Below are 55,337 nucleotides of genomic sequence, written 5' to 3'. Positions count from 1 at the left end.
TGCCATTCGCTACACTCGCAGCGGCCGCGTGGTGCTGGGTTGCCGGCGCCAGCGTGGTGGCCTGCGGATCGAAGTGTGGGACAGCGGAATCGGTATCGCCGAAGAGCACCTGGACGAAATGTTCCAGGAGTTCAGGCGCGGCGATATGCAGCGCCCGGACCAGGACCGTGGGTTGGGCCTGGGCCTGGCAATCGTGGAAAAGATAGCCGGCATCCTCGGCCACCGGATCCGGGTGCGTTCATGGCTTGGCAAAGGCTCGGTATTTGCGGTCGAAGTGCCGCTGAGCGCCACCGCGCCCAAGGCCCAGCCGAGCCTGGCGATCAGCGAGCCGATGCTCGAGCGCCTGCGCGGGGCGCGGGTGTGGGTGCTGGATAACGATGCGGCGATTTGCGCCGGCATGCGCACTCTGCTGGAGGGGTGGGGTTGCCGGGTGGTCACCGCGCTGTCGGAGGAGGATCTGGCGCGCCAGGTGGACAACTACCATGCCGAGGCTGACCTGCTGATCGCCGACTACCACCTGGACAATGACTGCAATGGCGTTGACGCCGTGGCGCGGATCAATGCCCGTCGCACTCAGCCCTTGCCGGCGATGATGATCACCGCCAACTACAGCAACGAGCTCAAGCAACAGATTCGCCAGCTGGGCCACACCCTGATGCACAAGCCGGTGCGGCCGATGAAGCTGAAGGCGGCGATGAGCCATTTGCTGGGCAGCAGTGTGGCCTAGCCGCCGGCCTCTTCGCGGGCTTGCCCGCTCCCACAGGATCCCCGCAGGTTTCAGTGTTGCGCAATACCTGTGGGAGCGGGCAAGCCCGCGAAGAGGCCGGAACAGGTCAACGCCGCAGGTAATCACCAAAATCGATATCACCGGCACTGAGGATGGCCTGCACCCGGTTGTGCACGTTGAGTTTGCGCAGGATCGCCGAAACGTGGGCCTTGACCGTGGTTTCGGCGATATCCAGGGTGTAGGCGATCTGCTTGTTCGACTCGCCCTTGGTCATGCGCTCGAGTACCAGCAGCTGCTTGCGGGTCAGGGCCTGGAGCATTTCCGGCGGGAAGCTCGGGGCATCGTTCAGGCGCCGGCTGGTGCTGCTTTTCTGGGCACGGATGATGTCGGGCGGCAGGTAGACATTGCCGTTGAGGATCTGCTCGATCGCTTCGATCATCTGCGAGCGTGGCGAGGACTTGGTGATGAAGCCCACCGCGCCATAAGTAATGGCCTGCAGCACGATCTGCTTTTCCTGCTCGGCCGAGACGATCACCACTGGCGTGGTCGGTGCCTCGTTGCGCAGGGTGATCAGGCCATTGAGGCCATGCATGCCAGGCATGTTCAGGTCGAGCAGGATCAGGTCGAGGTCGTCATGCTCATGGGTCAGCGCCAGGGCGCTGTCCAGGTCGGCAGTTTCCATGACTTCGCTGCCCTGGAAGCCATCGCTGATAACGTTGTGGATGGCTTCGCGAAACAGGGGGTGATCGTCGGCAATCAGAATTTTGTACATGGCCTTTTCACCTCGTTTTTATTGGATGTAGCGGGCACGCGTTCGCAGGCGATGAATTCAGGGGAAGGGTTCTGGCTGCGCCGGCTGCAGCGGCAGGTTGGCCTGCTGCCAGGCGTCCAGGCCATCGCGATACCAATACAGATTCTTATAGCCCAGGGCTTTGGCGCGTTTTACCGCGTTCCAGCTTAACCAGCAATCGGAGCGGCAGTAAAAGACCAGCGGTTGCCCCATGCGCCCGGCGGTGGCTTGTTGCAGGTTGCGCACGAAGTAATCGTGCCACGCCGGGCTCAGCTCGCCGTCGCCGGTGTTGGCCAGCCAGCGGCTGCCGGGGATGTTGGCGTGGGGTTCATCTTCGATGAAGCGGCCTTGCAGCCACTGGCGGCGGTAGACGTCGATCAGCACCGGCTTGGGGGTGTGCCCCAGCAGGCCTTGCAGCTCGGCGGTATCGATGACCTGGCCGCCCGCGACCTGTTGTGGGGTCGGGCTGCGGTAGAGGGTGGTGCGATAGCCCTCGGCGGAGAACAGCGGCGTGGTGTCGGCCTGGGCGATGCCCAGCGACAGGCTCAGGGAAAGCGCTGCCAGCAATGGGCATGGCAGCCGGGGCAGGGCACGTGGCATGGGGTTTGTCCTTTTTGTTATAGGCCCATTACATGCCAGTGGCGGTGCATTGTGAATGCGACGATCAGACAGCAAAGGCAGTACTAAAGTAGTAGACGGCTGGACGGCGCCTCTGGCCTGATTCTGCTCATCTGACTGCGTGCGCGATCCCTGTGGGAGCGGGTTCACCCGCGAACACCGGCGTAGCCGGTGCCATGCACCGCGTCGCCTCCTTCGCGGGTGAACCCGCTCCCACACGGACCTTGTTCACATCAGTCAGCGCGGCTTGCGCAGCGCGGCATGCTGGGGGTTGAAGGTGAGGATCGCCAGCAGGGTGAACAGCACGGTCAGCCCCAGGCATACCGCCAGCGCCAGAAGGTTGAAGCGCTCATACAAGGCAAAGCGCACCAGCTCCACGGCATGGGTGAACGGGTTAATGGCGCACAACCAGTACAGCCACTGGCTGGCCTCGCGCATCTTCCACAACGGGTATAGCGCCGAGGACAGGAAGAACAGCGGGAAGATCACGAAGTTCATCACCCCGGCAAAGTTCTCCAGCTGGCGAATCGCATTCGACAGCAACAGCCCCAGGGCGCTGAGCATCAGCGCCACCAGCAACAACGCCGGCAGCGCCAGCAACAGGCCCGCAGCCGGCGGCTGCACGCCATACAGCCAGGCGATGGCAAGGAAGGCGTATACCTGCAGCAAGGAAATCAACGAGGTCGCCAGCAGCTTGCTGCCGAGCAGGAATGGCCGCGGCAATGGGCTGGTCAACAGCACCCGCATGCTGCCCATCTCCCGGTCATAGACCATCGACAGCGAGCCCTGCATGCCGTTGAACAGCAGGATCATGCAGGCAAGGCCGGGAATGATGTACACCTCGTAGGGGATGTAGGTGTCGTAGGGCTCGATGATCGCAATGCCCAGGGCCGCACGAAAGCCGGCGGCGAACACCAGAAGCCACAGCAGCGGGCGCACCAGGGCGCTGAGAAAACGGGTGCGTTGCAGGACGAAACGCAGGCATTCGCGCAGGAGAATGCCGTTGAAGCACTGCCAGTAAGCGTTCATCGGGCATTGGCTCCTGTGGGGGCGCGGGTCAGGCGGGCAAAGGCATGGTCGAGGTTACCGCCGTGCTCCAGGCTCAGGGCGTCGGCCGTGCCGCTGGCCACCAGGCGCCCTTGATGCAGGATCAGCAGGTCATCGCTGGGCTGCACTTCGTCCAGCAGATGGGTGGTCCACAGCACACTCAGGTGCTGCTCGCGGCACAGCAGCCGCAGGTGCTGGTTGAGCGCCAGGCGGCTGGCCGGGTCAAGGCCGACGCTGGCTTCGTCGAGCAACAGCAAACGCGGTTCATGCAGCAGCGCGCGGGCAATCTCCACTCGGCGCCGATGGCCGGTGTTCAGCGCGCGGACGGGTTCACGGCGCCGTTCTTCGAGGCCCTGGCGGGCCAACTCGGCATCTACCCGAATACTGCCCTGGCGCCGCGACAGGCCATGCAGCGAGGCGTGGTAGCGCAGGTTCTGCTCCACGCTCAGGTCCAGGTCCAGGGTGCTTTGCTGGAACACCACGCCCAGCTGGCGCAAGGCCGGGTGTGTGGCGTTGCGCAGCGAGCAACCGCACACGCGGATGTCGCCGTGCTGCAGGTCGTACAGCCGGGTAAGCAGGGCGATCAAGGTCGACTTGCCGGCACCGTTGGGGCCCAGCAAGGCGGCGAAGCGCCCGGGCGCCAGGCTGAAACCGACCTGCCTGAGCGCCTCGCGCTGGCCATAGGAAAAGCTCACGTCACTGACTTCGAGGGTATTCATGGCGTCACCACCACGCCCCAGGGGTAGCGGCCGACCTTCACCGACTTGAGCACCTTGAGGTCTTTTGCATCGATCACCGAAACGTCGCCGCTGACCCCATTGGTGGCCAGCAACTGGCTCTGGTCCGGGGTGAACGCCAGTTGCCAGACGCGCCGGCCCACCAGCAGGTAGTCGAGTACTTCATAAGTCTTGGCATCGACCACCGCCACATGGTTGGCCGGGCCCAGGGCGACGAACGCGTACTTGCCATCGGCGCTGAGCTTGATGCCTACCGGCTGGACCTTGTCCGGGTGCACGCCCTTGATCTGGAAGTTCAGGGTTTTCAGTACCTGGCGGCTGGCCACGTCGAGGATGGTTACCGTGCCGCCGATTTCCGCCGAAGCCCACAACCGCGAACCGTCCTGGCTGAACTCGACGAAGCGCGGCCGCTGGTCCACCGGGGTGCTCTCTGCCAAGGTCTGGGTGCTGGTGTCGATCCAGTGCAGCATGTTGGTGGTTTCGCTGGTGTTCACCGCCCACTTGCCATCCGGGCTTACCGCCATGCCTTCAGGCTCGATGCCGACGTCGATCTGCCCGAGCACCTTGTCGGTCTGGGTATCGATCACCGTCACCAGCGCGTCGTCCTCGTTGGACACGTACAGCCAGCGGTCGTTGGGGTGCAGGGCGAACTGCTCGGGGTCCTTGCCGGAGGGCAGCTCCTTGATGATCTTGCGGGTGGCCACGTCCATCACCTGCACCCGGTCCGAATCGCTGGCGCAGATGTACAGCAGCGTGTTGTCGTGGGACAGCAGCAGGCCGCGCGGGCGCTGGCCCACCGGCAGGGTCTCGGTGACTTGCAGGGTCTGCATGTCGATCAGGCTGAGGCTGTTGTCCTTCTCGTTCGACACCCAGGCGGTGGCTGCCATGGCGTGCCCGCAAGCAAGCGCCAGGGCGCCCGACAGCAGGCTGGGGTAGAGCAGCGCGCGGTGAAAAGGGGAGCGACGCATGGCGAAATCCTTTTTTGTTGTGGTTATCGGGTCAGGGGTAGCCGCAGGTCACTTCGGGCTTGTCGTAGCCCAGGCTGTCCATTTCGTTGAACGGGTGCAGGAAGCCCTCTTGCGGCGAGGTGCTGACCAGGGCCCGCGGCTGCACCAGTGGGATTGGCTGGCGCAGCTCGCCGTTCCATGGGCGGTAGCTGAGCTTGCGGCCTTTGAAACCGTCCAGCGGCAACTGCTCGCTGAGCAGCAGTTGTTGCAGGGCGCGGGGCTCGGCCTGGCGAAGTTTGCTCACCGCGCTGGCAACGCTGCGCACGGCCATCCAGGCGGCGAAGTCGCGGTCGTTCATCCAGCGCCCGGCCTGGGCTTCGAAGCGCTTTTGCAGCTGCGCCGCGCCGAAGGTTTCCACGGTCTTGTGCCAGCCGGTGGGGGTCAGGCCCTGGGTACCGGCCACCGGGCGCGGGTACCAGGTCTGGTAGGGCAGGTACTCGCCGAAGTCGCCGCGCTCGTCGGCCACCAGCACCACGTCGTACTCGGCGGTTTGGGTGAACAGCGGCATGTCGGCCTGGGCGCTGCGGCGCTGGTCGTTGTCGAATGTCCAGGCTTTTTCCGCGACCAGCTGCACGCCGAAGCGCTTCATGGCGCGGCGCAGGGCCGCCGCATAGGCCCGGTCGTCGTCGGTCTGGCCGACGATCAACAGCGCCCGCTGCCATTTGCGCAGCACCAGGAACTGCGCCAGGGCATCGGCCAGCATGGCGCGGCTGGGCAGGCTGTGCAGCACATTACCCAGGCACTGGCTGCTGCGCAGGCTGTCGTCCGGGCTGCCGGCGTTGAACAGCAGGCTGTCTGGCAGGGCGGCAGACAGCGCGCGCAGGCTGCCGGCGGGGGCATTTACCACGAACAGCCGCAGGCCCTGATCATGCTGGGCCTTGGCGGCTTGCAGCAGGGCTTCGGGGCTGTCGAGGCTGGCGTTGGCCAGGTGGAACTCCTGCTTGAGAAAGCGCCCGCTGCTGTTGCTGTCGACAATCGCCAGTTCGGCGCCCTGCAGCCCGGCATCGGTGGGCTCGGGAATGATGTTGGACAGCAGCGGGCCGGGATCGGGGCGATAGCCGAGGTAGCCGATGCGCACCTGCAACGGTTCCGCGCCCTGGGCCTGCGCGGCGGATGACGGGCTCGCAGAAAGCGTCGCGGCCAGGGCCAGCAGGCAGGTCAGGGCAAGGTGGGCAGGCTGGCGCATAAGGCAACTCCACGGCAGATGGCGCCAGCATAGGAAGCCCGCCGAGAGGGGGAAATATGCAGAAAGTAGCGCTCGCCCGGTACCAAGGTAGTAATTCACCACCTGTGCCCGGGTTTTACGATGAGCCGCAGCCCCCCAGAGGAGAACTGCCCATGTGCCTTGTCAACCTGTCGGCCCTGTGGCGCATCAACCTGTGGGTCACGTGCTGCTTTGCGATGGTGACGCTGGCCTGTGCCGGCGTGCTATTGCACCAGGCAGTAGCCGATGTGGAGCGAGAGTTGCAATCTGCAGAAGCCGTGGTGGCCTACCTTGGCGACACCGCCGAACGTGCCCCACAGAGCCTGCAACCCCGGCTCACGCAAAGCCTGCGCCATGTGCGGGTGCACTGGCTGGCGGCGGGCGAAGCCGCGCAGCTGCCGCAAGAGACCGGCCTGGATGCCTGGCTGGGCCGCCAACTGCTTGGCCAGCGCCACGGCAGCAGTCGGCTGCTGGAGCTGGGTGACGGGCGCCGGGTAATGATTGCCGTGGATGCGCGCGATGAGATCGACGAGGTCCGTGACTCCCTGCAGCAGCTGTTGGTCTTGTGCGGCCTGGCGTTGTTGCTGAGCTTGTTGACCATCCGCTGGGCGGTGCGGCGGGGCATGGGCTTGCTGGACGATTTGCTGCAGGCCTTGCGCCAGGTCTCGGGGGGGCAATTGACCGCGCGCCTGCGCGAGGCCGGCCTGCCGGAGGCGCGCCAGCTGGCCGAGCACTTCAACCGCATGACCGCGTCTCTGCAGCAGGCCCGGGCCGACAATACTCAACTCACCCAAGCCCTGCTGGCGGTGCAGGAGCGAGAGCGCACCCAGCTGGCGCAGACCCTGCACGACGACCTTGGGCAATACCTGGCGGGAATTCGCGCCCAGCTCTGCCTGCTGCGCATGTTCGCCGACCAGCCAAACGTGGTGGCGCAGACGACACGCACCCTGGAGCTCGATTGCGAACGCCTGCAGCAAGGTTTCCGCGCCCTGGTACATGACCTGTACCCGCTGGCGTTGCAGCACATGCCGCTGGCCGAAGCTTTCGGCCTGCTGGTGAGCCAATGGCAGGCCAGTCAGGGTATCGATTGTCGCCTGCGGGTCGGCGAGCAGCTGCCGGCGCTGCCCGGGGCAAGCCGGACGCATTTGTATCGCTTGCTGCAAGAGGCATTGACCAACGTCGCCCGGCACGCTGGCGCCAGCCAGGTGCGGGTACGCCTGCAACGCAGCGCCAAGGGCTTGCGCCTGCTGGTTCGTGACAACGGCTGCGGTGCCAGCCAGCCCCAGCGCCCTGGGGTAGGCCTGCACTCGATGGCCGAGCGTGCCCGTAGCCTGGGCGGTGAACTGCGCATCCTCAGCCGCCCGGGTGCCGGCTGGGCGCTGGACTTGAATATTCCCATGGAGGTGTGATGAATATCGTGTTGGTCGATGACCACGCCGTGGTCCGCCAGGGCTATGCCAGCCTGTTGCGGGCAGTGCTGCCGGCAGTACAGGTGCGTGAGGCTGCCAGTGGCGAAGAGGCGCTGGCCCGGGTTCAGGAGCAGGTGCCCAACCTGGTGATCATGGACTTCGGCCTGCCAGGCATCAGCGGCCTGGAAACCACCCGGCGCCTGCGCCAGCGCCTGCCGCAATTGCGGGTGCTGTTCTTCAGCATGCATGACGAACTGCCGTTGGTGCGCCAGGCGCTGGATGCCGGGGCCTCGGGCTACCTGACCAAGAACTCGGCGCCCGAGGTGCTGATCGAGGCGGTGCAGCGCGTGTTGGCGGGGCATGCCTATATCGAACAGCCCTTGGCCACCCAGCTGGCCTGCACCTCACAGCAGAATGCCAGCGACCCGCGCCTGCAACGCATGACCCAGCGTGAGCTGGAGATTTTCGTGATGCTGGCCAAGGGCACACCGGTGCGGGGGATTGCCGAGCAACTGTGCATCAGCGCCAAGACCGTGTCCAACCACCTGACCTTGCTCAAGAGCAAGTTGCAGGTCACTTCACATGCCGAGCTGGTGCATCTGGGGATTGATCTGGGGGTGGTGCGGGTGGCGGGGTGAAGTTTCTTTCTTCGAAGACCATCATGTGACTGATGGATTTAGCAGGGACTATGTGGGAGCGGGTTCACCCGCGAATGAGGCGACTCGGTATATGGCACCGGCTTTGCCGGTGTTCGCGGGTGAACCCGCTCCCACAGGGGAACAATGTGCCCAAGCACGCGTTGCTCAATTGTCCCAGGTCTCGGGGCACCCCTTGCACCCCTCCATGTTGGCCTCCTGAAAATTCCCATAATGCTGGCGCGCCCCGCGCAAGTCGGCGCGGGCCAGGTTGCTCTGGCCAAACTTGGCCTCCTGCAGATTGGCATCGCCGAGGTCGGCATCTTGCAGGTCAGCCTTGCTCAGCCAGGCCATTTCCAGGTCCGCCGCCCGCAGGTTGGCCTGGTGCATCTTCGCCCCTGACAACCTGGCGAACTGCAGGTAGGCCGCGCTGAGGTCGGCCTTGGCAAATTGCGCACCCTGGGCAAACAGGCCCCAGCCCTGAATGGCCACGAGCCGGCCATGGCTCAGGTCGGCCAGGCGCAGGTTGCTCTGCTGCAGGCTGGCGCGGGTCAGGTTGGCGCCTTGCAGGCTGGCCTTTTCCAGGTTGGCCAGGTCCAGCCGGGCATGGCGCAGGTCGGCACCGCGCAGGTCGGCGCCGGCTAGGTTCATCTTGCGCAGGTCCTGGTTGGCCAGGTTGGCGCCACGCAGGTCGGCCCCCGGGCACTGGCTGGCTTCGGCAATCACGCAGCCGTTGATGGCCAGGGGGGGATCGTTGCCAGCGTCGTCGGCATTCTTGGCAACGGCAGGGGACAGCACGATCAGCAAGGCAAATGGCAGGTAGTTCATGGCGAAGGCTCTCGATGTGAAGTCGGGTGTGCGTCCTGGGGCTGCAACGCAGCCCCAGTGATGCATCAACTCAGGCAGTCACCGCTGTGCAGTCTTGTTGTCCCAGCTGGGGATCTTGAACACCCAGAACGAACCGCCCTGGGCTACCGGTTTGGTCAGCTCGGCCATGTCGCCGCCCCACAGCGGTACCGCGCCGCCGTAGCCCACGGTCACGCCGATGTACTGCTCGCCGTCCTGTTCCCAGGTGATTGGCGGCGAGACGATGCCGCTGCCGGTCTGGAACTTCCACAGTTCCTTGCCCGTTTTGGCGTCGAAGGCCTTGAAGAAGCCATCGCCGGTGCCGGTGAACACCAGGTTGCCCTTGGTCGCCAGCACGCCGGCCCACAGCGGCAGGTGTTCCTTGTGCTCCCACACCAGCTTGCCGGTGCTCGGGTCCATGGCGCGCAGGGTGCCGACATGGTCGTCGTACATGCGTTTGATACGGAAGCCCATGCCCAGGTAGGCCGAGCCCTTCTTGTAGTTCACTTCCTCGGTCCAGTACTCCTCCTTCCACTGGTTGCCGGGGATGTAGAACAGGCCGGTGTCCTGGCTGTAGGCCATGGGGTTCCAGTTCTTGCCACCCAGGAACGGTGGCGAGACCTCAACCGGCTTGCCCTTGGTTTCACCTGGCAGCGGCTTGGGCGGGCGTTGGCCGGGGTTTTCCACCGGGCGCCCGGTCTTGAGGTCGATGTGGCTGGCCCAGGTGATGTTGTCGACGAAGGGGAACGCGTTCTGCAGTTTGCCGTTGCTGCGGTCCACCACATAGAAGAAACCGTTGCGGTCGGCGTGGCCGGTGGCCTTGACCAGCTTGCCTTCCTTGTCCTTGTAGTCGAACAGCACCAGCTCGTTGTTGCCGGAGAAATCCCAGGCATCGTTGGGTGTGTGCTGGTAGAACCACTTCACTTCACCGGTGCTCGGGTCGACGCCGACCTGCCCTGAGGTATACAGGCTGTCGTAGTCATGCGGGTTGCCGTCCTTCGAGGTGCGCGCCCAGGTGTTCCAGGGGCCGGGGTTGCCTGCGCCGACAATGATGGTGTTGGTCTCGGGGTCGAAGCTGGCGCTTTGCCAAGGCGCGCCGCCGCCGTGGCTCCAGGCTTCGACCTTGCCGGTTTCGGTGCTGGGGTCGTCCGGCCAGGACGGTGCCTTGACGTCACCGGTCGGCGTGCTGTCCTTGCCGTTCAGGCGGCCCATGTGGCCCTCGACGAAGGGCCGCATCCACACCTCTTCGCCGGTGTCCGGGTCGCGGGCGAACAGTTGGCCGACCACACCGAACTCATCGCCGGAGCTGCCGTGGATCAGCAATACCTTGCCGCTGGTCTTGTCCTTGATCAGCACCGGGGCACCGGTCATGGTGTAGCCGGCGGCGTGGTCGCCGAACTTCTTGTTCCACACCACTTTGCCGGTGCGCTTGTCGAGCGCAATGACCCGCGCGTCGAGGGTGCCGAAGTAGATCTTGTCGCCGTAGATCGCCGCGCCGCGGTTGACCACATCGCAGCAGGGGCGAATGTTGTCCGGCAGGCGGTGGTTGTAGGTCCACAGGCGCTTGCCGGTTTTCGCATCGAGGGCGAACACCCGCGAATAGGAGCCGGTGACGTAGACCACGCCGTCACTGACGATGGCCTGGGATTCCTGGCCGCGCTGCTTCTCGTCGCCGAAGGAATAGGACCAGGCCGGGGTCAGCTTGAACACGTTCTGGTCATTGACCTGGGCCAGCGGGCTCCAGCGCTGGGCGTTGGTGCCCATGCCGTACTGCAGCACGTCCTGGGTGGTCAGGTGGTCGTTGGCGATGTCTTCCCAGGTGACGTTGTTGCCGGCAGGTGCAGCTGGGGCGGTGGCGGCTATGGCCGCGTTGCTCAGGGCCAGGCTACCGGCCAGCAGCAAGGCCCGCACGCTCAGGGCCAGAGGGGAAAGGGCGGGTAGCGTTCTTGTTGTCATGGTTGCAGTTCCCAGTGGAGGTTTTGGCCTGCACAGGGTGGGACGGGGCGGGTGTTGCGGGATACGGAAAAAGTCCCGCCCTTGCCGGGAATAGTTCCCGTAGGGCACCTCATTTGGCCCTTCGCCACAAGCCCTACTACCAAGGGAGTAAGGTGCGGCCACCAAAGCAGCATTCGGCCGCCTGCGGGCTGTTTTTAAGATGGCGACACGGCCTCTGTGGTTGAGGCCTTGCGTGCAACCGTGAGGGCATAAGAATGACAACAAAACGCAACGTCTTGCTGGCTGCCGGGCTGCTTGCCAGTGCGGTGCTGACCGGCACGGCCTGGGCACATGGCAATGTGGTGCCCCAGGCCGTGGAAACCAAGGGCCTGACCCCGATCAAGGACGCTGGCGTAAGCCTGGACGGCGACGGCTGGGCGGCGGTCAACCCGTACCGCAGCTCTCCCGAGCGCGACAAGGCCGTGGAAATCGGCGCCTCGGCCTACAACCAGAACTGCGCCGCCTGCCATGGCCTGGAGGCCAAGTCCGGGGGTATCGCACCGGATTTGCGCATGCTCGATGCTGGCGAGGCCGGGGATGAATGGTTCGTCGAGCGCGTACGCCATGGTGCGGTGCGCGATGGCCGGGTGTACATGCCGAAGATGGCTGATTACCTGAGCCAGGAGGCCCTGTGGGCAGTGCGCACCTACCTGGACAGCGTGCACGTCGAGGAGTGACGGCCATGCGTCTGTTGGTGGCGCTGTTGAGTGGCTTGCTGCTGTGTTGCGCGGCGGCGCAGGCGCAGGTGCGCAGCTACGACGCGATCATTGCCGCCGGCGAACTGAAGGTGGCGGTGTACAAGGACTTTGCGCCCTACAGTTTCGAAGACCACGGCCAGCCGCGCGGTGTCGACGTGGAATTGGCGCAGGCCCTGGCCACGGCTTTGGGGGTACGCCTGCAGCTGATCTGGGCGCCACCAGGGGAAAAGCTCGACGACGATCTGCGCGACTACATCTGGCGCGGCAGCCCGCTGCGCCACCAGCAACTGGCCGACCTGATGATGCGGGTGCCGTACGACCATGCCTACGCGCAGCGGCGCAACGAGGTGGGCGAGCTGGAGAACGCCCAGGTGGTCATGTTCGGCCCCTATCAGGAGGAACGTTGGCAGGTCGCCTACGACCGCCGTCGCCTGGCCTCGGTGGCCAGTGTCGCGGTGTTCCAGCAGCACCCGATCGGGGTCGAGGTGGACAGCGTGCCGTCGTTCTACCTGACTTCCGTGTTCAACGGCATGCTCAGCGCCAGGACCCATCATTACCCCAATGTGCAGCAGGCGTTCGGTGCCATGCAGGCCGGCCAGGTTGACGCGGTGATGGCGATGCGCGGCGAGGTCGACTGGCAACTGCACCAGGCTGCCGACCCGCAACTGGCCCTGGCGGAAAACGCCTACCCGAACCTTGGCAAGCAGGCCTGGGAGATCGGCATGGCGGTGCATGAAAGCAACCGGCAGCTGGCCTATGCGGTGGAGGAGGCGCTTGAGGCGTTGATTCGCGATGGGCGGATGAAGGCGATTTATGCCCACTACGGCCTGCGCTATCAAGTCCCGGAAATGTATCAGTAGCATTGGCGCGGTCCCTGTGGGAGCGGGTTCATCGATGCGTCGAACCGCCGCGAACACCGGCGAAGCCGGTGCCATATACCGCGTTGCATTCTTCGCGGGTGAACCCGCTCCCACAAGGACCGTGCAATGTCAGCCAGATTTGCGTTGATCAAAGGGGGTGGGCGATGAACTGGCGAGCAACTTTGCTGCTGGCCTGCTGGATGCCCTGGGCCGCACAGGCCCTGGCCAGCGAGCCAAGTAACCACAAGGACCCGGTGCCGTCAGTGATGTGGGACTTCTATCACAAGCAGCTGCTGGGCCAGGCCGCATTCGTGTTCGACGACCGGGTCAAGCTGCTGGCGCCACCCTTTGCCGAGGACGCCCGTCAGGTGCCGCTGGAGATCGACGCCCGGGCGTTCGGCGGCGAGGTGGTGCGGATTGTTGCCTGGGCCGAACTCAACCCGCTGCCGCGCATTGTCGACTTCCAGCCCGGCGAGCGCGTGCTGCCCTGGTTGTCGATCCGCATCCGCATCGAACAGGCCACACCGCTGCGCGCTGCGGTGCTGACGCGCGACGGCCTGTGGCACGTGGGCTCGGCGTTGATCGATGCCGCTGGCGGCGGATGTACCGCGCCTAGTGTGGTACGCACCCAGCCTGGCTGGGAGGAGCACCTCGGTGAAGTCCTGGGCGGGCGCTACCCGCGCGGCGACAGCAGCCGCTTGCGCCTGCAGGTGGCCCACCCGATGGACAACGGCCTGGTCAGCGGCATTCCCGAATTCTTCCTCAACCATGCCGAGCTGCAAGGCGCGGACGGCCAGCGCCTGGCCAGCCTGGAGCTGTACCCGGCGGTCAGCGAAAACCCCAACCTGGGCTTCGACATCCAGGGCCCCGGGCCGACCCGGTTGGTGTTGCAGGACAACAGCGGCAACCAGTTCGAGGCGGCAGTGCCCTGAACGCGTTACCCGACTCCATCCCTGACCAGAGGCGCCCGTCATGCGTTGCATTCTGCTGTTGCTGCTGTGCCTGGGCCTGCCGGCCTGGGCAGACCTGAACTATCGGCTCAAGCCCCGGCAGATCGCCGAGGGCACCTGGCTGCTGGAGGGTAGCACCGACAATTTCGCCAAGGATAACGGCGGCAATATCGTCAACACCGCGTTCATCGTCACCGACAGCGGGGTGGTGGTGATCGACAGCGGGCCATCGAAACGTTACGGCGAGGCTTTGCGCCAGGCCATTGCCGCCACCACCGACAAGCCGGTGCTCGAAGTGCTGCTGACCCATCACCACCCCGACCATGTGCTGGGCAACCAGGCGTTTGCCGATGTGCCCATCGGTGCCCTGGCCGGTACCGGCGAGCTGTTGCAGCAGCAGGGCGAGGCCATGGCCGAGAACATGTACCGCCTGGTCGGCGACTGGATGCGCGGTACCGAGGTGGTACTGCCGACACGGGTGCTGGAGCCGGGTATCCACGAGGTGGGCGGGCACCGCCTGCGGCTGCTGGCGCTGGGCGGGCATACCGGTGCCGACCTGGCGATTCTGGATGAAACCACCGGCGTGCTGTTCGCCGGCGACCTGGTGTTTTACCAGCGCGCGCTGACCACGCCCAACAGCCCGGGGCTGGAGGTGTGGCTGAAGGACCTGGACACCTTGCAAGCGCTGCCCTGGAAGCAACTTGTACCCGGTCACGGCCCGCTGGCCAGCGATGCCCGGCCGTTTGCGCAGATGCGTGATTACCTGGGCTGGCTGGATGGGCTGATGCGTGACGGTGCGGCGCGTGGCGATGACATGGCCGAGATGATCCGCAGCCCGATACCCGAGCGGTTTTCCCGTATCAGCCTGACCCGTTACGAGCTGATTCGCAGTGTCAGCCACCTGTATCCGCGTTATGAACGCCAGCAGCTGCGGCGCGTGGATAGCAAGGGCTGACACGGCCCCTGTAGGAGCGGCCTTGTGTCGCGAAGGGGCTGCAAGGCAGCCCCGGCGATTTCAGCTATGGCACAAATCCTGGGGCCGCTTCGCGCCCCTATCGCGACACAAGGCCGCTCCTACAGGGGGCCGCGCAAGTTCACCGATACCAAGGAACTAGAAAACTCCGCACTGCGTGCAATTGTTGGCAAGCAGGTCGGGACCAAGAATTCCCGACACACCGGGAAGTTTTCCCGGATACAACAAAAAAACCAAAGGTAGCCGTCATGACCCGATCCACACGTCGTCCCGTGTTCGCCTTGAGCCTGGTGCTCAGCGCCATGCTGCTTGCCGGTGCAGCCCACGCCGCTGTCAGCAACGAAGAAATTCTCCAGGACCCGAAGAACCCGCAGCAGATCGTGACCAATGGCCTGGGCGTGCAGGGCCAGCGCTACAGCCCGCTGAACCTGCTCAATACCGACAACGTCAAGGACCTGCGGCCGGTCTGGGCGTTTTCCTTCGGTGGTGAGAAGCAGCGCGGCCAGCAGGCCCAGCCGCTGGTCAAGGACGGGGTGATGTACCTGACCGGCTCCTACTCGCGGGTGTTCGCCGTGGACGCCCGTACCGGCAAGAAACTGTGGCAATACGATGCGCGCCTGCCCGATGACATCCGCCCGTGCTGCGACGTGATCAACCGCGGCGTGGCGCTGTACGGCAACCTGGTGTTCTTCGGCACCCTCGATGCCAAGCTGGTGGCGCTGAACAAGGACACCGGCAAGGTGGTATGGAGCAAGAAGGTGGCCGACCACAAGGAAGGCTACTCCATCAGTGCCGCGCCAATGATCGTCAACGGCAAGCTGATCACCGGCGTTGCCGGCGGCGAGTTTGGCGTGGTGGGCAAGATTCAGGCCTACAACCCGGAAAACGGCGAACTGCTGTGGATGCGCCCGACCGTGGAAGGGCACATGGGCTACGTGTACAAGGACGGCAAGGCGATCGAGAATGGCATTTCCGGCGGCGAGGCGGGCAAGACCTGGCCCGGCGACCTGTGGAAGACCGGCGGTGCGGCGCCATGGCTGGGCGGCTACTACGACCCGGAAACCAACCTGATCCTGTTCGGCACCGGCAACCCGGCACCGTGGAACTCGCACCTGCGCCCGGGCGACAACCTGTATTCCTCGTCGCGCCTGGCCCTGAACCCCGACGATGGCACCATCAAGTGGCACTTCCAGAGCACGCCACATGACGGCTGGGACTTCGACGGTGTCAACGAGCTGATTTCGTTCAACTACAAGGATGGCGGCAAAGAGGTCAAGGCCGCCGCCACCGCTGACCGCAACGGCTTCTTCTACGTGCTGGACCGCACCAACGGCAAGTTCATCCGCGGCTTCCCCTTCGTCGACAAGATCACCTGGGCCACCGGCCTGGACAAGGACGGCCGGCCGATCTACAACGAGGCTAGCCGGCCGGGTGCACCGGGTAGCGAGGCCAAGGGCAGCTCGGTGTTCGTGGCCCCGGCGTTCCTCGGTGCCAAGAACTGGATGCCGATGGCCTACAACAAGGACACCGGGCTGTTCTACGTGCCGTCCAACGAGTGGGGCATGGACATCTGGAACGAAGGCATCGCCTACAAGAAAGGCGCGGCGTTCCTCGGCGCCGGCTTCACCATCAAGCCGCTCAACGAAGACTACATTGGCGTGCTGCGCGCCATCGACCCGGTCAGCGGCAAGGAAGTGTGGCGCCACAAGAACTTCGCACCGCTGTGGGGCGGGGTGCTGACCACCAAGGGCAACCTGGTGTTCACCGGCACGCCGGAAGGCTTCCTGCAGGCGTTCAACGCCAAGACCGGTGACAAGGTCTGGGAGTTCCAGACCGGCTCCGGCGTGCTCGGCTCGCCAGTGACATGGGAAATGGACGGCGAACAGTACGTTTCGGTGGTTTCCGGCTGGGGCGGCGCGGTGCCGCTGTGGGGCGGCGAAGTGGCCAAGCGGGTCAAGGACTTCAACCAGGGCGGCATGCTCTGGACCTTCAAGCTGCCCAAGCAACTGCAAACGGCAAGTGCCAGCCGCTAAGCCGATCACCTGCCGCTTGTTGCCAGCGACCTTGGGGCAAGCGGCCCTACTACCAAATGACGAGAGCCCCGCTGCCAACGATGCATTCGCCCGGCAGGCGGGGCTTTTTACCATCGGCTCATCGCCTGTCGCCGGACAGGCATCGACCCACAGAGGCTCAGCATGATCTACGCACAACCCGGAACCCCAGGCGCCATCGTGTCCTTCAAGCCACGCTACGGCAATTTCATCAATGGTGAATTCGTGCCGCCGCTGGGCGGCCAGTACTTCACCAACAGCTCGCCGGTCAACGGCCAGCCGATTGCCGAGTTCCCGCGCTCTGGCGCCGAGGACATCGAGCAGGCCCTTGACGCCGCCCATGCCGCTGCCGAGGCCTGGGGCAAGACCTCGGTGCAGGACCGTGCCCTGGCGCTGCTGAAGATCGCCGACCGTATCGAGCAGAATCTTGAAGTACTGGCGGTTACCGAAAGCTGGGACAACGGCAAGGCCGTGCGCGAAACCCTCAACGCCGACGTACCGTTGGCGGCGGACCACTTCCGCTACTTCGCCGGCTGCATCCGCGCCCAGGAAGGCGGCGCCGCCGAGATCAACGAAGGCACCGTGGCCTACCATATCCACGAGCCGCTGGGCGTGGTCGGGCAGATCATCCCATGGAACTTCCCGCTGCTGATGGCCGCCTGGAAACTCGCCCCGGCACTGGCCGCCGGCAACTGCGTGGTGCTCAAGCCAGCGGAGCAGACGCCACTGTCGATCACCATTTTCGCCGAGCTGATCGCCGACCTGCTGCCGGCAGGCGTGCTGAACATCGTCCAGGGCTTTGGCCGCGAAGCTGGCGAAGCCCTGGCCACCAGCAAGCGCATCGCCAAGATCGCCTTCACCGGCTCCACCCCGGTGGGCTCGCACATCATGAAGTGCGCGGCCGAGAACATCATCCCGTCCACCGTCGAGCTGGGCGGCAAATCGCCGAACATCTTCTTCGAAGACATCATGCAGGCCGAGCCCGCGTTCATCGAAAAGGCAGCCGAAGGCCTGGTGCTGGCGTTCTTCAACCAGGGCGAAGTGTGCACCTGCCCGTCGCGGGCGCTGATCCAGGAGTCGATCTACGAGCCGTTCATGGCCGAGGTGATGAAGAAGATCGCCAGGATCACCCGTGGCAACCCGCTGGACACCGAGACCATGGTCGGCGCCCAGGCCTCTGAGCAGCAATACGACAAGATCCTTTCCTACCTGCAGATTGCCCGGGAGGAGGGCGCGCAGCTGCTCGCCGGTGGCGCAGCCGAACGGCTCGACGGCGACCTGGCCAGCGGTTACTACATCCAGCCGACCCTGCTCAAGGGCAACAACAGGATGCGCGTGTTCCAGGAAGAGATCTTCGGCCCGGTGGTGGGCGTGACCACCTTCAAGGACGAAGCCGAAGCGCTGGCGATTGCCAACGACAGCGAGTTTGGCCTGGGCGCGGGGCTGTGGACCCGTGACATCAACCGTGCCTATCGCATGGGCCGTGGGATCAAGGCCGGGCGCGTGTGGACCAACTGCTATCACCTGTACCCGGCGCATGCCGCGTTCGGTGGCTACAAGAAGTCCGGGGTGGGCCGCGAGACCCACAAGATGATGCTCGATCACTACCAGCAGACCAAGAACCTGTTGGTGAGCTACGACATCAACCCGTTGGGCTTCTTCTAAACCGCGTCGCGGCCTTCGCGGGCTCGCCCGCTCCCACACGTATTGCACTGGTCTTGAAACTTGTGCAGTCCCTGTGGGAGCGGGCGAGCCCGCGAAGAGGCCGGCACTGCAACAGCCAAATCCACAGTGATCCGCTGCCCCCTACCAACGCACCCCGCAAACCTGTCCCAAAGTAGCATTCGGCCCCGTCGCCCCTCGTGCATTAATGCCTCTACCGGAATCGCCCGGCACCAAGAAGAGGAATGCCCCATGTGGACTAAACCCGCCTTTACCGACCTGCGCATCGGCTTCGAAGTGACGATGTACTTCGCCAATCGTTGATGCCTGTCCGGCCATCACCACGATGGCCGGGTCTTCACTGAGCAAGCCTGTTGTGAACCTGATCGATCGCGAACAAGCCCTGGCCTTGCGCAAGGGCTTTCGCCTGCGCTGGGAGCCGCACCAGGCGTGCCATGTGCTGCTGTACCCCGAGGGCATCATCGAGCTCAACGCCAGCGCCGGCTGGGTGCTCGAATTGCTGGACGGCCAGCGCAGCGTGGCGGCTGTCATCGACCGTCTGGCCCAGCGTTTTCCCGGTGTGCCGGGGCTCGACGAGGACATCCTGGCGTTCCTGGAGGTGGCCCGTGCCAAGTACTGGATCGAATGAGCCGTGGTCACGCTTTGGTCTGGTTGCTTTCGCTACGGGATGCTTTACGCTGGCGGTTACCTTCCAGAACAATAAGAACAGGCTTCCCGATGAGCCAGAGTTTCAGCCCGCTTCGCAAGTTCGTTTCGCCCGAGATCATCTTTGGTGCCGGCTGCCGGCACAATGTTGCCAATTACGCCAAGACCTTCGGTGCGCGCAAGGTGCTGGTGGTCAGCGACCCCGGTGTGATTGCCGCCGGTTGGGTGGCCGACGTGGAGGCCAGCCTGCAGGCCCAGGGCATCGACTACTGCCTGTACAGCGCCGTATCGCCCAACCCGAGGGTCGAAGAGGTGATGCTCGGTGCCGAGATCTACCGGCAAAACCATTGTGATGTGATCGTCGCGGTCGGCGGCGGCAGCCCGATGGATTGCGGCAAGGCCATCGGTATCGTGGTGGCCCACGGGCGCAGCATCCTCGAATTCGAAGGCGTGGACATGATCCGCGTGCCCAGCCCGCCGCTGATTCTGATCCCGACCACGGCCGGCACCTCGGCGGACGTGTCGCAGTTCGTGATCATCTCCAACCAGCAGGAGCGCATGAAGTTCTCCATCGTCAGCAAGGCGGTGGTGCCGGATGTGTCGCTGATCGACCCGCAAACCACCCTGAGCATGGACCCGTTCCTGTCGGCCTGCACCGGTATCGATGCGCTGGTGCATGCCATCGAAGCCTTCGTTTCCACCGGCCACGGCCCGCTCACCGATCCCCATGCGCTGGAGGCCATGCGCCTGATCAACGGCAACCTGGTGGAAATGATCGCCAACCCGACCGATATCGCCCTGCGCGAGAAAATCATGCTGGGCAGCATGCAGGCAGGGCTGGCGTTTTCCAATGCGATTCTGGGTGCGGTCCATGCCATGTCGCACAGCCTGGGCGGGTTCCTCGACCTGCCGCATGGCTTGTGCAATGCGGTGCTGGTGGAGCACGTGGTGGCGTTCAACTACAGCTCGGCGCCGGAGCGTTTCAAGGTGATTGCCGAAGTGCTGGGTATCGACTGCCGCGGCCTCAACCATCGGCAGATCTGCGCGCGCCTGGTCGAGCACCTGATCGCGCTGAAGCATGCCATTGGCTTCCACGAAACCTTGGGCCTGCATGGGGTGCGCACGGCCGATATCCCGTTCCTGTCGCAACATGCGATGGATGACCCGTGCATCCTCACCAACCCGCGTGCGTCGAGCCAGCGTGATGTCGAGGTGGTTTATGGCGAGGCCCTCTGACGAGCAGCAACGGGCGCTGGCCGGGCTGCTGGGGCTGGGCGACCACTCGGCGCGCAAGAGCCATTACCCAGAGCTGGCGGCGCGCCTGGACGAGCTGGAGGCCGAACGCAACCGCTATAAATGGCTGTTCGAAAACGCCGTGCACGGGATTTTCCAGGCCAGCCTGCAAGATGGCATGCGTGCCGCCAACCCGGCGTTGGCACGCATGCTCGGTTACGATAACCCGCAAGCGTTGCTGTTTCCGCTGACGGACCTTGCCGCCAACCTGTTTGTCGGCGGGGCCGAAGAGCTGCACGCCATAACCGCGACCCTCGCCCGTGAACGCAGCCTGCACGGCTATGAAACCCGCTTGCGGCGCAAGGACGGCAGCCACCTCGATGTGCTGATGAACCTGTTGCTCAAGCCCGGGCAGGAAGGGCTGGTGGAAGGGTTTGTCGCCGACATCACCGAACGCAAGCTGGCCCAGCAGCGCCTGCAGCAACTGAATGACGAACTCGAGCAACGAGTGGCCGCCCGCACCGATGAACTGCTTGAGGCCAACCGCAACCTGCAACAGCAGATCGCCGAGCGCAAACAGATCGCCCGCGCCCTGCGCGATGCCCGCGATGCCGCGGAAACCGCCAACCGCAGCAAGGACAAGTACCTCGCTGCCGCCAGCCATGACCTGCTGCAACCGCTGAATGCCGCGCGGCTGCTGATTTCGACCCTGCGCGAAAGGCCACTGGCAGAAGCGGAAAAGGTGCTGGTGGAGCGTACCCATCAGGCCCTGGAGGGCGCCGAAGATCTGCTGACCGACCTGCTGGACATTTCCCGGCTCGACCAGGCGGCGGTCAAGCCGGATGTGGCGCTGTACCGCCTCGACGAACTGTTCGGGCCACTGGTCTCGGAGTTCCGCACGGTGGCCGATGCGGCAGGCCTGAAGCTGCGCGCGCGCATTGGCGACTACGCCATCAGTACCGACCTGCGGCTGATGACGCGTATCCTGCGCAACTTTCTCAGCAACGCCTGCCGCTATACCGACGAGGGCAGGATCCTGCTAGGGGCCAGGCGCCGCGGCGATCACTTGCGCCTGGAGGTGTGGGATACCGGGCGGGGCATCGCGGCGGATCGGCTGCAGGCCATTTTCCTCGAGTTCAACCAACTGGACGTAGGCCGCGCCGCCGACCGCAAGGGCGTGGGCCTGGGGCTGGCGATCGTCGAGCGGATCGCCAAGATTCTCGGCTACCGCATCGAGGTGCGTTCGTGGCCGGGGCGTGGCTCGATGTTCAGCATCGACGTGCCGATCGGCGAAGCCATGCCGCTGCCTATCCACCAGGCCGCGCCGCAGCCGGGCGCCGGCAACCCATTGCCGGGCCGCCGCCTGCTGGTACTGGACAACGAAGTGAGCATCCTCGAGAGCATGGGCGCGCTGCTCGGGCAGTGGGGCTGCGAAGTGGTTACCGCGACCGACCAGGCCGGGGCCTTGCTGGCCTTGCAGGGGCGGGCACCGGAATTGATCCTGGCGGATTTTCACCTGGACCACGGTGTTGTCGGCTGCGAGGTGGTCAGGCACTTGCGCGAGCACTTTGGCACCGCCATTCCGGCGGTGATCATCACCGCCGACCGCAGCGATCAGTGCCGACGCTCCCTGAACAAACTTGGCGCGCCGTTGCTGAACAAGCCCGTCAAACCGGGGAAGTTGCGTGCGGTATTGAGCCAGTTGCTGGGCTGAAGCCTCAATCCATTCGCAAGCGATCCTCGTACCCTGTGGGAGCGGCTTTAGCCGCGAAGAATCCAACGCGGTGCATGGCACCGGCTGCGCCGGTGTTCGCGGCTAAAGCCGCTCCCACAGGGTCCTTGCTGACTCAATGAGTTATGTGCAGTTTCATGAGAGCATCCTTGTGCTGCTCCTACAGGGGGGCATAGTGCCAGGTGGCTGTTCCCGAAATGGGACTCAGTGTTGCGGATGTCAGCCTGTCGCGGCTCTGCCTGGCTGGCTACCTTACCGGGGCGCACAAGCACTGGGAGCGCGACCTTGCTCTCAAGTACCAGGTACCAGCCGGCCCGGCGAAGGACCTGTCGCTGACCCTGCGCTGGGCAACGCATCGCGAGGGTGATGGCTATACCGCGCCCGGTAATACCCGCGGCAACTCCAGCGCCGATGAGTACCGGTTGATCGTCGATTACCCGATCAGCCTGTTCTGATTGCGTGATGAGCGTCGACCACGACGCACAGGCCCGTTCCAGGGCACCTCGGTCGCGTAATGCTTCACTGCGCCTCGCACGACTCCTGCGAAGGCACACCGTAGGACACGTAATACGCCAACCCCACGAAGATCGCCCCACCCACCGCATTCCCCAGGAACACGGCCACCAGGTTCTCCGCCAACTGCCCCCAGCTCAGGTAGCCGGCAAAAATCGCAGCCGGGATCAGGAACATGTTGGCAACCACGTGTTGGAAACCGATGGCGACGAACGCCATGATCGGGAACCAGATGCCGAGAATCTTGCCGCTCATTTCTCGGCTGGCATACGACAGCCACACTGCCAGGCACACCAGCCAGTTGCAGCCGATGCCGGAGACGAAGGCGTGAAGGAAGTCGGCGTTGGTCTTGCTGGTCGCAGCCGCAAGCACCTTGTTCAGGTAGGCCCCCTCGGTCAGGCCCAGCAGGTGCCCGAAGCACCCGGCAACGAACAGTGCACCCAACATGTTGGCTACCGTCACCAGCAGCCAGTTGCGCGCCACGGCGCCTGGGCCGATACGTCGGGCGAACATCGCCAAGGGCAAGCTCATCATGTTGCCGGTGAGCAGTTCTCCACCGGCCAGAATCACCAGGATCAGGCCGATGGGGAATACCGCGGCGCCCAGCAGTGTGCCGAACGAGGCCCACTGTGCCGGGATCATGGTGCTGACGTGGATAGCCAGGAGAAACCCCAGCGAAATGAATGCACCTGCGAGAAACCCCAGGACCAGTGTCGCCTGGGTGGATAGATGGGCTTTTTTGACGCCGCTCTCGATGACAAGCTCGGTGATACGGGTGGGGCTATTGACGGACATTTCGGAAACTCGAACACAGTGACGGCGACTACAGCGGGTAGGCTCGCCGTGGTGGGGCTTTAACAGTACGGGGATAGACTGCGCAGTCGGCCCAGCGGTGTAACGCACACCTTTGGGCCAACTTCGAAGAGGGCGGCAAGCTACATGAGGCAATTTGACGCGGTCAAATCGATGGGATGGATGAACTGATAGATCGTGTCGATGACGTTCGCCAATCAGCGTGCGTAAATCTGTTTCCCGGCAAACCAGGTCTGCACCACTTGGGTATCGCGCAGTGTTTCGGCATCGACGTCGAGCACGTCGCGGTCAACCACGATCATGTCGGCTTGCTTGCCAACCTTGAGCGAACCGATCTGCTGCTCCAGGCGCATGGTGCGGGCGGCGTTGAGGGTATAGGCCTGGAACATCACCTGGCGGTCGATGGCTTCAGATGCGTTGAGCACGCCTTTGGGGCCCTTGCGGCTGATGGCCTGGTAAATCGCTTGCCAAGGGTCCGGGGTGGTGATCGGCCAGTCGCTGGCGCCTGCAATGGTAGCGCCATGCTTGAGCAGCGAACGTGCCGGGAAGGTGTGCATGAAGGCCATGGCATTCACGTACGGCTTGACCAGTTCCATGTTCGATTGGTCGGCGCTGGCCCAGTACAGCTGCATTGCTGCAATCACATCGAGCTGTTTGAAACGGGCGTATTCCCTGGGGTTGACCATCTGCAAGTGAGTAATGGAGTGGGGGATGCCGCTGTGGCGATCACGCCGGGCCTGCTCGATGCCGTTGAGCGCCTCGCGCACGGCGCGGTCGCCGATGGCATGCACATGCACCAACCAGCCACGGGCATCGGCGGCGCTGACCAGTTCGCCAAAGTGTTGCGGGTCCAGCAGCAGTTCACCGTGCTTGCCGGAGTTGCTGTAGGGCTCGAGCATCGCCGCCGTCTGCGCTGGCGCTTCGGCAACGCCGTCGGCAAACACCTTGATGCCTGGCAGGGTAAGGTTGCGAACGCCGAGAAATTGCTGACGAACCTTGTCCAGTTCGTCCAGGTCGGCAGCGCGGGCCCTGGAATCGGCCATCAGCAGGGCGGCGACATGGGCGGTCAGCTCGCCACGCGCGGAGAGGTCCTTGTACACCGGCAGCACGCCCAGCGAATGGTTGTTCACATCGGCCCCCGGCAGCTCGTTGGCCAGCGGGTCCATCCAGCCGGTGATGCCCAGCTGCTTGTAGTGGTCAAGGGCCATGCGCCCTGCGCTCAGCAGGGTAGCGTGGGGCAGCGGGGGCAGCAGGTCGGTCACCGGGTAGTAGCTGGCATCGGCGAGGAAACCGTTTGGTGTGCCGTCCGGGTGTTGGCCAATGGTGTTGCGTGCCTCGGCAGGCAGGGCAGCGATGGTATCGGCATCGATTGCGGCACGCTTGAGCATGGCCTGGTTAGCCCAGCCGGTGTGCATGTCGTTGGCAGCGAACAGGATCGGTTGCGCGGCCCATTCGCCGTGGTTGAAGCGCTGTTCCAGCGCAGGGATGTCATTCCAGTAGGTGCCCGGTACACCACCGACGACAAGGAACTCGCCGCGCACGGCTTTGCCGTCGCTGCGCCATTGCTTCAGGCGCCGCTCCAGTTCGTCCAGGGCGACCTGCTCGCCTGCCAGGTCGGCCAGCACCAGTTGCAGGCCACCCTTGATGGCATGCGAGTGGGCGTCGAGCATGCCAGGCATCAGTACCTTGCCGCCCAGGTCGATGACCCGGGTGCCTTCAGCCTTCAGGCGTAGCACGGCCTGATCGGAACCTACCGCGACGATTTTCTCGCCTTCGACGGCCACGGCCTGCTGCAAGGGCTGGCCGGGCTCGGCGGTGTAGACCTTGGCGTTGTGCAGGATCAGGTCCACTGCCGCGAAACCCGGTGTGCACGTGCAGGCCAGGCCGGCGCTGATTGCCATTTTCAGGAGCTGCTTCATGCTGTGCCTCGTTCTTGTCGTGATGGCGCCGCAGCCTAGCCAAGGGGGCAAGGGCGGAAAAAGGCGAGGGCAGGCACAACTTTTTTTGCCATCGGGAAACAATCCCCAGCCATCGATTGCCAAGGCGCAAACAGCGGCCTTCGCCGTGCCTATTCAAATTGCCCGCATTTGCGGGTTTGATAGCGAGGGGCAGATACTCGCCACCTTCGCATTGCCCCCACCGTTTGTGCCGAACAGGAAGAAACCATGGACAAGATGATGGCCCTGACCATCTTCGTCGCTGCTGCCGAACACGGCAGCTTCAGCCGTGCGGCCGAGCAACTGGGCAAAACACCGTCTGCCATCACCAAGGCTGTTGCGCACCTGGAGAGCGAACTGGGCGTGCGCCTGTTCGAACGCACAACCCGGCGCATGGCCCTTACCGAGGCCGGTACCTTGTACCTGGAAGGCGCCCGCCAGGCGTTGATGCACCTGCAACGGGTGACGGAGGAAGTGGAGCAGTTGCAGCACGCGCTGCGCGGTACCCTGCGCATCACCGCGCCACCGTCGTTCGGCCCTGCGTTTCTCAACCAGGTGTGCTGCCGTTTCATGCGCGAGCACCCGCAGGTGCGCCTGGAGGTCAACCTCAACGATGCCAACGAGGACCTGATCGATGGCGGCTACGACCTGTCTCTGCGCGACGGCCCCACCGATCAGCCAGAGCTGATCGCCCAGCCGCTGATCGAAAACCGCGTGATCCTATGCGCCAGCCCTGCCTACCTGGCCCGACACGGCGAGGCGATTACCCTGGAGAACTACGCCCGGCACGACTGGCTGCTGCTGCGCCACCCGCTGCTCAACCGCAGCTTCTGGTGGATCGAACACGGCGGCCAGACGCTGCGTGTGCGCCAGCCCACCCCCCGACTGGTGAGCGACAACTTCGACTTCCTGCTGGCCTGCCTGCTCGATGGGCAGGGCTTGCAGTTCGTACCCACCTGGTGTGCCGCCCCCTACCTGGCCAATGGACAACTGGTGGAGGTAATGCCCGATTACTGGCGGGCGCTGAGCGCGTTCGGCCCCTGGGTGCACGTGCTGTACCTGCCGCACCGGCGCAATACCCGCAAGGTACAGGCGTTCATTGCCTTGCTGCATGAGCACTTGCATGGGCAGGAAGTGCAAACACTGGTGCGGGGCTGAGTTTTTCCATCGGGGCACAAAAGTTGTGCGGGTTGTGGCGATGATCGACTGGGGGGGCCTCGCTAGGCTAGCGGTACTTGCCTGACCACCCCGGCCTGTACCAGGAGTTCCCCGCCTTGAAGATCCACACCCATGTCAGCGACATCCGCAACCCCCTCGAGCGAGGCCACCAGACAGGTACGCGCTTCGCCGAGCAGATCCGTACCACCACTGCACTGTATCTGGACTTTTTTCCGCGGGTAGGCGTGCCCTTGAGTGAGGCGCAGCGCATCGGCGAAAACAGCTTGGCCGCCCTGGAGGCCTGGAGCCCGGGCCTGGCCGCTGAAGTGGTCGGCATGGCCAGCGGTGCCGAACTGCCGTTGTGGCAACTGGCGAGTCTGAACGCCCGCACCGAAGTGCTGGCGGCCCGAACCCGCCACAGCGAATGCTCGACCACCGTGCATGCACCCCGTGGCGCACGTGCGCCGCAGACCCTGCAGACCTGGGATTGGCATGACAGCCTGTGCCCCCATGGCCTGATGCTGGCGCTGCACACCGAGCGCGGCATGAACGTCAAGCTGTTCTGCGAGTTCGGCATGCTTGCAAAGCTTGGTGTGAACAGCGCGGGCCTCGGCCTGCACTTCAATATCCTCCACCACGCCAGTGACAACGACAGTGGTGGTGTGCCGGTGCACGCCATCGCCCGGCGTCTGCTGGAGGAAGCCAGCAGTGTCGAGGAGGCCATCGAGTTTGCCCGGTCGGCGCGGGTCAGTGCCTCTACCGTGCTGACAGTGTTCTCCCGCCAGGACAGCAGCCCGCGGGCGGCCAGCATCGAACTGAGCCCCGCGCGCACAGCGTTGGTCCTGCCACGAGAAGACGGCTGGCTGCTGCACACCAACCACTTCCTTGACCCACAACTGAGCCTGGGCGAGCAGGTCGCCGACCGCGCCGATACCCAATGCCGCCTGGGCCACCTTGAGCAGGTGGTCGGCCAGATGGCCAGCGCTGACCTGCGTGCCCGGGCCCAGGCCATGTGTGGCGCCGAGGGCGACAGGGCGCCGATCTGCTTCCACCCGGACTTGGCCATGCCTGATACCGAGCGCTGGGAAACCTTGCTCAGCGTCGGCATCGACACCGAACGCTGTGCCCTGCAGTACGTGGCCGGCACGCCTGTGCAACTGGCCAAGGCCGGCTTCGACACCTTCTGAGCCAACCCGGTGCCGCCAGCCCAAGGCGGCACCGCTGAACGAGAACAACAACAATGCATGCGCAACATTCCCGCCCTGCGTCATCCCGCTCCGCCCTGCGAACCTTCTGCGTCTCCGGCCTGGGGACGGCGCTGGAATTCTATGACTTCATCATCTACGGCACCGCCGCCGCACTGGTGTTTCCCCAGGTGTTCTTCCCGCAGATGGACCACCTGACCGCAACGCTGGTGGCCTTCAGCGCTTTCGGTGCGGGCTTTCTTGCCCGACCGTTGGGTGGCCTGGTATTCGGCCACTTCGGTGACCGCATCGGCCGGCAGAAGGTGCTGGTCGCCACCTTGCTGCTGATGGGCCTGAGTACCTTCCTCATCGGCTGCCTGCCCGGCCATGCCAGCGTCGGCGTGGCTGCGCCGGTGCTGCTGGTGCTGCTGCGCCTGGTCCAGGGCTTTGCGGCAGGCGGGGAGTGGGGTGGCGCCGCGCTGTTCGGCATCGAGTCTGCGCCACCAGGGCGGCGCGGGCTGTGGGGTAGTTTCACAAGCATGGGGATCGGTGTGGGTGGCATCCTCGGGGCTGGAGTGTTCGCCATCGTCAGTGCGGCCTTCGACGACAACCTGGTCGATTTCGCCTGGCGCATCCCGTTCTGGCTGGGCGGCACCTTGGTGCTGATCGGCCTGTACGCGCGCCTGAAGGCACCGGCAGCGGTCACCGCGCCCTTGACCAAGCCCGTACCTGCGCCGTTGGCCGCGGCCTTGCGCCAACGTCCGCGGCAGCTGCTGCTGTGCACCGGGATCGCCTTCGGTTACTGCACCATCGCCTATATCGGCAGCACCTTTTTCCTGACTTACGCCACGCAGGTGGGCTTTGGCAGTACCGACGCGTTGATGTTCGACCTGGCGCTGTCGGTCGCCATCGTGCTGTCGGCGCCGTTTTTCGGTTACCTGTCGGACCGTTTGGGGCGGCGTACGGTAATGGCCTTCGGCGCATTGGCCATGGCCCTGGGGCTGTTCGTGTTCTTTTCCCTGGTGGGCATGAAGAGCTTCGCCGTCGCCCTGTGCGCCTACAGCCTGACCGGCCTGCTGATGGGGGCGACCCAAGGGCCTATCCCGGCCTTCCTCGGCGAGCAGTTCCCGCGCAGCATGCGTTACTCGGGCATCTCGGCCAGCTACCAGATCGGCGCCGCGCTGGGCGGCGGCACTGCATCGAGCATTGCCACGGCCATCCTTATCCTCACCGACCATGACCCGCTGGGCGTGGCGCTGTATGGCGCGGGGGCCCTGGCACTGGTGGCGGTATGTTCGCTCATGCTGCGCGAGACAGCGCGGTTGAGCATGGCGCAGATCGATGAGGAAGCGCCGGGGCACGTGGCGTCTGTGGCTGTGGGCAATCCTTGAGGGTATTTGCACAGCCTGCCATCACCCAGGGCAAATTGAGGGTGCTGGCAGGCTGAAGGCGACAGACGGGGGCTGACAGTGCGTGGCGATCGGACTGGGGCTGGCCCTGGCCTGGCTGATGGCACTTCAGCCACCGCCACTGGCAAAAACGAGTACTGCAAAACGGCGAAATAGAGCATTCAAAGTCACTTGCGAAGTTTGGATCCAGTTGCCTGGTAAAACTTTCCATTCGGTCAAATTACAATAACTTAGCAAACTAACTAACTTCTTTTAGTGTGCCGCCTGTCGGTCGTTTTACTCGAGAAATGAACGATTTGGGTGACGCTGACTCCTATTTGCCAGCAGGTGCCTTCAATGTGATTGCACCTCGCGCCTTTCCCCAGAACATATGGACGTTCAACCTCATCGGCATCGCAGGGATGCTCATGGGGCTTTTTTTTTCCTGAATACTGGAGCAATGCCATGCCAAACCGAGGCTCTTCGGGTGAGCCACCGTGTGTATTGAATAACTATCTGCTTTTTCATTTAACGATTCGAATTTGACTTTGCCGCTGCGATTAAATCGTTCGCACGCCTATTGCAGGGTCATCTAGTGCTAACGCATTACGTGGAGAAAACGTCGTGGAGATTAATACAATTATTAGCCTGTTCGGGCAGAAAGAATCCATGGAGCTGGTGCGGTTGTCGGTGATTTACGTTCATTTACTGGCCTGTTGCATTGCCATTGGCCTGGTATTCGCCAGCGACGCCGAGATGGTCAGGAACTTGTTGAAAGGTCATAAAGAGGCCGGGCATGACAGCAAGCATATGACGAGCTTGCAGAAATCCGTGGGCAATGCCCTGATATTCCTGTGGCTCACGGGTGCCGCAGTGATTGGAATTGACTACCTTGATAAAGGTATGAACTATTTTGCCAATCCGAAACTTCAAGCGAAGGTCATTATTGTCATGTTGCTGACCTTCAACGGCATGTTGTTGCATCGCTATGTATTGCCTGCCCTGCTGAAAGCGGGCAACTTGCTCGACCTGAACTTTGGCGTGAGGATGTTCGCGCTGTTCTCCGGCGCACTGTCGGGTGTGTCCTGGCTGTATGCGGCGATGCTGGGCGTCGGTCGACCACTGGCCTGGAAATACTCCTTGACCGAGTTGCTGCTGGCCTATCCGGTACTGATCCTGCTCGGCTTTGCCATGATGGCTGCCCTGACCCAGTGGGCACGCAGCCGCAGCCAGGCCGAACCGGTTCCAGCGCCTGTCTGGCGGCTGGCAGGCATTCCTGTCTGATTGCCTGAGTAACGCTTCGATTACGCCGCGAACCGGGCAACCTGGTTCGCGGCGAGCTCGTTTCATGCGCAGCATCTGGGCGGCGCGACAGGCCGTGGCGTTGAATTTGAACGTCGCTCAATGGTGGGGCTCTTAATGCAAAGGACACCGTGAGGGCTCCATCATGAGCATTGAACGCAGCATCCCCGAACTCGAGGCCTGGTACGCCCAGTACGACGATATCAGTTACCGCCGTGAGTCGCCGGATGCCTACCACCATGAACTGCTGCGTACCGCCGAGGCCCTGCGTGACGATGGCGCCATCGATTGGGACGACTGGCTGGCACTCAAGGCCTTGGCCGATGACGCCCATGTGCGCGCTCTGGAAGATGCCGTGCAGGCCCATGTCAGCGACCCCGACGCATGAAAGCGCTGAAGATTGCCACGTTCAACATCAACGGCATTCGTAGCCGGCTGCCGGCACTGCTGGCCTGGCTGGAGCGGGAAAGGCCCGACATCGCCTGCCTGCAGGAGCTCAAGGCGGCTGATCAGCAGTTCCCTCGTCAGGCACTCGAAGCGGCGGGCTATGGCAGCCTCTACCAAGGGCAGCCTTCGTGGAACGGCGTGGCCATTCTGTCGCGAGGCAGCGAACCACTGGAAGTACGGCGTGGCCTGCCTGGCATGGAGGATGACAACCAGAGCCGCTACCTTGAAGCCGCAGTGCAGGGGATAGTGGTGGCCTGCCTGTATCTGCCGAACGGCAACCCGCAACCGGGGCCGAAATTCGATTACAAGCTCCGCTGGTTCGAGAGCCTGATCGAGCATGCGAAAGGGCTGCATGGCAGTGGCCATCCCGTGGTGCTGGCGGGCGATTTCAATGTGGTGCCCACCGATATGGACATCTACGACACGCGCTCCTGGATGAAGGATGCACTGCTGCAGCCCGAATCACGCGCGTGTTACCAGAAACTGCTGCGGCAAGGCTGGGTCGATGCCCTTCGCCATCTGTATCCGGACGAACGCATCTACACCTTCTGGGATTATTTCCGCAACCACTGGGCACGCAACGCCGGTTTACGTATCGACCACCTGTTGCTCAACCCCGAACTGGCGCCTTACCTGAAGCGGGCTGGCGTCGATGCCTGGGTGCGTAACGAACCCAAGGCCAGCGACCATGCGCCGGTGTGGATCGAGTTGGGCACGCGTCGCAAGCCGTAGGGCATTTAGAGAAACCTGCACCGTGGCAGGGTGGGCGACCGCCTTCAACTACCGGAGCCACCGCTGGAGCCCGAACCACCAGAGCCTCCGGTTCCGCTACCCGTCCCGCTGCCGCGTTCCGAGCCACTGCGGTCACTACCCGATTGGTCGGTGGTGCCATCGCCTCCAGTCTTGTCGGTATCATTGTTATCGGTTCCGCCAGAGCCCGACCCCATGGCGTCCGCAGGTGTACCGGAGCCTGTTGCCCCGCCTTGGCCGTTCATATGCCCGCTGTCATGCGGCTGCGTGCCAGGGGCACGCTGATCGTTCAGGTCGGTGGCGGCCAGCACCACAGGTGCACTGGCCCCCAGGCACAGCGCGAGCAGTAACGAGTGAGGCAGCATGATCTTCATGGCGATACTCCTTTGCGTATTGGTTACCTTTCGTTCGGCCAGCATTGCCCACGGCCGTGCCGTGAAATCGACGGAATGCATGGAGCGCTGACATGCACGGGGGCTATCCCACGTGAATACTTTGAGGCCCGCGCTTTGATTCCTCTGGCAAGGCCGTGACCTTGATCGCCCGTACCGGTACGGCAAATTTGGCACCGACCTTCGAGAAGCGCTCGAGCAAGTGGAAATTGATCGCTTGCTGGATGTCCATGTACAGGTTGTAGCCGGGGTCCTTGACGATATACACGCACTCGAATTCCAGCGCCTCTTTGCCGAAGCCGCGCAGGTGCGCGCGGTCGAAGCGCACCTGCTGCTGCGCCTTGATCGCTTCCTCGACGATGGCGGGCGCTTTCTTCACTGCTTCGGTTGGCGTGTCGTAGGACAGGCCGAACTCGAACACGATCCGTCGTTCCTGCAGGCGCTTGTAGTTCTGGATGGTGCTGCTGATCATGCTGGCATTGGCCATGACGATCTGCTCGCCGCCCAGGCTGCGGATGCGCGTGGTCTTCAGCCCCACATGTTCAACCGTACCGGCCAGCGGGCCGATGACGATGAAGTCGCCCACCTCGAACGGCTTGTCCACGGCGATGGATAACGAGGCGAACAGGTCGCCGAGGATGTTCTGCACGGCCAGCGCAACAGCGATGCCGCCTACGCCCAGGCTGGCGACGAAGGCGGTGATGTTCACGCCCAGGTTGGAGAGCATCGCCAGCAGCACCACTGACCACAACAGCACCCGCGCGCCCCATGCCGACAGCGTGGCCAGCGCGCTGCCCTGGTTCAATCCGTCGGTGCGGTGCCGGGCGAAATAGCGGTTCAGGCCCAGGCCGATGGCGCGGTTGGCCCACAGCCCGATCTGCAATGCCGCGACCACGAACCACAGGCTACCGACCCGGGTCAGCCAGCGCTCGGGCAGGTCGAGCATGCTCAGGCCTACCAGCAGCGAGGCAAGGAACAGCAGAAAATTGCTGGTACCGGCAAGCACCTTGGCCAGTACCTGGCTGAGCGCGCCGTCATGCTCGGACCAGCGTTTGACCCGACGCAGCATGAAACTGATGGCCGCTCGAGCCACGAGGAATGTCAGCAGGGCTACCGTCAGTGCCAGCAACAAATTGAGAACGGAAACTCCGAACAGTGTGGTATCGGTGAACAACGCGATGATGCGATCACTCATGAGACACGTGCCTCCTTGCGCAAGGATTGGGTGACTGGGAAAGCGGCATTGCCGGCAAGGCAGGCAACGCCACTGCGCAGGCGAGCCTCAGCCGTCGGACTGCTCTTCTGGCGGCACCTGGCCTTCGGGCCAGTCGGGTGCTTCCTGCTCCTTTTCCTGCTCGGGCACAGGCTCGCCTGGGTTGTGCGGTATGTCGTCCAGGTAAGGGTCGGGGTGGTTGGGGTCGATCATGGTCTGGTTCCTCGCTGTCTGGCGTTCAGGCATGATGCCGGGCATTCAGCCCGACTCCGCTGCAGTGTTTTTCTTCCAGCCCCGCAGGTTCATGGCGCACAGGCAAACCTGCAGGAGGATCAGCGCCCAGGCTTGCGCCTGCCACCCCCACACGGCCCACAGCACGTTGCTGCCAATGAAACAGCAGAAACCCAGCTTGCGCCGGCCTGGGCGCCGTGAGCCGATGCACCAGGCGGCAAGTACCGTCAGGGCCATGGCGGGCCATTCAAGAAAGTCGATCCAGGCCTCCATCACGCGGCACGCTGTTCGCCCTTGAGCAGTTTCTTCTGCGCTTCCATGGCCTGGCCGAGCTCATCCAGCTGCTGCTTGCCCAGCAGTTTGCGGGCGGTCGGGAACAGCTCGCTTTCTTCTTCCTCGATATGGTGTTCCAGCAGCTCCTTCATCACCTTGACCCGCCCGGCGAACTCGACGGTGCCGGTCTCGGTCTGCAGCAGGTCCGGCAGCACCAGCGAGTCGACGGTGCGGTGCTCCTCCTTGGCTTCGTAATACATCTTCGCTTCTTCCTTGCCGCCGGCCTGCTTGATCGCCGGGTACAGGATTTCTTCTTCCAGAGCGGTGTGGATACTCACCTCCTGCTTGATGCGCTCGAGCAACTCGGCGCGCTTCTTCACCGCGCGCTCAGTGGTGGAGGAGAGTTCTTCGAGCAGCTTCTTCACCAGCTCATGGTCCTGGATCAACAGATCGATAGCGTTCATGCTGCACCTCTTCAGGGACGGAAAAATCACGGTTGCCTTCGATGGAGTAGGGCGCGCGCACCAAGGTTCAAAGCGGATGATCAACGTACCGGTGTCGCGAAAGATCGGCCCCACAAGGACCCAAGCAGGTTGCACCGGCCACGCAGGGTCATTCCTGCGGGATGATCGAAATCTTGCCGTTGCGCTCGACGATGGCGAACTTGATCTGCCCGACGCTTTCGATACCCTGGCTGTCCCGGGCGGATTCGAGGATGTCGTCTTCGGTCAACCGTGCCCGCCGCATGCGGCGGTGGAGAAAGCGCCCCTGCTCGACGACCAGTGTCGCGTGGCCGTCGAGCAGCCGGGCCAGGCGCCTGGAATTGAGCTTGGCCAGCGACAGGCCGACATCCAGGACGATCAGCGTGGCGATCACCAGCATGGCGTTGGTGAACGAAAAGTCCTCGCCGAGCAATGCCTGCTGGGTTGCTTCGCCGATGATCAGCAGCAGGACAAAGTCGAAGGTGGTGAGGTCTGCCAGCGAGCGTCTGCCGGCCACGCGAAACAGCAGCATCAGCGCGATGTACATGCCTGTCGCACGAAGAATGGAGTCCATGTCGCGCTCCTAGGGGTAGAGAAAGGTCGAGAAATGCACTGCGCTGCCCGGGCCGGCGCTGACAACACCTTCCAGCGTGCCGACGTATTCGCTGCGCAGGGTCAGGTAGAGCGTGGCGATACCCTCTTTGCTGGTGCCGAGCTGGAGCAGAAGCGACCTGCCATGGGAACGCGATACTTGCGGCTCTGGCTGCAGCGTTTCGATGCTGGCTTCGCGTAGCAGGGTGCCCCCGAGCAGCAACATCACAGGCTCACCGGCAGTGCCGCGCACCGTTATGCGCAGGTTGTCGGTGGTGCCGCTGCGGCTGAGGCGCTGATATTCCACATGCACACGGCCGTCTTCACTCATGACCTGGGCATCACTGAGCGGACCATTGCCGAACACCCCGGCCAGGGCCAGCAGCACGACCAGCACCAGGGCATACCACCCCAGCCGTTCGAAACGCCAGACCCGCTGCTGCATGCGCATGTCTTCCTCGACGGGGTGGTGCCTTGAAGCCAGCTCCTCTTCGTCCATGGTCTTGACCCCTCAGGCGCGCTCACCGCGCAGCCAGCGCTGGTGGTAATGGGCCAGGTGCGACAACCCGTAGAGCGCGCCCTGGCGGATTACATCCGCGCGCTCGCCAAAAAAACGCTGGCTGCGCGTGAATACGGCAAAGGGCTCGCCGGCAAAGGCCCAGGCAAAGCACACGGTGCCCGGGGGGATGGCATCCTGTGGCTGCGGCCCGGCGACACCCGTGCTGGCGATGGCAACGGTGGCGTCGCTGTCTTTCAATGCGCCAAGCGCCATCTCCCAGGCGACCGCCTCGCTGGTCAGGCCATAGCGTTCGATAGTCTGTGGGTTGACGCCGAGCAGGCGTTTCTTGGCACTTGGCGAGTACACCACGTAGCCACTTTCCAGTACCTCGCCGGTTCCGGGTACTGCTGCCAGCAGCGCAACCATGGCGCCGGCCGTGCAGGATTCTGCAGTGGTCAGCACCAGCTTGTGGGCCTTGAGGTATTCAAGGGCCTCTATAACAGGGTCGGTTGCCATGGCCGGTCACTCGTGCGTTGTTTTGCGGTGGACGTGTTCTCCGCGGGATTGGTTCATTACTTGTGCGCCACCCATCAATGGCGGGAAAAGCTTCCTGAACTTTGTCCCATCTGCTGGCTTCCTCTGGATAGGAGGTAGGTGGCGCGGACCACGCGCTGTTGCCGGAACAAGCAGAGGAGAAGCGGTCATGACCGAGCCAGTGACGTATTTCTGGATCGCTGTTGCAGCGATCATTCTGTTGCTCGATGTATGGGCCATCGTCAGTGTTTTCCGCAGTGACAAGAGCGATGTGACCAAGGCGATGTGGGCACTGCTGCTGCTGGCGCTGCCCGTTATCGGCCTGGCCATCTGGGGCGTGCTTGGGCCGCGTGGAATCAAGCGCGGTACCGGGCCGTCTTCGCCTGAACATAGCAAGGGTTAGGAGGGGAGATGAGCAAAGAGTCGCAGACACCTCGCAGCGGAACCCAGGGTGAAGAAGAACGGGACAATGATGCGCAACGTCCTGATGGCTCCACTGGCACGTCGCATGATTCCACTGCGCAGAAAACAGCTCGTGATGAAACGCGACACAAGCGTTAAACGGGCCGGCGTGAAGAACTGAATTGGCAAGCGGTCTGCGTACACTGTGGGAGCGGCTTTAGCCGCGAAGAATCCAACGCGGTGCATGGCACCGGCTGCGCCGGTGTTCGCGGCTGAAGCCGCTCCCACAGGGATCGCGCCAGCGTTTGGAAATTGAGCAAGGCAGTTGCTACCCAGGGGTCCTGCTTATTCAATGCGTTATTTGCAGTTCTGTGAGATTACCCAGCCCTTTGGGCTGCGCTGTCGCTTGGAAAAGTGAATTGGCAAGCGGTCTGCGGACCCTGTGGGAGCGGCTTTAGCCGCGAAGAATCCAGCGCGGTGCATGGCACCGGCTGCGCCGGTGTTCGCGGCTGAAGCCGCTCCCACAGGGATCGCGCCAGCGTTTGGAAATTGAGCAAGGCAGTTGCTGTCGCAGGGTCCCTGCTGATTCGATGAGTCATGTGCAGTTCTGTGGGAGCGGGCAAGCCCGCGAACACCGGCGAAGCCGGTGCCCCGAGCCGCGTTGCCTGCTTTGCGGGTAAACCCGATTACCGGATCGATCAGCGCTGGATTCCCCCGAACGCATGGTCAGCGCCCAAGGTGCCAGCGGCAGCGCCCGGCACCAGGATGACCTTGCGGCAGTCGTCCTGCTTCTGGTCGAACAACTTGTAGCCCAGGGCCGCTTCTTCCAGGGCAAGGCGGTGAGTGACGATGAGTTCCGGTTCCAGGCGCCCGGCCTCGATATGCTCGAGCAGTTCCGGAAGGAACTTCTGCACGTGGGTCTGGCCCATCTTGAACGTCAGCCCCTTGTCGAAGGCATCGCCAAACATGAAGGCGTGGATAAATCCCGCATAGACCCCAGGCACGCTGACCACGCCGCCCCGGCGCACCGCGGCGATGCTCTGGCGCAAAGCCTTGCCGCTGCTGCCCTCGATCTTCAGTGTGGTGAGCACCGTTTCGGTGGTGCTGCCTTTGGCCTCGAAACCGACCGCATCGATGACAGCATCCACACCGCGCATGCCGGAGGTAAGGCGGATGATGCTGTCAGCCGGGTCGTCATCCTGCTCGAAGTTGATCGGCACCACACCGTAGGCGTCGCGGGCATACGCCAGGCGGTAGTCGTTGTCGTCGACCATGAAGATCGTCTGGGCTCCCAGCATGCGTGCGCAGGCTGCGCTCAGCAGGCCGACCGGCCCGGCGCCATAGATGGCCACTGTCGAGCCTGGGCCGACCTGGGCATTGGTGACGGCTTGCCAGGCAGTGGGCAGGATATCCGAGAGGAACAGCACCTTGTCGTCCGGCAGGGCGGAAGGCACCTTGAACGGGCCAACGTTGGCCTTGGGCACCCGCACGAAATCGGCCTGGCCGCCGGGCACGCCGCCATACAGATGGCTGTAGCCGAACAAGGCGGCACCTGGCGGAATCGCTTTCTTGTTGATTATTGCGCCACGGCCGGTGTTGGTGGTTTCGCATGCAGCGAACTGGTCGAGTTGGCAGAAGAAGCAGCTGCCGCAGGCGATCACGAAAGGAATCACCACGCGGTCACCGACCTGCAGATTGGTGACCCCGCGACCGGTTTCCTCGACGATGCCCATGAACTCGTGGCCGAAGATATCACCCGGCTCGGTCTGTGGAATCTTGCCGTGGTAGAGGTGCAGGTCGGAGCCGCAGATGGCGGTGGCGGTGACCCGGAGGATAATGTCGTCCTCTTCCTGGATGAGCGGGTCGGGGACATTGTCGACCCTGACGTCCTGGGTTCCGTGGTATGTCAATGCTCTCATGGGTTCATCTCCTGCAGAGGGGGGACCGGATGGTCTATGCAGGGGAAGCCAGGGGGGGAGGTAAAGTTCAGGTGGAATCATCCAGTGGCAGGTTTCAGTGCCCGAAGGAAACTTTAGCTGCCCTGCCAGGCTCAACCGTGCTCAAGCCGAGCGTAAAGCCATGACCAAGCATCCAGCGCTGCAAGCAAACTTTGCCCCGTCGGCCACGCCAAGGCAGGCTGCGGGCTTGCTCGCATCGGCCGCATTGATCGTGCTTGCCTCGGGGGTTGCGCCGCTTGACCGTGCAGATTGGTGGCTCGAAAACGTTCTGCCGCTGGCGCTCCTGCTCACCTTGGCTGCAACCAGCCGCTTTTGGCGCTTTTCGTGGCATGCCTATCTGGCAATCGTGATGATGCTGGCGATCCATGAGCTAGGCGCGCATTTCACCTATGCCAAGGTGCCCTATGACGCTTGGCTGCGTGCGCTTACCGACCACTCTCTGAATGCCTGGATGGGCTGGCAGCGCAACCAGTTCGATCGGTTGGTGCATCTGAGCTACGGCCTTCTGTTCGTCTTGCCGATCAGGGAATTGCTCCAGCGCCAGGCCTTGTTGCGAGGCGTGTGGTTGGCGTTGTGCACTGTTTCGCTGGTGCTTGCGACATCGGCGCTGTACGAACTGCTGGAGTGGATAGGCGGCCAATACCTGGGCGATGACCAGGCACAAGCCTTTCTCGCGACTCAGCAAGACCCTTGGGATGCGCAAAAGGACATGGCCCTGGCTTTGCTCGGCGCACTTGTCACCTTGTTGATCCAGCGGGTTGGGGCACGCAAGCTTTGGGGCAGAAGGGTAATGTGTCTGAAGAACAGGCACGGCTGACGGGGCAGGACTTATCGCTGTGTAGGAGCGGCCTTGTGTCGCGAAAGGGCTGCGAAGCAGCCCCAGGGTTTCGGCGCAGACGCATAAGTTGCTGGGGCTGCTTCCGCAGCCCTTTCGCGACACAAGGCCGCTCCTACAAGACCAGCAGGTAGTATCCAGCGCGATCAGAACTTCAAAAGGCCTTTTCCATCGCTGGAAAGGCCTTTCGCAATCAGCCTGTGACCGTCGAAAAACGCTAAAGTTTCCACTGGGAAAACAGTAACTTGGAGAATTTTTCCAGGTCGTGTCATTCGTCGGATTTCAATTGTAAGCCCCTGTCCAGAGCCTCAGGATCGCCGCCGTATCCCTTTGAGGCTTTCACATATGAAGTACTCCTCGATTCTCTTGTTGTCACTTGGCCTGCTGAGCGGCGCTGCATCGGCAGGCGGCAATACCGAAGCAGGTATAGGTGGCGCATTGGGTGGAGTATTGGGCTCGGTAGTCGGCCAGTCGATCGGCGGCAGCACCGGCTCGGCAATCGGCGCCGGCCTGGGTGGTGCAGCCGGTAGCGCAGTGGGCGCCAACAAACACAGCCGTGGCGAGGCGGCCATTGGCGGCGCACTGGGTGCAGCTGGCGGCAACGTGGTGGGTCGCAAGATGGGCGGCACCACTGGCAGCATGATCGGCGCGGCAGCCGGTGGCGGTGTGGGCGGTGCCTTGGGCAACCACATGGGCCGGGACTACGATGACGAGAGTGGGCATCGTTATCGTGATGATGACGACGATGACGATGATCGGGGCTGGCGTCGTCACCGCCACGACCGTGGTCATCACTACGGCTGGCGCAAACACCGCCACGACGACTGATTCTTGCGTTACCAGCCCATCACAAGTGCTGGCCGCAGCAATTGCGGCCAGCCAGGCCAATAGCTCCAGCACGACCCCGAATCTTCAGTCGACCTGAGAATGGGCACTGGGTAGTTTGTACCAGGGGGCTGCGTATTCCACGTGAACGTGCTTTTGCTTGCTGGGGAGGAACGGGGTATCGAGCGTGTCCAGGGCTATCGAAATCCAGTCGGCAAACTCACCCTCAAGGCGCGACCAGAACAAGGTCGAACCGCACTCATCGCAGAACTCTAGGTAGTGATATTTGTGAAGAGGGCTTGCCATGAAGTGGCGGGCTTGGCTTCAGCAACTCACCACCCATCGTCGCCATGCCTCACCTCACCCATTGTCTGCAATCTCGAAACAGAAGGGATATAGCTGAGCAATCCATTAATATTCCGTAATGATATTACAAAGTGAGTTTATATTGCGTTTTAATATTTAGACCCTTTGCTAGCGGAGTATTTGTAGTTGAAAGCAATTTCGGCAAAGGCTTTCAGGATCAGCGATGACGTGAGCGCTGATATCAATGATTACAGGTACCGTGATGTCCGACCCTAAACCCCTATTGTTTGCCCTCTACGAACAAGCCAGCGTCGGCTGCGGTGGCGCACCGAGCTTGTGGACGCATCCGGCGGATGAACGCCTGGCCGCCAACACTTTCGAGTTCTGGGCCAACCAGGCACGCATCGCTGATCAGGCCAACCTCGACATGCTGTTTTTCGCAGATGTTCTGGGCTTCTATGATGTCTTTGGAGGTAACGCGGAGGCAGCCGTGAAGTGGGCTGTCGAAGCTCCTGCAAATGACCCGTTGATGATTATCCCGGGCTTGGCAGCGATCACGAAGAATCTGGCGTTCGGCGCTACCGTGTCCACGACTTATGAGCATCCTTTTGCCCATGCCCGTCGTTTCAGCACGCTCGATCACATGACCAACGGGCGAATCGGATGGAATATTGTCACATCTTATCTGTCCAGCGCCGCGCGCAACTTCGGCTTGGAAGAAATGATCAAGCACGGAGATCGGTACGATCGTGCCGAGGAGTTCATGGACGTGGTCTACAAGCTTTGGGAGGGCAGTTGGGCAAACGACGCAGTGGTCGCCGACAAAGCCCGCCAGGTGTACGCCCAAGGTGACCGGGTCAAGCCCATCAATCATGCGGGAGAGCGCTATCGAGTTGCCGGGCCTCATCTGTCTGCTCCGTCGCCACAACGAACGCCACTGCTGATCCAGGCGGGTTGGTCCGGGAGAGGGCGCGAGTTCGCGGCCAAACATGCCGAACTGATCTTCATAGCAAAGTCTAACCCACATGAAATCCGCCAAGGCCTGGAAGAAATCTGGACGATGGCGGAGGCGCGGGGACGTGCTCGGGATGACATACAGTCGCTGACAGTGCTGCGCATCGTAACTGCGAAAACCGAGATTGAAGCCCAGCGAAAGTACGATGAGCTCCAGAGCAACTACCATCTGGAAGCACAACTTGTCAGTTATGCTGGCGACACAGGAATCGATCTGAGCCGCTACGCGGACAGCGATGCATTGTCGAACCATACCGAAGGTCTTACTTCCTACATGATGCGACCCGACGGAAGCGGTAAGCCGCTAACCGCAGGGGACGTCAGGAAGCGCTTCGCCAACGTCACACGGGGCACCGATCTGATCCTGGTGGGCACCCCGGAACAGGTCGCAGACCGAATCGAGGAGCATGCGCGGATCTCGGCTACGAGCGGCTACATGCTCAACCCGTTGACCAGCCCTGGCACCCTGGAGGACTTTGTGGAACTGGTGGTACCAGAGCTGCAAAAGAGAGGGCTCTACCGAACCAGCCCGCAGAGCGGAAGCTTGCGATCCAGATTGAGAGCTGACGGATCCAGCCGCTTGCCTGCGACTGCATATGGAGCTTCTTTCCGGCTACCCGCATGACACGCGTCTTCGGGATACATGAACATGCTGGCGCCCATTTCCTGTAAAGGATGAGCGCCAGCTTTCCCAAAGCGAAAATTACCGTTTCTCTTCGTTGGCCTGAAGCACCCCTGCAGCATGCCTTGGCAATGCGATAGAAATCAGCGCAGCCAGCAGAACAAATACTGTGGAGATCCACAGGCAGGCTCCCAGCCCGTAAGCCTGGAATACCCAACCGGAAAGCAGCGTACCGACCAGCCGCCCTAGCGCGTTGGACATGTAATAGAAGCCCACATCCAGCGATACCCCTTCTTCCTTGGCGTAGCTGACGATCAGGTAGCTGTGCAGCGACGAATTCACCGCGAACAGCACACCGAACAGCATCAACCCACCGAGCAGCACCACCTGTGCCGACCAGCCTGCCGACAGGCCCACGGCGATGAGCGCCGGCAGCCCGGCAAGGGCGATCGCCCAGATGAAGGCCGCACGACCGTCGGGCACATGGCCGCGTTTCTTGCCGGTGATGTGGGGGGCAAGCGACTGGACGATGCCGTAGCCGATAATCCACGTAGCCAGGAAACCGCCGACCAGCCAGAAGTCCCAGCCAAAAGCCGCGCTCAGGTATACCGGCAATGCCACGACGAACCAGACGTCACGGGCGCCAAAGAGAAACAGCCGAGCGGCCGAGAGGATGTTGATGGCTCGGCTCTTGGACAGCAGGTCGCGAAACTTCGGTTTGGCCTTGGCCTTGCCCAGGTCCTTCTTCAGCAGCAACAGGCTGCCGATCCAGATCAATGCCAACACCGCTGCCATGGCAAGCACCGCCAGGGTGAAGCCGAGCAGGGCGAGCAGGGCGCCGCCTAGGAAGAAACCGACACCCTTGAGCGCGTTTTTCGAACCGGTGAGAATGGCTACCCACTTGTACAGGGTGCCTTGCTGGCTGTCCGGCACCAGAAGCTTGATGGAGCTCTTGGCGCTCATCTTGTTCAGGTCCTTGGCGATGCCGGACAACGCCTGGGCCGTCATCATCCAGGGTACTGTCAGCCAGGCTGCCGGCACCGTGAGCATCAGCAAAGCCAACACCTGCATGCCCAGGCCTATGTTCATGGTGCGGTTGAGCCCCAGGCGGGCACCGAGGTAGCCACCCACCAGGTTGGTGATCACGCCGAACACTTCGTAGAACAGGAACAACGCAGCGATCTGCAGCGGCGAGTAGCCCAGCGAATGGAAGTGCAGTACCACCAACATGCGCAACGCACCGTCGGTGAGGGTAAAGGCCCAGTAGTTGCCGGTAACCAGCAGGTACTGACGCACTGGTGCGGGCAGGGCTGACAACGCCTTCATGATTGCCGGTTACTTCGCCGTGCCGACCATTCGGGCCAGTTCCGCTGCACGGTTGGCGTAGCCCCACTCGTTGTCGTACCAGGCGTAGATTTTCACCTGGGTACCATTGACCACCAAGGTCGATAGCGCATCGATGATCGAGGACCGCGGGTCGGTGCGGTAGTCGATGGACACCAGTGGTCGCTCTTCGTAACCCAGAATACCCTTCAACGGGCCGTCGGCAGCCGCCTTCAGCAACGCATTGACCTCATCAGCCGTGGTCTCGCGCGCCACCTCGAACACGCAATCGGTCAGCGAGGCGTTGGCCAGCGGTACACGCACGGCGTGGCCATTCAGCTTGCCGCGCAGCTCAGGGAAGATCTCGGCGATTGCGGTAGCCGAACCTGTGGTGGTGGGGATCAGGCTCATCCCCGAGGCACGGGCGCGGCGCAGGTCCTTGTGCGGCGTATCGAGAATGCTCTGGGTATTGGTCAGGTCGTGGATGGTGGTGATCGAGCCGTGGCGGATGCCCAGGTTCTCGTGTATCACCTTCACCACCGGGGCCAGGCAATTGGTGGTGCAGGAAGCGGCGGTGACGATCCGGTGTTGCGCCGGGTCGAACAGGTGCTGGTTGACGCCCATCACCACGTTCAGCGCGCCTTTCTCCTTCACCGGAGCGCAGACCACCACGCGTTTGACACCCTGGTCCAGGTAAGCCTGGAGCACAGCTACCGACTTCATCTTGCCGCTGGCCTCGATGACCAGGTCGCAGCCCGACCAATCGGTGTCGGCGATCGCCGTGTTCGCGGTGACCTTGATGCGCTTGCCCTCGATCACCACCGAGTCGCCTTCTGCCCCGGCTTCACGCTGCCAGCGGCCGTGGACCGAATCGAAATTGATCAGGTGGGCGTGGGTCTGGGCGTCGCCGGCCGGGTCATTGATCTGGACGAATTCGAATTCCGGCCAGCCCCAGGATGCCCGCAGCGCCAGGCGACCGATACGGCCAAACCCATTGATGCCTACTTTGATTGCCATGGTCTCGTTCTCAAGTGTATTTCTCGGCTGTGGTCAGCAGCAGGCAGCGACGCGCTGAGGGCGGTCACCCATGGTGTCCAGTCGTTTGGCGCTGGTGCTCAACCATTCGCGATTGGCCTGCAGCGTTGTTACCAGGACATCGCGTACCCAGGCGGGCAGCTCTGGGTGCAGGCGGTAGTAAACCCATTGGCCCTGCCGGCGGTCTTCCAGCAGGCCGCAGGTGCGCAGTTGTGCGAGGTGGCGGGAAACCTTGGGTTGGCTTTCTTGCAGGGCGCAGATCAGTTCACAGACGCACAGCTCTTCCTCGCGAGCGATCAGCAGCATCATCCGAATGCGGTTCTCGTCGGCGAGGCATTTGAAGACCTGGGTCGGGGTCAGCGAGTCAGTCATGGGCGTTCTCGGCGCGGGCAGCGGGTGCCTATGGCGGGGTATTCAGAATATATGTTTTTCTGAATATACGTATTTTCGAATGTATTACAAGGCCGCTCCCACAGGTTCCCCGTCAACTTGATGAGGCACGGTAGCGTTCTGTCGATCCAGGCTGTGCAAATACGTTTAACATGCTCCAGGCCCGCCCCATCGTTGAAAGAGATCTGTATGGAGTTACGTCAGCTTCGCTATTTCCTCAGTGTTCTGGAGTACGGCAGTCTTGGCAGGGCTGCGCTCGAGCTAGGGGTTGGCGCCTCGGCATTGAGCCAACAACTGTCGAAGCTGGAGAGCGAGGTGAGTACCCGGCTTTTGACACGTTCGAGCACCGGCGTTTCGCCGACGGCGGCGGGCCTGGCCTTCGAATACCATGCGCGCCTGGCGCTTCGCCAGGCGGAACACGCCGTGCTGGCGGCACAAAGTGGCCGCATGAGCGGCTATGCCAGCGTGGGGCTGGCACCGACCACTGCATCGATTCTTGGCCTGGCGTTGATCGACAGGATGCGCGAGCGCTACCCCGACATCCGTCTGCACCTGGTGGAAATGCTGTCCGGTTATCTGATGAACCAACTCAATGCCAGGCACCTTGACCTGGCGGTGCTGTTCCAGGCAGAAACGGGACCGCGGCTGGATGTCCGGACGCTTCTGACGGAGCGGCTTTTCGTGCTGGTTCCCGCCCCGCTGGTCAAGGCAGAGTGGGGCGAGTCGCTCACGTTGCAGCAGATCGCGACGCTCCCCTTGGTGATGCCCAGCACGCAACATGGCCTGCGCACGACGTTGCGCTCGATTTTCGAGCGGGCAGGGCTGGAGGCCAGCATCGTCATGGAAGTGGATGGTTTGTCATTGTTGATGGACTGCGTGTGTGCGGGCCATGCCGCCACCATCCAGCCCGGCGCGACAGTGGCCCGGGCGCATCAGGCGGGCCTGCGCGTGTTTGCCATCGATGAAGCTCAGGCGCAGCGTCGCAACGTGATTGTCAGCCTGACCGATGACGAGCTCTCGCCGGCCGCGTTGGCGACACGGATCGTACTGCAGGAGGTCGCTCGGGATCTGGTGGAACAGGGCCGATGGCCTGGGGCCCGGCTGCTTTGACCCAGACTCTGGGTTCACCCCAGCCCTTTAGAAAAACTGAATGCCTCCCCCCGACGATCGCGTTTCGCACCCTCCGGGCTCTCATTAAAGTCCGTGATCACGAGGAGCCACCGAACATTCGGCTCTTCGTGATCTGGAGGCGAAATGATCGATGTGCTAGTCATCGGAGGGGGCAATGCCGCCCTCTGTGCCGCGCTGATGGCGCGAGAGGCCGGAGCCAGCGTGCTGCTGCTCGAGGCCGCACCCCGCGCCTGGCGTGGTGGCAACTCACAACACACGCGTAACCTGCGGTGCATGCATGATGGCCCCCAGGACGTACTGCTCGAGGCGTACCCGGAAGAAGAGTTCTGGCAGGACCTGCTGAAGGTCACTGGTGGTCAGACTGACGAAAAGCTCGCGCGGCTGGTGATTCGCGCATCCTCCCGTTGTCGCGGGTGGATGCGCCGCCATGGCGTGCATTTCCAGCCTTCATTGTCGGGTGCGCTGCACACCGCACGGACCAATGCCTTCTTCATGGGCGGCGGCAAGGCGCTGGTCAATGCCTACTTTCGCAGCGCCGAAAACCTTGGCGTACAGATACGCTACGACACACCGGTAGCCGACATCGAGCTACAGGACGGGCGCTTCGTCGCGGCCCATGTGCCGGCACGTGAAGTTCAGGGGCGACACCTGCCAGCCGAGCGCATCGAGGCGCGTACCTGTGTGCTTGCCGCCGGTGGTTTCGAGTCCAACCGCCAATGGTTGCGCGAGGCGTGGGGGCAGAACCAGCGAGGGGAGTGGCCTTCGGACAACTTTCTTGTCCGTGGCACGCGTTTCAATGACGGTGTGCTGTTGCGCCGCATGACCGAACAGGGCGCCGACACGATTGGCGACCCGACCCAGGCACATATGGTGGCGATCGATGCCCGCGCACCGCTTTACGATGGCGGCATCTGCACGCGCATCGATTGTGTGTCGCTGGGCGTGGTAGTCAACCGCGACGGCCAGCGCTTCTACGATGAAGGCGAGGATTTCTGGCCCAAGCGCTATGCCATCTGGGGGCGCCTGGTGGCGCATCAGCCTGGGCAGGTGGGGTTTTCGATCATCGACCGGAAGGCCCTCGGGCGCTTCATGCCACCGGTTTTCCCGGGCGCCAGCGCCGATAGCCTGGAGGCGTTGGCCGGCCTGCTCGGTTTGCCTGTACAGGCGTTCCTCGAAACCGTGCATGCCTACAACCGAGCCTGCCAGGTGGGCACGTTCGACCACACCCGGCTGGACGACTGCCACACCGTTGGCCTGGAGCCGGTGAAAAGCCACTGGGCGCGCCCGATCGATACGCCTCCCTACTACGGCTACCCGCTGCGCCCTGGCGTGACTTTCACCTATCTGGGGCTGCGCACCGATGAAACCGCCGCCGTGCATTTCGACGGGCGTCCCAGCCCGAACCTGTTCGTTGCTGGCGAGATGATGGCGGGCAATGTACTGGGCAAGGGCTACACCGCAGGTGTCGGCATGTCCATCGGCACCGCTTTCGGCCGTATCGCCGGGACCAGCGCCGCTGCGGCGGCGGGTTACCAACATCCAGAAAAAGAGAACCGCCATGACTGCGCAACTGCCTGAACCACGCCAGCCTGATGCCGCCGGGGCGGCCCTCGAACTGATCCCGGTGTTGAACGTCGAGGAGCGGGAAGTGGACCGGCAAATGCGGATATGCAACGCCTGTCGTTACTGCGAAGGCTTCTGCGCAGTTTTCCCGGCAATGACCCGCAGGCTGGAGTTCGGCAAGGCCGATATCCATTACCTGGCCAACCTGTGCCACAACTGCGGCGCCTGCCTGCATGCCTGTCAGTACGCACAGCCCCACGAATTCGCCGTCAACGTGCCCCAGGCGATGGCCAAGGTACGCGGGCAGACCTACGCCGAGTACGCCTGGCCGGCCGTCTTCGGGCGGCTGTACAGGCACAACGGCACCTATGTCGCCACCGCATTGGCTGTAGCCTTGTCGCTGTTCCTGCTGCTGACCTTGTTCGTCAACGGCACGCTGCTGCCGGGGCGATTGGCGGGTAACTTCTATGCGGTCTTCCCGCACAATACCCTCGCGCTGATGTTCGGTAGCGTGTTTGCCGCTGCAGCTCTGGCCTTGGCGGTGGCGGTACGTCGCTTCTGGCGCTCGGTCTCGCCTGCCGAGACGCTGGCGCAACCCGCCAAAGGGGCGCTGTTCGAGGCATCGAGCGCGGCATTGACCCTTAAGTACCTGGACGGTGGGCACGGCCAAGGTTGCAACAATGCCGATGATCGCTACACGCTCTGGCGCCGTCGCTTCCATCACTTCACCTTCTACGGCTTCATGCTGTGCTTTGCCGCCACGGTGGTCGCCACCGGGTATCACTACCTGCTGGGCCAGCAGGCGCCGTACCCGCTGTTTAGCGCACCGGTGTTGCTCGGCACCCTGGGCGGAATTGGCTTGATCGTCGGGCCGGCCGGGCTGTTGGCGCTGAACCTGCGCAGGGCGCCGGAGCAGGGCGATGTTGCCCAGCGGCCCATGGATCGGGCGTTCATCCTGCTTCTGCTGCTGGTCAGCGCCACAGGCCTTGCGTTGCTGGGCCTGCGTGATACCGCAGCGATGGCGATCCTGCTGGCGATCCATCTGGGCACCGTGATGGCGCTGTTCATCACGCTGCCCTATGGCAAGTTTGCCCATGGCCTGTTCCGCAGCGCGGCACTGCTGAAGTTCGCGATCGAGAAACGCCGGCCCAACGAGCTGGGTCTGGGAGGGGAGTGAACCATGCACGCAGCCGGTTTTTCCTCTGTGCCGCAACGCGCGAGATGCAAGGTGTTTCGCTTACCGGTTGGGCCACTTGTCCAGCAGGATCGACACGAACTTCTCCGCTGCTGGCGACAGCGACGCCCCTCTGCGATAGACCAGCCCCAGGGTGCGGGTGACCTGGGGTTCGATCAGCGGCACGCTGACCAGCGTCGGGTGGTCGGCGTTGGGCATGGCCAGGCTGGGCATGGCCGACACGCCCAGCCCGGCTTCGACCATGCCCAGCGAGGTGGACAGGTGCTGAACCTCATAGAACCACTTGGGCCGCAGGTTGAGCCCGGACAGCGCATGGTCCAGCAACATCCGGTTGCCGCTCAACCGGCCTACGCCGATCAGGCGGTAGTCGGCCAGTTCTGTCCAGGTGACGGCGTCACGGTTCGCCAGCTTGTGGTCCCTGCGACAGGCCAGCACGAAGTGCTCCTGTACCAGGGAGACGAACTCGATGTCCGGGTGCTGGCCGCTCATCATGTTGATGCCGAAATCGGCCTCACCCCGCAGCACGGCTTCGAGCCCGTCGTTGGCGCTGAGGTCCAGCAGGCGGATGCGGATCTTCGGGTATTGCTCGTTGTAGTCGCGGATCACCGACGGCAGGAAATAGAACGCCGCGGTCGGGATGCAGGCGAGGGTGACCTGCCCGGTCTGGCGTTCTGCGAGTTCGCGAATGCTCAGGATCGAGTCTTCGAAGTCATCCAGCAGGCGCCTGGCCTTGGGCAGGAAGTCACGCCCGACGCTGGTAAGGCTGACGCGACGGGTAGTGCGTTCCAGCAGCGAAGTGCCCAACCCTTCCTCGAGCTTTTTAATCCGCCGGCTCAGGGCGGGTTGCGACAGGTGCAACGCTTCTGCAGCCTCGTGGAAACTACCGAGTTCGGCGATTTTCACGAAAGATCGTATGTCTTGCAGCTCATATTCCATCTCGGATCGCTCTTCGGTCCTGGTTCGGTATTGATGCTTGAATCGGAACAATAGCTACGATATTTGCATTGGATTGATTTATCCATCCCTGTCAATCTTTTGTCCACAGCATCAATGATGTCCATTGATCAACAAGAGTGCGAAATCATGCAACGAATTCCTTGCGTACTCATGCGCGGTGGCACCTCCAAGGGCCCGTTTTTCCATGCATGGGACCTTCCTGCCAATGTGGTCGAACGCGACGAATTGCTGATCAACCTGATGGGGTCCGGGCATGAACTGGAAATCGACGGCATCGGTGGCGGTAGCCCGCAGACCAGCAAGGTTGCGATTGTCAGCCCTTCGCTGCATGCCGACGCTGACGTCGACTACCTGTTCGTGCAAGTCATGGTCGCCCAGCGCCGGGTCGATACCGCACCCAATTGCGGCAACATGCTGTGCGCCGTTGGCCCGTTCGCCATCGAGCAAGGTCTTGTAAAAGGCCAGGACGGCAAGACGCTGGTGCGTATCCGCAACCTCAACACCGGCACTTTCGTCAATTCGCTGGTGGAAACCCCCGGCGGCATCGTGCGCTACGAAGGCCGCACGGCGATCGATGGCGTACCGGGCACTGCCGCCCCGGTGCACCTGACCTTCCTCGATGCGGTCGGCAGCAAGACCGGCAAGCTGTTCCCGACTGGCAAGGCCAAGGATGTGATCGACGGTGTAACGGTTACCTGCATCGACATGGCCATGCCGATGATGGTAGTGGAGGCCAGCCAGATGGGCGTCACCGGCTCGGAAACCCCGGCCGAACTCGATGCCAACGGCGGATTGCTCGAGCGCCTCGAGGCATTGCGCCTGAAGGCCGGCAAGGCCATGGGCCTGGGCGATGTCAGCGGTATGGTCATCCCCAAGCCTGTGCTGGTGTCCAAGCCCCGCTATGACGGCACATTGCAGGTCCGCTACTTCATGCCGCACAACTGCCACCGCGCCCTGGCCATCACCGGAGCGATAGGGCTGGCGACTGCCTGCGTCAGCCCAGGTACGGTAATCGGCGAGCTGCTGGGTGAGGGCGCCGAGCAACTGACCGAGGTGCGCCTGGAACATCCCGGCGGTGGTATCGATGTCGCGCTGTCACGCAGCGGTGCCGATGGCAAGACGATCCAGGCCTCGGTGGTGCGAACTGCACGGCGGCTGTTCTCTGGCTTCGTTTATGCCCCTACATTCCGCAGGTTGGCGGGGTAGGCCCAGGCGTTAGTCCAGACCTGTACATTCGCAACAAGCGCATCCGCACAATTTCAACAATGGGTGATGCCTCATGAGACTCGCCAAATCGCTGTACTTCCAGATCCTCTGCGCCGTCCTGCTGGGCGTGGTGGTCGGTCACTTCTGGGCGCAACAGGCCGTTGCGCTCAAGCCGCTGGGTGATGCGTTCATCAAGCTGATCAAGATGATGATTGCGCCGGTGGTCTTCTGCACCATCGTCACCGGCATTGCCGGAATGACCGACAAGCGCTCCCTGGGGCGTTTGATGAGCAAGACCTTGCTGCTGTTTCTGGTATTGACCGTCATCAGCCTGATGATCGGCCTGGCAGCGGTGTACCTGTTCCGACCTGGTGTCGGCATGAACATCGACCCGGCCACGCTAAGCACCGAGGGGCTCGGCCAGTACGCCGCGTCTGCGGCGAAGCTGAGCGTGGTCGACTTCTTCATGCATATCATTCCCGACACGTTCATCGGGGCGTTCAACAAGGGTGAAGTATTGCCGGTGCTGTTCATCGCGGTGCTCAGCGGTTTTGCCCTGTCGTCGATGGGCGAGAAGGGCAAGCCGGTACTCGATGTGCTGGAGTCTGCCTCGACCATGGTGTTTCGCATCTTCGGCTACCTGATGCGCTTCGCCCCGGTCGGTGCCTTCGGTGCCTTGGCCTTCACCGTCGGGCAGTACGGCGTGACGTCCCTGGGAGCATTGGCCAAGCTGGTCGGTACGCTCTACATCGCCTGTGCGTTTTTCGTCCTGGTGGTGCTCGGTGGTATCTGCCGTGCCCACGGCTTCAGCCTGTGGAAGCTGCTGCGCTACTTCCGCGAGGAATTTCTGGTGGTGCTTGGCACCTCGTCCACCGAGCCCGTGCTGCCACGCATGCTGGAAAAACTGGAGAAACTGGGCTGCAAGAAAGGTGTGGTCGGGTTGGTGCTGCCAACCGGCTATTCCTTCAACCTCGACGGAACTGCCATCTACCTGTCGTTGGCGGCGGTCTTCATCGCTCAAGCCTGCAACATCGACCTGAGCCTGGGTCAGACGGTGACGATGCTGGCGATCATGCTGTTGTCGTCAAAAGGCGCAGCGGGTGTGACCGGTAGTGGCTTCGTTGCGCTGGCCTCGACCTTGACTGTCATTCACGACATCCCGTTGGCAGGGCTTGCCTTGCTGATCGGCATCGATCGCTTCATGTCCGAGGCGCGTGCCCTGACCAGCCTGGCCAGCAACGCCGTGGCCACCGTGGTGATCTCGCTGTCGGAGAATGCCTGTGAACGGGAAACCTTGCTGCGCCGCCTGAACGGCATTCCGGCTGTACCGGACAAGGCGGATAGTGCGCAGGCCGACTGGTCTGCCGAGCCTCGTCATCACGGCTGAAAAGCCTCTTCCACACCCATTGTTGACTTAGAATCCCACTCAGCATCCCAGCGATGCCGAGTGGGGTAGGGGGCCGTCTGCCTTGCCGATGGCCGCAATAGAATAAAAACAAGAGAAAAGACCATGCTCGCACTCCTGGGCCTGATCATGGTGGTGACCTTCACCTACCTGATCATGAGCAAACGCTTGTCGCCAATCGTTGCGCTCACTGTGGTACCCATCGTCTTCGCAGTGATCGGCGGCTTCGCCCCCGAACTGGGCAAGATGATGCTCGATGGCCTGAAAATGGTGGCGCCCTCGGCGGCCTTGTTGCTGTTCGCCATCCTGTTCTTCGGCCTGATGATCGATGCCGGCCTGTTCGACCCGCTGATCCGCAAGATCCTCAAGCGCGTCAATGGCGACCCAGTCAAGATCGCCATCGGTACGGCGCTGCTGTCGCTGCTGGTGGCACTCGACGGTGACGGCACCACTACCTATATGATTACCTGCGCGGCCATGCTGCCGCTGTACAAGCGCATTGGCATGAACCCGATGATCCTGGCCACGGTGTCCATGCTGTCGTTGAGCATCATGAGTGGCATGAGCCCTTGGGGTGGGCCGGCCACCCGGGCCATCGCCGCGCTTGGGCTGGATGCCACCGAGTATTTCATCCCGATGCTGCCGACCGTGATCGGCGGTGCCGCCTGGGTGGTATTCACCGCCTACCTGCTGGGCCGTGCCGAGCGCCGCCGCATCGGCAACATCGCCCTGGAGTCGGGTGGCGGCAACTGCTACATCAAGGAAATCCTCGGCGACAACCCGCATAAGCGCCCACGCCTGGCGTACGTGAACCTGGTGTTGGTGATTGCCGTCATGGTGGCGCTGGTGATGGGCGTCATGCACTCCGCATTGTTGTTCATGATCGGTTTCGTGCTGGCGCTGATGATCAACTACCCGCAGCTGGACCTGCAGAAAGAGCGCATCCTCGCCCATTCGGGCAACGCCATGACCGTGGTACTGCTGGTATTCGCCGCAGGCATCTTCGCCGGGATCTTCTCCGGTACCAAGATGGTCGATGCGCTGGCGCAGACGCTGGTCGACTGGATCCCGGAGGCGTGGAGCCACTGGTTCCCGCTGGTGGTGGCGCTGACCAGCATGCCACTGACCTTCGTACTGTCCAACGACGCTTACTACTTTGGCGTGGTGCCGATCCTTGCCAACGCTGCGGCTGCCTACGGCATCGACCCGGTTGAAATCGCCCGCGCCTCGGTGTTGGGGCAGCCGGTGCACCTGATGAGCCCTCTGGTGGCCTCGACCTTGCTATTGGTGGGCATGGTCGATCGCGACATTGGCGACTTCCAGAAGGCGACCGTGAAATGGGCGGTACTGACATCACTGGTCATCACCGCACTGGCCTTGCTCACGGGTGCCTTGTCCTTCTTCGTCTGATCTGCCTCGGGCGCTGCTGGCGCCCACCTCATCCAAGAACAACAACAGAGTATCGAACATGTCCCGAACTGTTTTCCGTGGGGCCACCTGTGGCCTGCTCTGCGGCTGGCTGCCTGTGGCCGGCGCTGCCGGATTCATCGACGACGGCAAGCTCAAGCTGCAGCTGCGCAACGTTTACTTCAACGAAAACTTCCGCGACGAACAAGGCATGAGCGCCCGCGCTGCTGCAAATGCAAAGAGCGAGCGGGTGGAATGGGCACAGGGTTTCCTGCTCGACTACCAGTCAGGGTTCACTCAAGGCCCGCTGGGTCTGGGGCTGGATGCCCTGGGGCTTGTAGGCGTAAGGCTCGACTCGGGCCGCGGACGCAGCGGTACCGGCTTGCTGCCGGTGCATGACGATGGCCGTGCCGCGGACGAGTTCGCCAGTGCCGGGGTGACGGCCAAGGCGCGACTGGGGCAGACCGTGGTCAAGCATGGCACCTTGCTGCCGAAGACACCGGTGCTGGTCTACAACGATGCGCGTTTATTGCCGCAGACCTACCAGGGCACGCAACTGACCAGTACCGATGTCGATGGCCTGACCCTGACCGCCGGCCACCTGGACCGCTTCAAGCAGCGGGACTCCTCCGACAGCACCGGCCTGTTCCTGGATGGTTACAGTGGCAGCGAGTCTGGCGATTTCAGTTTTGCCGGGGCCGACTATGCCGCCAGCAAGCAACTGCGCTTGAGCTATTTCCACGGCCAGCTCGAACACTTCTATCGTCAGGACTACTTAGGCCTGGTCCACGACCTGCCGTTGGCCGGCGGTGTGTTGACCACCGACTTGCGCTATTTCAAGAGCCGCGACAGCGGGGCCGCTCATGGCGGTCAGATCGATAACGACATGTTCAGTGGGCAGCTGTCCTACGCTCATTCCGGGCACACCTTCGGCGCCGGTTACCAGATTCTCGACGGCGAGGCTGGGTTGCCATACATCAGCGGCGCGACGGTGTACTCGTTCAGTAATGTCGGCATAGGCAAGTTCATCGAGGAGGAAGAGAAAACCTGGATGGCGAGCTATGCCTACAACTTTGCAGCGGCCGGTGTCCCTGGGCTGACTTTCATGACGCGGTACCTGAGCGGGGACAACGGTCGCTCGGCTGATGCCGGGCTCAGCGAGTGGGAGCGTGACGTGGAGCTTGCCTACGTGGTGCAATCCGGGCCTGTGAAAGGTCTGGGTGTGAAGCTTCGCAACTACGTCTACCGCTCTGACTTTTCCCGAGGGCGCGACAGCAACCGGGTCTACCTGACCTACGATATTGCGATCTGGTAATGCGGCCGTGCGAGCATGCATGCCTCGAGGTGCTTGCTCGCATGCGTTTCATGCTTTGGACGGCTGTGGCGCTTTCTTGCCCAGTCGGATCAGCTCATTGGAGAAGCATAGGCCGAAGAGAATCAGCCCGGCCCCCAGGTACAACGTGTCCCGCGGTACTTCGTTGAGCACCACGAACGCCAGCAGTGCGGCAAACAGCGGTTCGGTCAGCTCCAGTGCCTGGACTTGCGAGGGTTTCAGGTACTCGATGGCCTTGGTGGTACAGAAGAACCCGAGGATGGTCGGCAACGCGGCCAGCGCCAGCAGTGCCATGACCGCCACCAGCGACAGCTCTCCAATGTTGAAGCCATCGGTTGCTGCCGGCATCAGCAGGTAGAGGCTGCCGAAAAACAATAGTTGCCGGGTGAAATGCAGCCCCCCGGAAACGCCCATGTGCTTCATGGCAACCGAAAATGCGCCATAACCGCAGCCTCCGATCGAAGCGAGTACTGCACCTTGCAGCGTAAAGCCTTGTTCCAGGTCGGCGCCAAAAATCACGGCAATGCCAACTATGGTCAAACCGGCGCCTACCGTCGCGTTGGCGGTGATAGGGTCCTTCAGGACTATCCGTCCCAGCAATATCGAAGAAATGGACGCGCTTGCCATCAGGATCACCACGACGCCTGCCGCGGCGTAATGGCTATAGGCCGAGGTTTCAAAGTGGAACAACACAAAAATGCCGAGAAATGCGCAAACGGCGGCATGGAACCACTTGGCCGTACGCAGGGGCCGCTTTAGAAACAGGAGCAATGCTGACAGCAACAGGCAGCCGAGGACTGTTTTTATCAGGGCGATGCTGCTGGAGCTGAACCCACTGTTCATCAACACTTTGCTGAGTACACCGATCGTTGCATTCAGTGCA

56 protein-coding genes and 1 pseudogene (2 of these 57 running past the window's edge) are annotated in these 55,337 nt (G+C 62.9%); 32 read left to right on the top strand and 25 right to left on the bottom strand.

The features are described from left to right. Positions 1-727 carry the end of a NahK/ErcS family hybrid sensor histidine kinase/response regulator gene (locus J5M58_RS10155; protein ID WP_207878064.1) on the top strand. It extends 1,172 nt beyond the left edge of the window, so the window shows 727 of its 1,899 coding nt (coding positions 1,173-1,899); the start codon falls outside the window, past its left edge; the stop codon is at positions 725-727. A 106-nt stretch (positions 728-833) separates the two neighbouring features. Here J5M58_RS10155 and J5M58_RS10150 read toward each other — a convergent pair whose 3' ends face one another. From J5M58_RS10150 to J5M58_RS10125, 6 genes are all read right to left on the bottom strand, one after another. After that, the gene (locus J5M58_RS10150; RefSeq protein ID WP_013972165.1) at positions 834-1,499 is read right to left on the bottom strand and encodes a response regulator transcription factor; all 666 of its coding nucleotides are present in this window, start codon (positions 1,497-1,499) and stop codon (positions 834-836) included. Positions 1,500-1,556: 57 nt separating this feature from the next. Then, a complete protein-coding gene (locus tag J5M58_RS10145) occupies positions 1,557-2,117 on the bottom strand; it encodes a PQQ-dependent catabolism-associated CXXCW motif protein (RefSeq protein WP_112253874.1) in 561 nt (186 codons plus the stop codon). A 255-nt stretch (positions 2,118-2,372) separates the two neighbouring features. Further along, a complete protein-coding gene (locus tag J5M58_RS10140) occupies positions 2,373-3,164 on the bottom strand; it encodes an ABC transporter permease (RefSeq protein WP_112253872.1) in 792 nt (263 codons plus the stop codon). Continuing rightward, positions 3,161-3,901, bottom strand: coding sequence for an ABC transporter ATP-binding protein (locus tag J5M58_RS10135; RefSeq protein WP_207878063.1), 741 nt, complete (start codon positions 3,899-3,901; stop codon positions 3,161-3,163). Before J5M58_RS10135 ends, J5M58_RS10140 begins: the two co-directional genes overlap by 4 nt. After that, positions 3,898-4,887 (bottom strand): YVTN family beta-propeller repeat protein, encoded by a 990-nt coding sequence (locus J5M58_RS10130; protein WP_112253870.1) that lies wholly within the window; start codon positions 4,885-4,887, stop codon positions 3,898-3,900. The genes J5M58_RS10135 and J5M58_RS10130 overlap by 4 nt, the downstream gene beginning before the upstream one ends. A 31-nt stretch (positions 4,888-4,918) precedes the next feature. Further along, complete coding sequence (locus J5M58_RS10125; protein WP_207878062.1) at positions 4,919-6,112, bottom strand: ABC transporter substrate-binding protein; 1,194 nt, start codon at positions 6,110-6,112, stop codon at positions 4,919-4,921. A gap of 152 nt (positions 6,113-6,264) precedes the next feature. Between J5M58_RS10125 and J5M58_RS10120 the strand changes: the two genes are divergently transcribed. Further along, positions 6,265-7,539, top strand: coding sequence for a histidine kinase (locus J5M58_RS10120; RefSeq protein ID WP_207878061.1), 1,275 nt, complete (start codon positions 6,265-6,267; stop codon positions 7,537-7,539). Beyond that, a complete protein-coding gene (locus tag J5M58_RS10115) occupies positions 7,539-8,177 on the top strand; it encodes a response regulator transcription factor (protein WP_207878060.1) in 639 nt (212 codons plus the stop codon). The genes J5M58_RS10120 and J5M58_RS10115 overlap by 1 nt, the downstream gene beginning before the upstream one ends. 165 nt (positions 8,178-8,342) lie before the next feature. Here the strand turns inward: J5M58_RS10115 and J5M58_RS10110 are convergent, their stop codons facing one another. Beyond that, positions 8,343-9,002 (bottom strand): pentapeptide repeat-containing protein, encoded by a 660-nt coding sequence (locus J5M58_RS10110; RefSeq protein WP_207878059.1) that lies wholly within the window; start codon positions 9,000-9,002, stop codon positions 8,343-8,345. 78 nt (positions 9,003-9,080) lie between these two features. Then, a complete protein-coding gene (exaA, locus tag J5M58_RS10105; protein ID WP_112253865.1) occupies positions 9,081-10,976 on the bottom strand; it encodes a quinoprotein ethanol dehydrogenase in 1,896 nt (631 codons plus the stop codon). 254 nt (positions 10,977-11,230) lie between these two features. On the opposite strand from exaA, the gene pedF reads away from it, so the two are divergent. The 11 genes from pedF (at position 11,231) to J5M58_RS10050 (ending at position 22,295) form a co-directional block, all read left to right on the top strand. Further along, positions 11,231-11,692: a cytochrome c-550 PedF gene (gene pedF / locus J5M58_RS10100; RefSeq protein WP_112253864.1), complete on the top strand. Its 462-nt coding sequence runs from the start codon at positions 11,231-11,233 to the stop codon at positions 11,690-11,692. A 5-nt stretch (positions 11,693-11,697) separates the two neighbouring features. After that, positions 11,698-12,573 (top strand): ABC transporter substrate-binding protein, encoded by an 876-nt coding sequence (locus J5M58_RS10095; RefSeq protein WP_207878058.1) that lies wholly within the window; start codon positions 11,698-11,700, stop codon positions 12,571-12,573. Positions 12,574-12,737: 164 nt separating this feature from the next. After that, complete coding sequence (locus J5M58_RS10090) at positions 12,738-13,505, top strand: quinoprotein dehydrogenase-associated SoxYZ-like carrier (protein WP_112253862.1); 768 nt, start codon at positions 12,738-12,740, stop codon at positions 13,503-13,505. A gap of 40 nt (positions 13,506-13,545) precedes the next feature. Next, on the top strand, positions 13,546-14,478 hold the full coding sequence (locus J5M58_RS10085) for a quinoprotein relay system zinc metallohydrolase 1 (RefSeq protein WP_207878057.1): 933 nt from the start codon (positions 13,546-13,548) through the stop codon (positions 14,476-14,478). A 266-nt stretch (positions 14,479-14,744) separates the two neighbouring features. After that, positions 14,745-16,529, top strand: a complete 1,785-nt coding sequence (gene pedH / locus J5M58_RS10080; protein ID WP_025339553.1) for a PQQ-dependent alcohol dehydrogenase PedH — start codon at positions 14,745-14,747, stop codon at positions 16,527-16,529. A 162-nt stretch (positions 16,530-16,691) separates the two neighbouring features. Then, positions 16,692-18,212, top strand: a complete 1,521-nt coding sequence (locus J5M58_RS10075) for an aldehyde dehydrogenase family protein (RefSeq protein WP_112253860.1) — start codon at positions 16,692-16,694, stop codon at positions 18,210-18,212. A gap of 249 nt (positions 18,213-18,461) precedes the next feature. Further along, positions 18,462-18,533 (top strand): pyrroloquinoline quinone precursor peptide PqqA, encoded by a 72-nt coding sequence (gene pqqA, locus J5M58_RS10070; RefSeq protein WP_003253598.1) that lies wholly within the window; start codon positions 18,462-18,464, stop codon positions 18,531-18,533. Between the two features lie 52 nt (positions 18,534-18,585). Then, positions 18,586-18,858 (top strand): pyrroloquinoline quinone biosynthesis peptide chaperone PqqD, encoded by a 273-nt coding sequence (gene pqqD / locus J5M58_RS10065; RefSeq protein ID WP_112253859.1) that lies wholly within the window; start codon positions 18,586-18,588, stop codon positions 18,856-18,858. 89 nt (positions 18,859-18,947) lie between these two features. Further along, entirely contained in the window at positions 18,948-20,111 is a 1,164-nt protein-coding gene (gene ercA / locus J5M58_RS10060) for an alcohol dehydrogenase-like regulatory protein ErcA (RefSeq protein WP_025339550.1), read from the top strand. Next, entirely contained in the window at positions 20,095-21,822 is a 1,728-nt protein-coding gene (locus J5M58_RS10055) for a NahK/ErcS family hybrid sensor histidine kinase/response regulator (protein WP_207878056.1), read from the top strand. The genes ercA and J5M58_RS10055 overlap by 17 nt, the downstream gene beginning before the upstream one ends. A 215-nt stretch (positions 21,823-22,037) precedes the next feature. Next, positions 22,038-22,295 (top strand): OprD family outer membrane porin, encoded by a 258-nt coding sequence (locus J5M58_RS10050; RefSeq protein WP_243432280.1) that lies wholly within the window; start codon positions 22,038-22,040, stop codon positions 22,293-22,295. A gap of 64 nt (positions 22,296-22,359) precedes the next feature. Here the strand turns inward: J5M58_RS10050 and J5M58_RS10045 are convergent, their stop codons facing one another. Beyond that, complete coding sequence (locus J5M58_RS10045) at positions 22,360-23,148, bottom strand: formate/nitrite transporter family protein (protein WP_112253857.1); 789 nt, start codon at positions 23,146-23,148, stop codon at positions 22,360-22,362. Between the two features lie 215 nt (positions 23,149-23,363). Beyond that, positions 23,364-25,067, bottom strand: a complete 1,704-nt coding sequence (locus J5M58_RS10040) for an amidohydrolase (protein ID WP_243432286.1) — start codon at positions 25,065-25,067, stop codon at positions 23,364-23,366. Positions 25,068-25,083: 16 nt separating this feature from the next. Between J5M58_RS10040 and J5M58_RS10035 the strand changes: the two genes are divergently transcribed. The 7 genes from J5M58_RS10035 (at position 25,084) to xth (ending at position 31,314) form a co-directional block, all read left to right on the top strand. Next, positions 25,084-25,344, top strand: a complete 261-nt coding sequence (locus J5M58_RS10035) for a hypothetical protein (RefSeq protein WP_112253855.1) — start codon at positions 25,084-25,086, stop codon at positions 25,342-25,344. Further along, positions 25,332-26,261 (top strand): LysR family transcriptional regulator, encoded by a 930-nt coding sequence (locus J5M58_RS10030; protein WP_112253854.1) that lies wholly within the window; start codon positions 25,332-25,334, stop codon positions 26,259-26,261. Before J5M58_RS10035 ends, J5M58_RS10030 begins: the two co-directional genes overlap by 13 nt. 116 nt (positions 26,262-26,377) lie before the next feature. Continuing rightward, entirely contained in the window at positions 26,378-27,448 is a 1,071-nt protein-coding gene (locus J5M58_RS10025; protein ID WP_207878069.1) for a C45 family peptidase, read from the top strand. 53 nt (positions 27,449-27,501) lie between these two features. Continuing rightward, positions 27,502-28,836 carry an MFS transporter gene (locus J5M58_RS10020; protein WP_112253852.1) on the top strand — a complete coding sequence of 445 codons (1,335 nt, stop codon included), beginning with the start codon at positions 27,502-27,504 and terminating at the stop codon, positions 28,834-28,836. Positions 28,837-29,502: 666 nt separating this feature from the next. Continuing rightward, complete coding sequence (locus tag J5M58_RS10015; protein ID WP_112253851.1) at positions 29,503-30,117, top strand: hypothetical protein; 615 nt, start codon at positions 29,503-29,505, stop codon at positions 30,115-30,117. Between the two features lie 163 nt (positions 30,118-30,280). Continuing rightward, entirely contained in the window at positions 30,281-30,523 is a 243-nt protein-coding gene (locus tag J5M58_RS10010; RefSeq protein ID WP_003257678.1) for a hypothetical protein, read from the top strand. Further along, positions 30,520-31,314 carry an exodeoxyribonuclease III gene (gene xth, locus J5M58_RS10005; RefSeq protein WP_112253850.1) on the top strand — a complete coding sequence of 265 codons (795 nt, stop codon included), beginning with the start codon at positions 30,520-30,522 and terminating at the stop codon, positions 31,312-31,314. The genes J5M58_RS10010 and xth overlap by 4 nt, the downstream gene beginning before the upstream one ends. Positions 31,315-31,358: 44 nt before the next feature. Here xth and J5M58_RS10000 read toward each other — a convergent pair whose 3' ends face one another. From J5M58_RS10000 to J5M58_RS09965, 8 genes are all read right to left on the bottom strand, one after another. After that, entirely contained in the window at positions 31,359-31,787 is a 429-nt protein-coding gene (locus J5M58_RS10000) for a hypothetical protein (protein WP_112253849.1), read from the bottom strand. A gap of 22 nt (positions 31,788-31,809) precedes the next feature. Further along, complete coding sequence (locus J5M58_RS09995; protein ID WP_207878054.1) at positions 31,810-32,919, bottom strand: mechanosensitive ion channel family protein; 1,110 nt, start codon at positions 32,917-32,919, stop codon at positions 31,810-31,812. An 87-nt stretch (positions 32,920-33,006) separates the two neighbouring features. Continuing rightward, on the bottom strand, positions 33,007-33,150 hold the full coding sequence (locus tag J5M58_RS09990) for a hypothetical protein (RefSeq protein ID WP_181457403.1): 144 nt from the start codon (positions 33,148-33,150) through the stop codon (positions 33,007-33,009). A gap of 45 nt (positions 33,151-33,195) precedes the next feature. After that, positions 33,196-33,441 carry a hypothetical protein gene (locus J5M58_RS09985; protein ID WP_133973432.1) on the bottom strand — a complete coding sequence of 82 codons (246 nt, stop codon included), beginning with the start codon at positions 33,439-33,441 and terminating at the stop codon, positions 33,196-33,198. Continuing rightward, positions 33,441-33,905, bottom strand: coding sequence for a hemerythrin domain-containing protein (locus tag J5M58_RS09980; RefSeq protein WP_004376291.1), 465 nt, complete (start codon positions 33,903-33,905; stop codon positions 33,441-33,443). Before J5M58_RS09980 ends, J5M58_RS09985 begins: the two co-directional genes overlap by 1 nt. A gap of 148 nt (positions 33,906-34,053) precedes the next feature. Next, complete coding sequence (locus tag J5M58_RS09975; protein ID WP_207878053.1) at positions 34,054-34,497, bottom strand: DUF421 domain-containing protein; 444 nt, start codon at positions 34,495-34,497, stop codon at positions 34,054-34,056. A 9-nt stretch (positions 34,498-34,506) separates the two neighbouring features. Next, complete coding sequence (locus J5M58_RS09970; RefSeq protein ID WP_207878051.1) at positions 34,507-35,013, bottom strand: hypothetical protein; 507 nt, start codon at positions 35,011-35,013, stop codon at positions 34,507-34,509. Between the two features lie 12 nt (positions 35,014-35,025). After that, positions 35,026-35,529 carry a CinA family protein gene (locus tag J5M58_RS09965; protein ID WP_112253843.1) on the bottom strand — a complete coding sequence of 168 codons (504 nt, stop codon included), beginning with the start codon at positions 35,527-35,529 and terminating at the stop codon, positions 35,026-35,028. A 187-nt stretch (positions 35,530-35,716) separates the two neighbouring features. Between J5M58_RS09965 and J5M58_RS09960 the strand changes: the two genes are divergently transcribed. Further along, positions 35,717-35,950, top strand: coding sequence for a PLDc N-terminal domain-containing protein (locus J5M58_RS09960; RefSeq protein WP_112253842.1), 234 nt, complete (start codon positions 35,717-35,719; stop codon positions 35,948-35,950). 697 nt (positions 35,951-36,647) lie between these two features. On the opposite strand, the gene J5M58_RS09955 is transcribed toward J5M58_RS09960, so the two are convergent. Further along, positions 36,648-37,868, bottom strand: a complete 1,221-nt coding sequence (locus J5M58_RS09955) for a zinc-dependent alcohol dehydrogenase (RefSeq protein ID WP_207878049.1) — start codon at positions 37,866-37,868, stop codon at positions 36,648-36,650. Between the two features lie 160 nt (positions 37,869-38,028). Here J5M58_RS09955 and J5M58_RS09950 point away from each other — a divergent pair, with 160 nt between their 5' ends. Next, positions 38,029-38,724, top strand: a complete 696-nt coding sequence (locus J5M58_RS09950; RefSeq protein WP_207878047.1) for a DUF2238 domain-containing protein — start codon at positions 38,029-38,031, stop codon at positions 38,722-38,724. 363 nt (positions 38,725-39,087) lie between these two features. After that, the gene (locus tag J5M58_RS09945; RefSeq protein WP_112253840.1) at positions 39,088-39,570 is read left to right on the top strand and encodes a glycine zipper domain-containing protein; all 483 of its coding nucleotides are present in this window, start codon (positions 39,088-39,090) and stop codon (positions 39,568-39,570) included. Positions 39,571-39,654: 84 nt separating this feature from the next. Here J5M58_RS09945 and J5M58_RS27895 read toward each other — a convergent pair. Continuing rightward, positions 39,655-39,840 (bottom strand): annotated as a pseudogene (locus tag J5M58_RS27895) (GFA family protein); the annotation flags it as partial. Between the two features lie 295 nt (positions 39,841-40,135). On the opposite strand from J5M58_RS27895, the gene J5M58_RS09940 reads away from it, so the two are divergent. After that, positions 40,136-41,512 (top strand): LLM class flavin-dependent oxidoreductase, encoded by a 1,377-nt coding sequence (locus tag J5M58_RS09940; protein ID WP_207878045.1) that lies wholly within the window; start codon positions 40,136-40,138, stop codon positions 41,510-41,512. A 78-nt stretch (positions 41,513-41,590) separates the two neighbouring features. Here J5M58_RS09940 and arsJ read toward each other — a convergent pair whose 3' ends face one another. Genes arsJ through J5M58_RS09925 form a run of 3 tightly spaced genes read right to left on the bottom strand, consistent with a single transcriptional unit; the run spans position 41,591 to position 44,239 of the window. Further along, complete coding sequence (gene arsJ / locus J5M58_RS09935) at positions 41,591-42,835, bottom strand: organoarsenical effux MFS transporter ArsJ (protein ID WP_112253839.1); 1,245 nt, start codon at positions 42,833-42,835, stop codon at positions 41,591-41,593. A gap of 9 nt (positions 42,836-42,844) precedes the next feature. Then, entirely contained in the window at positions 42,845-43,849 is a 1,005-nt protein-coding gene (locus tag J5M58_RS09930; protein WP_207878043.1) for an ArsJ-associated glyceraldehyde-3-phosphate dehydrogenase, read from the bottom strand. Positions 43,850-43,882: 33 nt separating this feature from the next. Continuing rightward, a complete protein-coding gene (locus tag J5M58_RS09925) occupies positions 43,883-44,239 on the bottom strand; it encodes a metalloregulator ArsR/SmtB family transcription factor (protein WP_207878038.1) in 357 nt (118 codons plus the stop codon). Positions 44,240-44,446: 207 nt separating this feature from the next. On the opposite strand from J5M58_RS09925, the gene J5M58_RS09920 reads away from it, so the two are divergent. The 3 genes from J5M58_RS09920 to tcuB all read left to right on the top strand — a co-directional run bounded on the left by J5M58_RS09920 (position 44,447) and on the right by tcuB (position 48,128). Continuing rightward, the gene (locus J5M58_RS09920; protein ID WP_112253836.1) at positions 44,447-45,367 is read left to right on the top strand and encodes a LysR family transcriptional regulator; all 921 of its coding nucleotides are present in this window, start codon (positions 44,447-44,449) and stop codon (positions 45,365-45,367) included. Between the two features lie 144 nt (positions 45,368-45,511). Next, entirely contained in the window at positions 45,512-46,966 is a 1,455-nt protein-coding gene (tcuA, locus tag J5M58_RS09915; protein ID WP_207878035.1) for an FAD-dependent tricarballylate dehydrogenase TcuA, read from the top strand. After that, positions 46,947-48,128: a tricarballylate utilization 4Fe-4S protein TcuB gene (gene tcuB / locus J5M58_RS09910; RefSeq protein ID WP_243432279.1), complete on the top strand. Its 1,182-nt coding sequence runs from the start codon at positions 46,947-46,949 to the stop codon at positions 48,126-48,128. The genes tcuA and tcuB overlap by 20 nt, the downstream gene beginning before the upstream one ends. Positions 48,129-48,188: 60 nt before the next feature. Here the strand turns inward: tcuB and J5M58_RS09905 are convergent, their stop codons facing one another. Continuing rightward, on the bottom strand, positions 48,189-49,082 hold the full coding sequence (locus J5M58_RS09905) for a LysR family transcriptional regulator (protein ID WP_085622438.1): 894 nt from the start codon (positions 49,080-49,082) through the stop codon (positions 48,189-48,191). Positions 49,083-49,229: 147 nt separating this feature from the next. On the opposite strand from J5M58_RS09905, the gene J5M58_RS09900 reads away from it, so the two are divergent. The 4 genes from J5M58_RS09900 (at position 49,230) to J5M58_RS09885 (ending at position 54,436) form a co-directional block, all read left to right on the top strand. Beyond that, positions 49,230-50,309, top strand: coding sequence for a 4-oxalomesaconate tautomerase (locus J5M58_RS09900; protein WP_207878033.1), 1,080 nt, complete (start codon positions 49,230-49,232; stop codon positions 50,307-50,309). Positions 50,310-50,382: 73 nt separating this feature from the next. Next, positions 50,383-51,696: a C4-dicarboxylate transporter DctA gene (gene dctA / locus J5M58_RS09895; protein ID WP_112253832.1), complete on the top strand. Its 1,314-nt coding sequence runs from the start codon at positions 50,383-50,385 to the stop codon at positions 51,694-51,696. A gap of 123 nt (positions 51,697-51,819) precedes the next feature. Next, complete coding sequence (locus J5M58_RS09890; RefSeq protein ID WP_112253831.1) at positions 51,820-53,124, top strand: CitMHS family transporter; 1,305 nt, start codon at positions 51,820-51,822, stop codon at positions 53,122-53,124. A gap of 58 nt (positions 53,125-53,182) precedes the next feature. Next, on the top strand, positions 53,183-54,436 hold the full coding sequence (locus tag J5M58_RS09885) for an OprD family porin (protein WP_207878028.1): 1,254 nt from the start codon (positions 53,183-53,185) through the stop codon (positions 54,434-54,436). Between the two features lie 48 nt (positions 54,437-54,484). Here the strand turns inward: J5M58_RS09885 and J5M58_RS09880 are convergent, their stop codons facing one another. Then, positions 54,485-55,337: the 3' portion of a DMT family transporter gene (locus J5M58_RS09880; RefSeq protein ID WP_112253829.1), read on the bottom strand. It continues 47 nt past the right edge of the window; the window shows 853 of its 900 coding nt (coding positions 48-900); its start codon lies off the right edge, out of view; its stop codon occupies positions 54,485-54,487.

Origin of the sequence: Pseudomonas sp. 32_A (genome assembly GCF_017490905.1) — a bacterium.
In the GTDB taxonomy this organism is placed as follows: Bacteria; Pseudomonadota; Gammaproteobacteria; order Pseudomonadales; family Pseudomonadaceae; genus Aquipseudomonas; species Aquipseudomonas inefficax.
Note: the sequence above shows the minus strand (reverse complement) of the source record. Positions and strands in the feature narration are given on the sequence as shown.

Bases quoted from the DNA above. Each gene is read 5' to 3' on its own strand.
- tcuB (WP_243432279.1), top strand. From the start codon at position 46,947: ATGACTGCGCAACTGCCTGAACCACGCCAGCCTGATGCCGCCGGGGCG.
- J5M58_RS09945 (WP_112253840.1), top strand. From the start codon at position 39,088: ATGAAGTACTCCTCGATTCTCTTGTTGTCACTTGGCCTGCTGAGCGGC.
- ercA (WP_025339550.1), top strand. From the start codon at position 18,948: ATGAGCCAGAGTTTCAGCCCGCTTCGCAAGTTCGTTTCGCCCGAGATC.
- J5M58_RS10085 (WP_207878057.1), top strand. From the start codon at position 13,546: ATGCGTTGCATTCTGCTGTTGCTGCTGTGCCTGGGCCTGCCGGCCTGG.
- J5M58_RS09980 (WP_004376291.1), bottom strand. From the start codon at position 33,905: ATGAACGCTATCGATCTGTTGATCCAGGACCATGAGCTGGTGAAGAAG.
- J5M58_RS10090 (WP_112253862.1), top strand. From the start codon at position 12,738: ATGAACTGGCGAGCAACTTTGCTGCTGGCCTGCTGGATGCCCTGGGCC.
- J5M58_RS09985 (WP_133973432.1), bottom strand. From the start codon at position 33,441: ATGGAGGCCTGGATCGACTTTCTTGAATGGCCCGCCATGGCCCTGACG.
- J5M58_RS10095 (WP_207878058.1), top strand. From the start codon at position 11,698: ATGCGTCTGTTGGTGGCGCTGTTGAGTGGCTTGCTGCTGTGTTGCGCG.
- J5M58_RS10020 (WP_112253852.1), top strand. From the start codon at position 27,502: ATGCATGCGCAACATTCCCGCCCTGCGTCATCCCGCTCCGCCCTGCGA.
- J5M58_RS10015 (WP_112253851.1), top strand. From the start codon at position 29,503: ATGGAGCTGGTGCGGTTGTCGGTGATTTACGTTCATTTACTGGCCTGT.
- J5M58_RS10045 (WP_112253857.1), bottom strand. From the start codon at position 23,148: ATGTCCGTCAATAGCCCCACCCGTATCACCGAGCTTGTCATCGAGAGC.
- J5M58_RS10000 (WP_112253849.1), bottom strand. From the start codon at position 31,787: ATGCATTCCGTCGATTTCACGGCACGGCCGTGGGCAATGCTGGCCGAA.
- J5M58_RS10145 (WP_112253874.1), bottom strand. From the start codon at position 2,117: ATGCCACGTGCCCTGCCCCGGCTGCCATGCCCATTGCTGGCAGCGCTT.
- tcuA (WP_207878035.1), top strand. From the start codon at position 45,512: ATGATCGATGTGCTAGTCATCGGAGGGGGCAATGCCGCCCTCTGTGCC.
- xth (WP_112253850.1), top strand. From the start codon at position 30,520: ATGAAAGCGCTGAAGATTGCCACGTTCAACATCAACGGCATTCGTAGC.
- arsJ (WP_112253839.1), bottom strand. From the start codon at position 42,835: ATGAAGGCGTTGTCAGCCCTGCCCGCACCAGTGCGTCAGTACCTGCTG.
- J5M58_RS10150 (WP_013972165.1), bottom strand. From the start codon at position 1,499: ATGTACAAAATTCTGATTGCCGACGATCACCCCCTGTTTCGCGAAGCC.
- J5M58_RS09930 (WP_207878043.1), bottom strand. From the start codon at position 43,849: ATGGCAATCAAAGTAGGCATCAATGGGTTTGGCCGTATCGGTCGCCTG.
- exaA (WP_112253865.1), bottom strand. From the start codon at position 10,976: ATGACAACAAGAACGCTACCCGCCCTTTCCCCTCTGGCCCTGAGCGTG.
- J5M58_RS10140 (WP_112253872.1), bottom strand. From the start codon at position 3,164: ATGAACGCTTACTGGCAGTGCTTCAACGGCATTCTCCTGCGCGAATGC.
- J5M58_RS10075 (WP_112253860.1), top strand. From the start codon at position 16,692: ATGATCTACGCACAACCCGGAACCCCAGGCGCCATCGTGTCCTTCAAG.
- J5M58_RS09990 (WP_181457403.1), bottom strand. From the start codon at position 33,150: ATGATCGACCCCAACCACCCCGACCCTTACCTGGACGACATACCGCAC.
- J5M58_RS09920 (WP_112253836.1), top strand. From the start codon at position 44,447: ATGGAGTTACGTCAGCTTCGCTATTTCCTCAGTGTTCTGGAGTACGGC.
- J5M58_RS09885 (WP_207878028.1), top strand. From the start codon at position 53,183: ATGTCCCGAACTGTTTTCCGTGGGGCCACCTGTGGCCTGCTCTGCGGC.
- J5M58_RS09950 (WP_207878047.1), top strand. From the start codon at position 38,029: ATGACCAAGCATCCAGCGCTGCAAGCAAACTTTGCCCCGTCGGCCACG.
- J5M58_RS10010 (WP_003257678.1), top strand. From the start codon at position 30,281: ATGAGCATTGAACGCAGCATCCCCGAACTCGAGGCCTGGTACGCCCAG.
- J5M58_RS09970 (WP_207878051.1), bottom strand. From the start codon at position 35,013: ATGGACGAAGAGGAGCTGGCTTCAAGGCACCACCCCGTCGAGGAAGAC.
- dctA (WP_112253832.1), top strand. From the start codon at position 50,383: ATGAGACTCGCCAAATCGCTGTACTTCCAGATCCTCTGCGCCGTCCTG.
- J5M58_RS10115 (WP_207878060.1), top strand. From the start codon at position 7,539: ATGAATATCGTGTTGGTCGATGACCACGCCGTGGTCCGCCAGGGCTAT.
- J5M58_RS10120 (WP_207878061.1), top strand. From the start codon at position 6,265: ATGTGCCTTGTCAACCTGTCGGCCCTGTGGCGCATCAACCTGTGGGTC.
- J5M58_RS10135 (WP_207878063.1), bottom strand. From the start codon at position 3,901: ATGAATACCCTCGAAGTCAGTGACGTGAGCTTTTCCTATGGCCAGCGC.
- J5M58_RS09975 (WP_207878053.1), bottom strand. From the start codon at position 34,497: ATGGACTCCATTCTTCGTGCGACAGGCATGTACATCGCGCTGATGCTG.
- J5M58_RS10110 (WP_207878059.1), bottom strand. From the start codon at position 9,002: ATGAACTACCTGCCATTTGCCTTGCTGATCGTGCTGTCCCCTGCCGTT.
- J5M58_RS09905 (WP_085622438.1), bottom strand. From the start codon at position 49,082: ATGGAATATGAGCTGCAAGACATACGATCTTTCGTGAAAATCGCCGAA.
- J5M58_RS09955 (WP_207878049.1), bottom strand. From the start codon at position 37,868: ATGAGAGCATTGACATACCACGGAACCCAGGACGTCAGGGTCGACAAT.
- J5M58_RS09960 (WP_112253842.1), top strand. From the start codon at position 35,717: ATGACCGAGCCAGTGACGTATTTCTGGATCGCTGTTGCAGCGATCATT.
- J5M58_RS10055 (WP_207878056.1), top strand. From the start codon at position 20,095: ATGGCGAGGCCCTCTGACGAGCAGCAACGGGCGCTGGCCGGGCTGCTG.
- J5M58_RS09890 (WP_112253831.1), top strand. From the start codon at position 51,820: ATGCTCGCACTCCTGGGCCTGATCATGGTGGTGACCTTCACCTACCTG.
- J5M58_RS09965 (WP_112253843.1), bottom strand. From the start codon at position 35,529: ATGGCAACCGACCCTGTTATAGAGGCCCTTGAATACCTCAAGGCCCAC.
- J5M58_RS10125 (WP_207878062.1), bottom strand. From the start codon at position 6,112: ATGCGCCAGCCTGCCCACCTTGCCCTGACCTGCCTGCTGGCCCTGGCC.
- J5M58_RS10030 (WP_112253854.1), top strand. From the start codon at position 25,332: ATGGACAAGATGATGGCCCTGACCATCTTCGTCGCTGCTGCCGAACAC.
- J5M58_RS10035 (WP_112253855.1), top strand. From the start codon at position 25,084: ATGCTGTGCCTCGTTCTTGTCGTGATGGCGCCGCAGCCTAGCCAAGGG.
- J5M58_RS10040 (WP_243432286.1), bottom strand. From the start codon at position 25,067: ATGGCAATCAGCGCCGGCCTGGCCTGCACGTGCACACCGGGTTTCGCG.
- J5M58_RS10130 (WP_112253870.1), bottom strand. From the start codon at position 4,887: ATGCGTCGCTCCCCTTTTCACCGCGCGCTGCTCTACCCCAGCCTGCTG.
- pedH (WP_025339553.1), top strand. From the start codon at position 14,745: ATGACCCGATCCACACGTCGTCCCGTGTTCGCCTTGAGCCTGGTGCTC.
- J5M58_RS09940 (WP_207878045.1), top strand. From the start codon at position 40,136: ATGTCCGACCCTAAACCCCTATTGTTTGCCCTCTACGAACAAGCCAGC.
- J5M58_RS09900 (WP_207878033.1), top strand. From the start codon at position 49,230: ATGCAACGAATTCCTTGCGTACTCATGCGCGGTGGCACCTCCAAGGGC.
- J5M58_RS10050 (WP_243432280.1), top strand. From the start codon at position 22,038: ATGGGACTCAGTGTTGCGGATGTCAGCCTGTCGCGGCTCTGCCTGGCT.
- J5M58_RS09925 (WP_207878038.1), bottom strand. From the start codon at position 44,239: ATGACTGACTCGCTGACCCCGACCCAGGTCTTCAAATGCCTCGCCGAC.
- pedF (WP_112253864.1), top strand. From the start codon at position 11,231: ATGACAACAAAACGCAACGTCTTGCTGGCTGCCGGGCTGCTTGCCAGT.
- J5M58_RS09995 (WP_207878054.1), bottom strand. From the start codon at position 32,919: ATGAGTGATCGCATCATCGCGTTGTTCACCGATACCACACTGTTCGGA.